Here is a 55920-nt window from a genome sequence, read left to right as displayed (position 1 = left end):
CATGGTCCGTCCAGTTGAGCAGGCCGGAGACTTTATGCTTCGCGAAAAACTCCGGCGTTGTGCGCTTTGCAGTCAGATCCCAGAACGTCGCTTTCGCCCCGTTCTCGCAGAATTCGGCCAGATGGGGTTTCCCGGGTTTAGCCCACGCGCAACTGGTACACATATAGCCGCCGGTCTTGTTGTGAGAGTGCATCAACCCGGCCCCGCTCGACACTGCGCCCTGCTGGACCGAATGTTTGAGCAATGACTTGAGCGATCCCCATCCGCCGGCTGGCTGGTGATAGGGTTTGTGGCTGGCTCGATCTGTCATGGCTCTCTCCGGCTTGAGTACTCTGTGTAAAGTCCCGGCTATCCCGGATGTTCCCGCCATGTGGCAGCAGCGGGCCAGGGACATTGACCGGGCTGCTGCGCGTTGCCGGACGGCTCTTAGCGGCTCAGATAGTAGCCGGCGACTGCGGCGAGGATGATCGCAGCGACAAGAAGGAGCTTGATCCTTCCCCGTCGCGGCCGGCCGTCAAGTTCATGCCGGCGTGCCGGCCCCTCTTTCAGCTCTTGCTTGCGTGCCATGGCGACCTGCTCTGCCGTTGGCGGGTTTCCGGCTGCTTCATCATCGGTTCCAAGCGGCGCTGCTGCGGGGTCAGGGAAAGACACTTTATCCGCAGTCTGACCGTGGTCGATCTCATCGCGGAGTTTTGCGGATGTCACTGGTTCTTTCATGGCTCCCTTCCTTCGTTTCCGGGATCAAACCTTTGATGCACGAACATGTTCCTGGCCGGGGGGGGTATCTGGAGCGATCTATCCCCTCACCGGACATGCCGGGAGCGAGGGACGCAGTGTTTACAAGGGACTGCCAGTCAGGCACCAACTCCTCTCCCCCCTTGAGGGGGAGATGCCCCCGGCAGGGGGCAGAGGGGGGGGGAACGGACTGTCCGTTTGTATGCGAGATGGTACCGAGCTGAAGCGCTGCCACCCCCCTCTGTCTGCTGGCGCAGACATCTCCCCCTCAAGGGGGAAGAGGGGCGCTGCGGCAAAACGAAGGCCCAATCCTCCTCCGTGCGTCCAAAGTAAACATTGCCTGCTTCCAAGGATGATGTCGCGTTGGCGAGCGCATCCAAATGGCGATGCGCCCGCCAGGGCCATGAGAGGCGGCCCGCTCATGACTGCATAGCGGAGATGGGATCGTTCAGATCCGGGCGCCGCCGGTCGCATCAATCATCTGGCCCGTCGTCCAGCGCGCGTCGTCCGATGCGAGGAAGGCGATGACGCCGGCAACGTCCTCCGGCTTGCCGACACGTGAGAAGACCGAGAGGGCTTCGGCGCCGGCGCGCGCTTCGGGCGATGCCAGCCACTCGGCATTCATGTCCGTTTCCGTCACGCCCGGCAGCACGGCATTGACCGTAATTCCCCGAGGGGCGAACTCAGGTGCCAGCGCCAGTGTCAATGTCTCCAGCGCTCCCTTGGAGGCCGCATAGGCCGGATGGGTCGGCGCTGCAATCCGGGTGAACCCGGTGGACACATTGATGATGCGGCCATTGTCACGAATATGATCGGCCACTGCCTGGATCAGGAAGAAGGGCGCCTTGTAATTGATGGTCATAACCTCGTCGAAGGCGGCTTCGCTCGTCTGCTTCAAGGGCAGGGCGGGCGCGATGCCGGCGTTGTTCACCAGAATGTCGAGAGTGGAGGAACCCGTCTCGGCACGTGCGGCCTCGCTGAACTGTGCCCAAAGGCTATCGGCCGCCTCCTTGCCCTCCCGCAAGTCAGCCTTGACACCAACCGCCTTCACCCCGAGCGCCTCGATGTCGCGAAGCGTGGCATTGGCCGCATCGGCATTTGCGGTATAGTGCAAGCCGATCAGAGCGGCGCCTTCCTTCGCGAAGGCAAGCGCAACCGCCCGGCCGATGCCGCGTGAACTTCCAGTGATGAGGGCTATCTTATTTTCAAGTCTCTTGGTCATGAATCGCTCCGCTGCTAAATTAAATAGCAGTCGCTACAATAATGGCGTGGCGACTCCTGTCAATAAATTAATAGGGATCACTATTTAATGTCGAATCCAGTTCGCAAACGGGGCAGACCGCGCGCGCTCGATCGCGACGTGGGCCTCGACATCGCGGCTCGCTTGTTCTGGGAGCGTGGCTATGAAGGGACCTCAACCGCCGATCTCACGAAGGCCATGGGGATCAATCCGCCGACACTTTACTCCATGTTCGGCTCAAAGGAGGCGTTGTACCGTCAGGCGCTGGAGTTCAGCATCGCCCGTGAAAGCAGCCGGCGGCTGGCGATCTTGGCGTCTCCTCTTCCAGCTTACGATGCCCTCAGGCTGTATCTCTATGATATCGCTGATGGAGACACCCAGCCCGGCAAGCCGCGAGGTTGCATGGTCTCGACGGCCGTTCTGCAGCATGCGGAAGAAAACGCATCCGTCGCGCAGATGACAGCGGCCTTGCGGGAAGCATCGATGCAGATCCTCAAAACCCGCTTTGACCGGGCCGTCGAGGAACGTGAGCTGCCTGTTGAAACCGACACCGATACGCTGGCGCGCTTTTATGGTGCGATTATCCAAGGCATGTCGGCACAGGCCTGCGATGGCGCTTGCAATGCCCGGCTGAAGCGGCTGATCGATCTCGCACTCACGGCCTGGCCGGGGAGCCGTGGCACCTGAAGAGGAGCCTGGCCCGAGATAACTGTCGAGTTCTATCGCGGCCGCGTGCCGCATCAAAGTCAGACCGATGTCTGGATCGAACTTTTTGATGACAATCCCGATGCTGCCCTGGCCAGCCTGGGAAGCCCGCGGCGTGATGAGCTAGAGCCGCTGACCGGTGTCTCAGGCCTCTGGACCTCGGATCCTGCGGGAACGGTCATCCTGCTGCGTAAAGACGGGACGCCTTGAGGCTCAGCGATCCGTCACGCGCGCAAAGCTCACGTGGAGCCCTATCCGCGCCACTGGTCCGGAATGGCTACCTTTTGCAAATGGCTGAGCAGATAGGCATGGGCGGAGGGGGCGGCGGCGATGAGGATGCCGGAGCGCTCATAGTGTTCGGGCCCTCTGCCCCACCAGTCGGTTACAATGCCGCCTGCCTCCTGAATGAGAAGGATGCCGGCGGCCGTATCAATGAAGCCGGTCTGCTCGAAATAGCCGCTGAAACGGCCACTGGCGACATAGGCGCAGCAGTTGGCCGCGCTGCCGATGACCCGTACAGCGCCAATTGGCGCGCGGATCGCATCGATCCGGTCATAGGCTCCGGGATAGAGGCTCAGGCCCGGTGCCGGAAGCCCCGTGCCGATGACCATCTGGCCGGTGTCCGCATTGTCGCGGATGGTGAGCTTCTCGCCATTGACGAAGGCGCCGCCGCCGAGGACGGACGTGAACATTTCACCGGTTACCGGATTGTAGACGAGACCGCACAGGGTTCTTGCGCCCTGCCGCAAGGCGATGGTGATTGTATAATCCATGCCATTGAGGAAGTTGGTCGTTCCATCGATCGGGTCCACCAGGAAGCGGCATGCCGTGCTGGCGCCTTCGACAGAGGGAAACTCCTCACCGGTGAAGCTCCAGTCCGGATAACGGCTCAACAGGTAATCGCGGATCAGGATCTCGGATTGCTCGTCGGCAATGCTGACGAAATCCCCTGGCCCCTTCACCCCGATGTGGAGTGTGCCGCGCTTGTGGAAATAGCCGAGGGTCAGATCTCCCGCGAGGCGCGCGGCTTCTTCCATGTCTGCGAGCACCTTGCCCGCCTCGATCGTCTGCAAGCCGGTACTCATGCCAGGGCCTCGTAAAGTTTTTCGGGGTCGTCCGTGGTGATCTGATCGGCATTCAATTCGATCAGACGGCGGGCCGCCGCGATTGTCTCTGCCTCGACCGTCCGGATCGTCCAGGCATCAACCTGGCGGCCGGCGGCTTGTACCGCCGCGATCAGATCCGCACCTGCGGCATCGGCTGCAAGCACCAGCTCATAGTCCAGATAGATCATCGCTGCATCCGGTGCTGCCTGAAGGGCGCGGGTGATGAAGCTCATGAAGTCCTGCACGCTCTTCAGGCCATCAAGCACACCGGGATAGGTCGGGTCGTAGCCGGTCTTCAGTCCCGGCGTCCGGGCGGCAAGCAGGGCAACGGCGCCGGCATCACCACCGGAGAGGATCAGCCGGGAGGCAACCGGTCCGGCTGCCTGCGCAAAATTCGCGGCGGTGCGCTCATCCAGGCAAGACAGGTCTTCCTTGAAATCGAGCTGCAGCAGGGCGTCAGGATGGGCGGGCGCGCGTGCCAGCAGGCCGCAGAGATCTTCGAGAAGCATCACGGTCTCGCCAATCGGCGCGCCATTATTTCCCCTGAGTTCCAGGCTGCGCAGGACTGCGGCACTGGTGTCACGCACCAGTCCGGTCCCCGTGGTGCTGCGTGCCAGATCCAGATCATGCAGGATCGCAAATCCGCGATCAGCATGCACGACGAGATCGACCTCGACGCTGGCGCCAAGCTGCATGGCTTCCATGATCCGCGATGCCGTGAACTCCGCATCCGTCCCCTTGCGGCGGGCCCTGTGCCATTTCAGCCGGGTGCGGTGGCCATTGGTGCCGATGTAAAGCGGGTCAGCCATGGGCCGTTGTCCTGTAGATCTGCCGTTCGTTGCGGAAGGCGGCAAAGGCCGAGGGCCTCAGGCCGACAGTCTGCCCTGCCGCGAAGTGATCGGGTGCTGGAACCATGGCTTTCAGCCGGGTGCTATCGGCAAGGACCAGATCGGCAAGGCCATGGGTGCCGAAATCAGTGATGCGATGGATCGTCGCCGGCCCATTCGCGTCTGCGGCAAGGCCAAGGGCTTCGGGCCGCACGGCGAGGGTCGCAGGACCGTCTGCCACCGGCAGCGGTACGCTGAGATCATCATGCATGAACTGGCCGTTGGCCACGACGCCCTCGATGAAATTCATGGAACCGATAAAGCCGGCGACAAATGGCGTCTGCGGGTTCCGGTAGACCACGTCCGGCCGGTCCGCCTGCTCGGTCCGGCCATTGCGCATCACGACAATCCGGTCGGCCATGGACAAGGCCTCGTCCTGCCCGTGAGTGACGAAAAGGGTGGTGATCTTCAGCCGCAGCTGAATATCGCGGACCTCCTCGCGCAGGTGTTCGCGCAGGTGCTGGTCGAGACTGGCGAAAGGCTCGTCGAGCAGCAGGATCTTGGGCTCCAGCACCAGGGAACGCGCCAGCGCGACACGCTGCTGCTGCCCGCCTGACAGCTGTGTGGTCATGCGCTTGCCATATCCGGCGAGACCCACCAGTTCGAGCACAGCCTCGACCCTGTCCCGGATTTCGGCCGCAGGCATATGCCGCAGCTTCAACCCGAAGGCCAGATTGTTGAAGACATTCATATGGGTCCAGAGCGCATGGCTTTGAAAAACCATCCCCGTGGGGCGCCGCTCGGGGGGAATCCGTGTCACGTCTTCACCGTCGATCGCAATCACGCCCGCGCTCGGCCGCTCAAATCCCCCAACCATGCGCAGCACTGTTGACTTGCCGGAACCGGAGGGCCCCAGCAGGCAGACCAGTTCGCCATCGGCGGCTTCAAGCGAGAAACCGTCCACGGCGGTGGTTCCGCCGGGGAAGACCTTGGAGATGCCGTTTATGCTGAGAACAGACATTGTTTTTTCCCGAAAGAACCGTTCAGCCGCCGAAGCCGCGGGCGAAGGAGGCGCCTCCGATCACCCGGCGGGCGAACATCAGGGCAATGAAGGACGGAACCCAGAGCATGACCGAGAGCACGGCGCCGAACTGGATCACCATCTGGTTGTTGATGAAGCTGATCATCAGCACCGGCATGGTGCGGATGCCGGGGGCGCCGATCAGCCAGGCGCCCTCGGTTTCATAAAAGGTGCTGACAAAGGTGAGGAGCAGGGCTGCTGCGATCGTCGGAGCGGCCTGGGGCAGGGTAACCGACCAGAACACCCGGAATGGCCCCGCGCCAACATCACGCGCCGCTTCCTCCATGCGGCGGTCCACCGCCTGGAAAGCCGCAACGGGAATCCAGATCATGAACATCAGCGTGTTGACGAGCTGGATCAGCGCCACGCCCCAGAAGGTTCCGATCAGGTCGAGCTGCAGGAAGATCGCCGCAATCGCGACCAGCAGGCCGAATTTTGGAAAGGCGTGGCCTGCGAGAAACGAGAAGAACAGGATGTTCCTCAGCGGAAAGCGCATGCGGGCAAAGGCATAGGCCGCGGGCAGGCAGATCACTGCCGATGCGAGTGTCACGACTGCCGAGAGCGTGAGGCTGAGCCGCAAGGCATTCCAGACATCGGAGCGGTTCAGCGTTTGCTCCCAGAAGCGCAGCCCGAATTGCTGAGGCATGACGCTCGGATAGCGCCAGACTTCGGTGAAGGCCCAGACACCGACGACGAGCAGCGGCAGGACAACGGCAATCGTCAGAAGGACGGCGAAGAGAAGGCCTGTTCCATCGAAGGGCGCACGCGGGGCGGTCAGCTTGCTCACGGCCGTCTCACTTTCCCTGGTTGCGGGCGACGGAGCGCACATAAAAGAGCCCGAAGACGAGGCAGATGCTGAATGTGATGACGGCCTGGGTAATGGCCGCTATCGGGTCATTCAGATCACGGAAGGTGCGCTGCATGAAGGGGCCCATCATTTCCGGGGACGCGGGCCCCAGAAGATAAGGCAGGGTGAAGGCGGAGAAGATGCCGAGGACTGCGAAGGAAAGAGCCACCAGAATGGAATTTCCGATCCGCGGCAGGATGATGTGCCAGAACACGCGCAGGCGGTTTGCCCCCACATCCCGGGCCGCTTCGATGGCCATGTTGCTGACGGACCCGAGCCCGGACAGAAGGATGAGCACGGTCAGGGGGATGTTGTCCCAGACGAGGCCGATGACCGGTCCCCATGGCGTCAGGTAGGGCGTGCGGATTTTCGGTAGTCCGGCACTGTTCAGCAGAAGATCCACCATGCCGTTGGGACCCAGAACACGGATGAAGGCATAGGCCAGGATGATCGATGGCACGAACATCGGCAGGATAGCGAGCGCCTGCACATAGGCGGCGGTCCGGCTGCTGGCGAAGCGAAGGTACAGGGCGATCGGCAGAGACACGGCGAGAAGCAGTGCCGCGCAGACGCCCGTGGTCCAGAGCGTCAGCGACAGGTTGTTGAGGCTGTAGGCATCGGAGAAGAAGAAGATGTAGCTCGACAGGTCAAAGCCCATCTGCCCATCGGCCTGCGGACGCCAGACGGTCCGCCAAAGGGCGCTGAAGATCGGCCAGATGACGAGCCAGCCTGCGAGGAACACAGGCACGGCGACGAGCAGGAGGCCGGCTGGCCCCCTGCTTGCCGGATGGATTTGCCGGACGGGCACGGTCTGTCCGCTCACTGCTGGCGGTTGATGTTCGGTGCCACGTTGCGGTACCAGCCGTCATTGACGGCGGTTTCCCAGGCGCCGGCCGGGAAGGTCGGGATGGAAGCCGGGATGATGTCTGCAAATTTTTCACGCAACTCAGGGGAAACATAATCCCAGCTGACACCGGGGAAGCCGCCGAGTTCGGTCAGGATGGCGCTCTGGATTTCTTCGGTCAGCACAAAATTGGCAAGCGCGAGGGCCGCATCGCGGTTGCGGCCATTGGCAAGCACCACGGCGCGCGAGAAGTTGCCGCACAGGGCCAGATCCTGCAGCTGCACGATGCCGGTCGTTTCCGGCAGCACGCCATTGTCAATGGCCTGCAGCACCTGGTCCGACCAGACCGGCGTCATGGTGACCACGCCCTGAGCCAGCAACTGGATCGACTGGGTGTTGCCCGAGGAATAGGCGCCGTTGTCATAGAGCGAGGGGGCAATGTCCGTGAGCAGGTCCCAGGCCTTGCCCAGAGCTTCGTTGCCGAAGGCTTCCGTGTAATTGTCCACCCGGAAAGCCTTGGGATCGAGGCCGTTGGCCTGGTGGATGGCGCGGCGGACAAAGTTGCCGCCGGAACCACCCTTGTCCGGACGGTTATAGACGAACTGGCCCGGATTGGCCTTGATCCAGGAAACCAGCGCATCCCAGGTCTTGGGAGCGTCAGCCGGGGACAGCTTGGCGGTGTCATAGGCAAGAAGAACCTGCGAGCCGCGATAGGGCAGGCTGTAATCGCTGTCGATCGCCAGCGGGTTCACCTTCGCATAGTTGGCCAGCCCTGCTTCCTTCATGTTGACATAGAGGCCGGCCTCGATCGCGCCAAGCGGAAGGCGCGGATCGGCATGCTCGAAGTAGTCAGCCTGCGGATCGGTCTGTGTCTGCATTGCCGCGATTGCGCGCTCGGCAATGGCCTGGATCCCCGAATTGTCGCCGGCATCGACGAGGTTCAGCTTCACACCCGCATGCGCGGCCTCGAAGGCCGGCTTCACAATGTTGGTCCAGAAATCGAGAATGTTGCTGTCGGCACCGGTGTACCAGTCGATCCGCCCTTCAGCGGCGAAGGACGGTTTCGGCAGCAGCATCATGCCGGCGGCGGAGCCAGCGGAAGAGATCAGAAAGGCGCGACGGTTCATTGTCTTCTCCAATGGCGGCCAGGCAGGAGCACCCGGCGCGTGCCGGCGGTCAAACAAACGAGAGGCGGCACAAGCGCCGTTTACGGCAGCCGGCCGGCGCTGCCGTTCGCTCTCCATGAGCCCCGCCCTTCCGGCCCGGAAAGGAGAAGCACCGGTTGCCATCAGAACGGGTTTCTGCATGGCAGGACACCTGACTGCACATGAGTGCAATATGTCCGGCTCCGGCGGTGACTGCCTATCGCGCCAACGCAACGCTTTCATGACAAGATGGCTTTGCACATGTGTGCAAAAATTGGTTCGTCCGCCGGTCTTTGACGGGAGTGGCGCGCCAGAAACGGGTCAAACCCGTGCAGCGCCTGAATAATTTCAGGGCGTGATGGGGCAGCGCTGTAAGGCTTGGTGTCCTGCGCGAAGCATGGAAATCCTGGTGTCAGGCTGGTTTCGCCCGCACGGAACGGCGCCAGACCGGGAGCGGTTCAAAGATGGCGGCCCCGGTATTTTGCCTGCCGGGCAATTCTTCAGGCAATGGCTCGGGCAAGGTCAGCAGATCCACCACATGGCCCGCCATGCGGTCGAGCGGCTGTTCAAAGGTCGTAAGCTGATAGGCTTCCCAGCCCGCCTGTTCGATATTGTCGAAGCCGATGACGCACAGGTCTTCCGGGATCTTCAATCCGAATTCCTGGCGGGCACCGTCCATGAAGCCGAGGGCGAGCAAATCCGTGACGCAGAAGACGCCATCGGGCGAGATGGAGCGGGCAAAGACACGGCGGGCCGCTTCATAGCCGGAACGGTAGCCTGTCGGGCCCGCCTCAAAGACGGTGACCTCGAGGTTGCAGGCAGAGGCGGCGGCGGTGAAACAGCGCTCACGGGCCAGCAGGCTTGGCGTGCGCGCCTGCGACGTCAGGAGGCCAATTCTCCGGCAGCCTGCGCGCCGGAGCAGGAAGAGGGCTTCTTTGGCTGCCATCCCATTGTCCACGCCGACATTCTGGGCGCCGTGCAAGCCATCGTCGCGGTTGATCAGCACGACCTGCTGGCCGTTGGCGAGCGCCGTATGGACCAGCGACGAAGAGGGGGTGCCGGACAGAACCACAGTCGCATCGGCTCTGTAATGCAGCGTCAGCTTCAGGGCGCGCCCGACGCTTTCCTCGTTGCTTTCCGTGTTGATCACCATGGTGATCTTGCCTGCGGCCTGAAGCTTGCGCGTCAGGCTTTCGAGCATTCCGGCGCGCACGGGCGTCGTCATGTCCGACACGATCAGGCAGACGATGTTGCTGCGCTCGCGCAGCTGCCGGGCCAGGTGATTGACGTGATAGCCAAGGGCTTCGGCGGCTTCCATCACCTTCCGGCGGGTTTCCTCTGAAACGCTGGCGCCGTCGGTGAAGGTGCGTGAGACCGCTGACCGCGACACCCCAGCCCGCTCGGCAACCATCTTTGCGCTGACAAAGACCTTCGGATTGACCTCGCGCATGGTTGCTCCCGCCCAGAAAATCACCGGTCCTTGCGCCAGGCAATCAAACCTGCGCGCGGCTGGACCTCCCGGCACCTGACCCAAAACCGGCGGTCTTTGCAAGTGCGATCAAGGGTGCCGGGATAAGCGCCGCAACCGTGTGACACGATTGCGGCGCAGCGTCTTGCGGGCGGCTTGCCCTCAGCTCCACTGCGAGGTGGCAGGCAGCCAGAAGACTTCGGAGGCGGAGTCTTCGGAATCGAGCCACAGGAACTCGCAGTCCGGATAATCCTCGTCGAGAATGTCGTGATCCTCGCCCATTTCGCAGAGCATGCCGCCTTCCGGGTTGAGGTGAGCGCGGCACTCTTCGATGATGCGGCGCACCAGATCGAGCCCGTCACCGCCGCCGCCGGCCAGCGCCATCTGCGGCTCGTGCAGGAATTCGCCGGGCAGCACCTCCATCACCTCCGGCCCCACATAGGGCGGGTTGGTGATGATGAGGTCATAGGTCTTGCCCTTGACGGGGGCAAAGAGGTCGCCCTGCAGCAGGGTGATGCGGTCCTCAAGCCCGTGATCGCGCACGTTTTCGGCTGCAAGGCTCAAGGCTTCCGGCGACAGATCCACCGCATCCACCGCGGCATTGGGGAAGGCATAGGCGGCAAAGATGGCGAGCGAGCCGCCGCCGGTGCAAAGATCCAGAACGGACGTCACCTCATAGGGATCGCCGATGAGGCTCTGGGCCGGCTCCGAGCCGTCGAACAGCGGCGAGCGCAGAAGTTCGGCGATATAGGAGCGCGGCACCAGCGCACGGGCGTCGGACCGGAACGGCAGGCCCAGCAGGTAGCTGCGGCCGGTGATATAGGCCGCCGGAAGGCGCTTTTCGATGCGCAGGGCCAGCCGCTCGCCCAGCAGCGTCTTTTCCCGTTCTGTCAGGCGAGCGTCCGCAAAGGCGTTGAAGTCGTCAACCGGCAGGTTGAGGCTTTCAAGGATCATGAACACCGCCTCATCCACCGCCGTTGCCGAGCCGTGACCATAATAGAGCCCCGCCTCCTGAAAGGCGCTGACGGCAAGCCTCAGTGCATCGCGCAGGGTGGCCATCCCTGCCATCTCACGGCGCAGGTCCGGCCTGGTCAGTTCGGCAAAGGGGGCATTCAGCGGGGTGTCTTCGGGCATCTGGATATCCTTGAAGTGAGGCGGGCCAGCACCGGGCGCTGGCTTTGCAAGACGTTGCCCTGCTCTAGCGCATTTCGGGGGTGAGGGTGAACCGGTTTCCGGTGGGGCTGTGTTTCCTTCCCTGCATCGGGAGTGAGGGACGCGCAAACACACATCATGTCATCCCGGTTTGGCGCGCAGCGGCAAGACCGGGATCTAATACGCCCTGCGCGAGCGAGGTAAGCACCGGGACTACTTGATCCCCGCCTGCGCGGGGATGAGAAGAAGAGAGGCTGCGGCAAAAGGCAATCCGCATCTCCACCCACCGCGCCGCCCCGGCTCGATGGCCGGGGTGACGGCCGAGGGGCCGTGGAGCTGCACGTACCTGACAGGTCCCGGCACACGGCCGGGGCGGCGCGAAGTGTGGGGCAAGGAAGTCCGGGAATCGATAAGAAATGAAATTTTTTCATTTTTAATTCCGCCACGGAATTCCTTCTTCTGCATCTCCCGCCCTTGATTGCCGCAAAAAACCGTTTAATCCTTTTGCATATTTCGCTGCTGGAGGGCGGTGGATGGGAGGGTGCTTTGTGCGCAGGTGAAAAATTATTTACGCCCGTGGAGGGCGACGCAACGGCTGCGCTGCAGGCGGCGATGGAGGCGGCTGCCGCAAATGGCGAGGCGCTGCGGCTGGCTGCAGGACGTTATGCTTGCGCCGGGTTGAAGCTGCCTTCGGGGCTTGATCTGCGTTTCAGCGCCGGGGCCGTGCTCGTCTTTGCCGAAAGCTACGAGGCCTATGCGGCCAATGAGGTTGGCATCGAGGCGGAGCAATCCAGCCGTGCCATGATCACGGCGAAGGATGCCACGGATATCTCCATCACCGGCCCCGGCCTCATCAGCGCGCCGGGGCCTGCCTATGTCACGGGCCGTCTGGAGGATATGGGTACGCTCATTCCTGCCGCCACCCGGCCACGGGTGATGGTGCTGGAGAACTGCAAGGGCGTGACGCTTGCAGATTTTTCCGTCGAAGCTTCACCCATGTGGACGCTGCATTTCGTCGAATGCGAGGGTCTGCGCATCTCGGGCCTGTCGGTCACCAATGATCTGGAAATGCCCAACACCGACGGCATGGTGCTGGATGCCTGCCGGGATGTGCGGGTCGAGCGCTGCCGCATTTCCACCGCTGACGATGGCATCGTGCTGAAGACCAGCGCCCGGCTGGACGGGGCACCCGCTGGTGCCTGCCGCGATATCGTGGTGGCCGATTGCGACATCGAAAGCCGCAGTTGCGCGCTGAAGCTGGGCACGGAAAGCCACGGCGATTTCGAGAACATCGAGTTCCGCGACTGCCGCATCCTCGGCTCCAACCGGGCGCTTGGCATCTTCTCGCGCGATGGCGGCAAGGTGCGCAACATTGCCTTCCGCCGCATTGGCCTGTCCTGCGAGGAAACGCCGGAAGGCTTCTGGGGCTCGGGCGAGGCGGTCACCATCACCGTGCTGGACCGCCGCCCTCTGGGCACGCCCGGCGGCAAGGCTGCGGGCGATGTGCGCGATGTGGTGTTCGAGGATATTTCCGGGCGTATGGAAGGGGCGGTGAACCTCATCGCCGACAAGCCCGGTGCCATCTCGGGTCTGCGGCTGTCGCGCATCCGTCTGGTGCAGGCTGATGGGGTTTGGCGCGGCCATTATTACGATGTGCGTCCGACCGCTGCCGATCTGGCCCCTTCGCCGGATGCTGCCGGGCGCGCCAATGCCTGGGTGAAGGGCGCCGATGGCAAGGTCATCGGCCTCGTGCCCTATCCGGGCGGCATGCCCGGTCTTTATGCCCACAACGTGGAAGGGCTGGTGCTGGAGGATGTGGTGATCGAGCGCCCCTTGCCGCTGCCGCAGGGATGGCATGCGCAGGAGCAGGTTGCCGTTTCGGATGTGCCCGCCGTCTGGTCTGTCTACGGTCTTTGAGGAACCTTCGTGAGCAAGCTGATCCGCAAGCTGGACCATCTGCTGTCGCGTTTGCAGCAGAGGATCTACACCCGCACCGGCCATGAGGTGGCCTTGCGCTATTGCGCCGGGTCCTCTGAAACCCGCGCCGCCCTTGTTGCCTCCTCGCGCGAAGACTGGACGCCGGTCAGCCGGGATCTCGTCTGGGGCGAGCCGGATGGCTATTACTGGTTCGGCGGCAGCGTCACGCTGCCCGACGAACTGATCGGCCAGCGCCTTGCCGTGCATGTGGAAGCGGCCTTCGGCAGCGTCATGGGCCGGTCCGATCCGCAGTGCCTCGTGCGGGTCAACGGCCGCATCGTGCAGGGCGTGGATGGCAACCACCGGGAGTTTCCGCTGACCGAGGAAGCCCGCCCCGGCGAGGCCTTCGACATCCTCATCGAGGCCGGCACCATCGAGGACCGGCGCCAGCTCGGGTTTGCCTGCCATCTGGTGCGCCATGACCTCGACGTTGAGGAAACCTATTACGACCTGCGGGTGCCGCTCGATGTGGCGCGGTTGCTGGCGGAGGATGATCCGCGCCGGTCCTTCATCCTGCGCCAACTGGATGCGGCGGTGGATGCCATCGACCTGCGCCCCGGCAACGATGCCCGCTTCCGCGCCTCGCTGGCGCTGGCCCGTTATCACGCGGGCGAAATTTATGCGGCTCAGGATTTCGAGCAAAAGCCCGTCATCACCGCCACCGGTCACACCCATATTGACGTTGCCTGGCTGTGGCGGGTGCGCGAGACGCGGCAGAAGATGGCGCGCTCCATGGCCACGGCCATGACGCTGATGGACGAGTTTCCCGACTATCAGTTCATGTACAACCAGTGCGTCCTGCTCGACTATCTGGCGCAGGATTATCCGGAACTGGCGCAGCGTATTGCGTCGCGCGTTCAGGAGGGCCGCTTCGAGATCGAGGGGGCGCTCTGGCTGGAGCCGGATGTGAATATTTCCAGCGGCGAGTCGCTGGTGCGGCATATCCTTTATGGCGTGCGCTATCACGAAGAGACCTATGGCGTGCGCCCGCGCATGGTGTGGCTGCCGGATACCTTTGGTTATTCCGCCGCCCTGCCGCAGATCATGCAGCGGGCGGGGCTGGATACTTTCGTCACGCACAAGCTGTCGTGGAACGACACCAACCGCATGCCGGAGGAGAGCCTGTTCTGGCAGGGCATCGACGGCACCAAGGTTGCCGCCTATTTCCTGACGACGCAGCCGTATGACTCCAAGAGCATCGGCACGACCTACTGCCCCAACCTGAAGCCGACGCATGTGATGGGCACTTGGCGGCGGCACGGGCAGCAGCATCTCAGCAAGGAGCTGTTCCTCGTCTATGGCCATGGTGATGGCGGCGGCGGGCCGACGCGGGAGATGCTGCACAACATCCGCCGCATGGAACGCGGCATCCCCGGCTGCCCGAAGGTGGAACATGCGCCGATGCGCCCCTTCTTCGAGCGGCTGCTGAAGCGCATGGCGGAAAATCCGGAGAGCTATCCGACCTGGGTGGGCGAGCTCTATCTGGAGTTTCACCGCGGCACGCTGACTTCCGTTGCCCGCAACAAGCGCAGCAACCGGCTGGCGGAAACCGCGCTGCGGGAGCTGGAGCTGCTGGCTGTTCTGGCGGCGCAGTATGGCGTGGCCTATCCGGCGGCAGAGCTGCGCCGCCTGTGGGACATCGTGATGCTGAACCAGTTCCACGACATCCTGCCCGGCTCTTCCATCGGCGCGGTCTATGAGGACAGCGATGCGGACTATGCGCGGCTGTTCTCGGCTGCGGATGAGCTGAGAACCCGTCTGCTGGCGGTGCTGCCGGGTGAGGGGGCGCAGGTGTTCAATCCGTCGGGCACGGCGCGCAGCGGGCTGGTGATGATGCCGGATGCCGGCGGCCTCATTTCTGGTCAGGCTATCGTGCATGCCGATGGTTCGGCGTCGCATGCGGTGCGCGCCAGTGCCCTGCCGCCGCTGGCGCTTGCCGGCCTGGAGGCCCACACGGCCCCTGCGCCGCTGGACGGGCTGGAAGTCTCGCCAGACAGGCTTGCCAATGAGCATGTCGAAGTGCTGTTCGATGAGGCTGGCCGCATGGTGTCGCTCCTCGACCGCAAGACCGGGCGGCAGGTATTGAAAACGGGCGCGAAAGCCAACCGGCTGCAGGCCTTCCGCGACATGCCGGCCGAATATGATGCCTGGGACATTGATGCCGATTTCGAGGATCAGGTCTTCGAGATCGATGATCTTGTCTCGGCAGAGGTGGTGGAGCGCGGACCCTTGCGGGCGGCCATCCGGTTTGAATGGCGCTATGAAGCCTCGCGCCTTGTGCAGGTGATCTCGCTGGAGGCAGGCGCCCGGCAGGTGGAGGTGGATTGCTTCATCAGCTGGCACGAGCACAACACGCTGGTGAAGGCGGCCTTCCCGCTGGCGCTCAACACGGCGGCCATTGATGCGGAGATCCAGTTCGGCCACGTGCGCCGCGCCACCCACCGCAACACCTCCTGGGACAAGGCCCGCTTCGAGTGTTCCATGCAGCGCTGGATCGATGTCAGCGAGCCAGATTTCGGGGCCGCTTTCCTCAATGATTGCAAATACGGCTATGACGCGATCGGCAGCGATGTGCGCCTGACGCTGCTGCGCTCGCCCACCTGGCCCTGGGCAGAGGCCGATCAGGGCGCGCATCACCTGCGCTATGCGGTGATGCTGCATGATGGGGACAAGGTGGCGGTGCATCAGGCGGCGGAGGCTTTCAATCTGCCGCTGCGCTTCGTTCCTGCTGCGGATGCTGCCGCTGGCGGCTCTGCTGCCATGCCCTTCACGCTGGAGGGCGAGGGTGTCTGCATCGAGGCGGTGAAACAGGCCGAAGAGGGCGATGCCATGATCCTGCGCCTGTGGGAGGTTTCCGGCACCCGCCGCAAGGCGCGGCTGCGGCTGGACCCGGCCATCAGCGCCGTCGCGCGCACGGACCTTCTGGAGCGCGAGCCTGAAGCCCTGACGGTGGAGGAGGGCGCTGTCAGTTTCTCCCTTGCGCCGTTTGAAATCCTGACGCTCAGCCTGTCGCGGAACGCTCTTGCCACTTCTTCAATGCCGAGCCTGACATGACCCAGCTGCTGCACGAATTCACCCGCCGCATCACCGAGTTTCCGGAAGGCGAAAAGTCCTTCATCGAGATCCCTTTCACGGTCGATGACAGCATCGAGCGGATCGAGGTCAGCTATGTGTTCCCGGCCGGCAGCGGCGGCAGCGTTATCGACATTGGCCTTGCCCAGAACGGGCGCATGCGCGGCTGGTCGGGCTCCGAGCGCGGCCATGTGCATGTGGCAGCTGACAGGGCGACGCCGGGCTATGACCTCGGCCCCCTGCCGGGCCGCTGGGATGTGGTGCTGGGCATCGTGAAGATCGGCCCCAACTGCTACACGGACCTGCGCGTGCGCCTCGTGCCCAAGCGCAGGACATGGCTGGTGGGCGACATTCACAGCCATTCGGAACATTCCGACGGCGGCGTCACGGTGCTGGATGCCATCCACCGCGCCCGTGCCTCGCGGCTCGATTTCGTCGCCATCACCGACCACAACACCGTGTCGCAAAACATCATCCGCCCGGATGATCCGGACATTCTGGTGATCCCGGCGATGGAACTCACCTCTTTCTACGGCCACACCAATTTCTTCGGGCTGGAGCGGCCGGTGGAGGACTGGCGCTGCCGCTCGCCGCAGGATGTGGCGGACAAGATGGCCGAAGCCCGCTCGAAGGGGGCAACGGTGGTGATCAACCATCCCTTCCAGAACTCCGATGGCGGGCGCTGGCAGGCCGGTTTTGATGTGGCCTTTGATGCCATGGAAATCTGGAACGGCAACTGGACGCCGATGAACCAGCAGGCCATCGATTTCTGGCAGGAACTGCTTTGCGCCGGGCGCCGGATTCCGGTGACGGCGGGCAGCGATTTCCACCTCAAGAACCGCCGCCGCCATGGTCATCCGTCCAACCGGCTGCTGGCGGAAAGCCATACGGTCGCGGGCATTCTGGAGGCCATCCGTGCGGGGCGCAATGTGGTGGCGGCAGGGCCTGATGACCGCATGGCAAAGCCTGCGGACGAAGCCGGGCCGCAATTCGGCGAAGAAGCAAGGGCCGGGCAGAAACTGGCCACCAGCTTCACCGGCCTTGCAGCCGGAGACGAGTTGCGGGTGATCACGGACAAGGGCGTCGTGGAGGCTGTGTCTCCGGACGGGGCCACGTTGACGCATGAAGCGGCGTTCGCCAGCCTGTTCCTGCGCTATGAGATCTGGAACGGCGGCGAGCCACGGCTCTTCACCAATCCCTATTACGCAGGCTGAAAGCCGCAAGCGCTGCTGTGTGCTCTGGGAGGAGCTGGCATGGAGAAGAAGACGCCGGGCAAGGTCGGCATCAAGGATGTCTCGCAGGAGGCGGGCGTTGCGCTCAGCACTGTCTCGCATGTGCTCAACGGCACGGCGCCGATCAGCGCCGAGGTGCGTGCCCGGGTGCTGGATGCAGCCCGCAGGCTGGGGTATCTGGCCAAGCGCCAGCAGAAGGGGGCGATTGCCTCGCTCTCGACGCTCTATCTCGCGGTGCCCAACGCCAATCTGCCGCATGTGAACACCAACCTCTTTTCCTGGACGATGCTCTCCGGCCTCACACGGGAGTGCGAGCGCCGGGCCATCAAGCTGGTGCCGCATGCCAGCGAAGGGGATCTGAGTGCGCCGGAGATCATTGCCGGGGCGCGGGCCTGCGGTGCCGATGGCATCATTCTGGTGCATGACCACACACCACGCCTGATCAAGGGGCTGGCCGCGTCCGGCATCGCCACGGTGCTGCTCAATGGCGATGATCCCTCCATGTCCATCGACACTGTGGTGCCGTCCAACCGCTATGGCGCGCGGCTTGCGGCGGAGTGGCTGCTGTCGCGCGGGCATCAGCGCATCCTGCATCTCACCTGGCGTGGCCGCAGCACCATCCGCCGCCGTCTGGACGGGGTGCGAGACGCCCTGCTGGCCCGGGACCTTTCGCCCGATGCCTGCGAGGTGCTCTACGCCGATGGTTATGAACCCGGTCACGGGGAGGCGGCGCTGTCACGCTTCATCGCAGCCCGGGGCGGCTTGGGCGGCAATACGGCCATCTTCTGCGCAGCCGACAATCTCGCCATCGGTGCGCTCAATGCGTTGCGCGCTGCCGGGATCAGCGTCCCCGGGGAGGTCAGCGTCATCGGCTTTGACGGTGTGACCATCGGCGAGCTGACCACGCCGCCGCTGGCAACCGTCCGGGTGCCGCTGGACCATCTGGCCGCGGCGGCCGTTCAGACGCTCGAGAACCGTCTTGCCGTGCACGCACCCGATTTCCCGCCCGTCCGGATCGAACTGGCCTGCCAGCTCATTATCCGTGAAAGTGCTAGGGAAGCTTCGAGTAAATGAAAATATTTTTGTTCTTGAAATTGTACTTTCAATGCGGGATCGTCTCCTTCGTCAAGTTTATCAGAAGCTAATCTGCTGTGTTGATGGTTGCGCTTCTGGCTCTGGGAGGAGATTGATATGGGGGTTCGTAAAAATATTTTCACTTCACTGGCGGTGATCTTGCTGGCAGGCTCTGCCATCAGTTCCGCCCATGCTTTCCAGGAAGCGCCGATGCTGGAAGCACTTGTGAAGGAGGGCAAGCTGCCGCCAGTGGATCAGCGCCTGCCGGAGACACCGGCCGTGATCGAGGCGGCTGAGGTTGGCCAGTATGGCGGCAACTGGCAGCGCGCCTACAAGGGGCCGGGCGACCGCTGGGGCCCGACCAAGCTCATGGAAGAGCGCGTGGTGAAGTGGGGCCAGAAGACCGGCGGCCCGCTGGAACTGGTGCCGGGCTATATCTCGTCCTATTCGGTCAGCGAGGATTCGCGCGAGTTCACCTTCTCCCTGCTGAAGGGGCTGAAGTGGTCGGATGGCGAGCCGGTGACCACGGAAGACGTGCGCTTCTGGTATGACGATGTCTATCTCAACAAGGACATTCTGGCCGAGATTGACCAGACGCTGGCCCCCGGCGGCAAGCCGATGAAGCTGGAGATCATCGACGAGCAGACCTTCAAGGTCAGCTTCGAGGATCCTTATGTCTATTTCCTTGAAATCCTCGCCAAGGATTCCACCGGCAACCCGAGCCTTGACCGCCCGAGCTTCCTGTTTCCCAAGCACTATCTGAAGCAGTTCAACAACAAATATGCTTCGGAAGAGGAGCTGAAGGCGGCGGCTGCGAAGTTCGGCGTCGAAAAGTGGAGCGACCTGTGGGGCTCGCGCGGGGCGGCAACCGCCTGGTGGCAGAACCCGGACCTGCCGGTGATCACCGCCTGGAAGATCGAGACCCCGGCTCCGGCCGAGATCGTGACCATGGTCCGCAACCCCTATTATTACGCCGTCGATCAGGCCGGTAACCAGCTGCCCTATATCGACCGCATCACCCACAAGCTGTTCAACGATCAGGAAGCCTTCAACCTGATGATCGTGCAGGGCCAGATCGACATGCAGATGCGCTATGTCGAGCCGCAGGACTTCACCTTCTACAAGGAGAACGAGGCCAAGGGGAATTACACGGTCCGCCGCTGGACGCAGGCCCAGACCTGGGCGCTGGTGCCGAACCTCACCGTCAAGGATGAAGTGCTGCGCGGGCTGTTCGAAACACCTGAAGTCCGGCAGGCACTCAGCGTTTCCATCGATCGCGAGACGGTGAACGAGCTGATCTTCTCCGGCCTTGCCGAGCCCCGTCAGGCCTCTCCCGTCACCGGATCGCCGAATTTCGATCCCGAGCTGGAAACGCACTGGGCCGAGTATGATCCCGATCTGGCCAACGAGCTGCTGGACAAGGCCGGTCTCGACAAGCGCGATGCCCAGGGCTTCCGCCTGCGCCCGGATGGCAGGCGCCTGTCCATCGTTGTCGAAATGCAGCATGCCAATGGTCCCAAGACCATGGAAATCATCGCGGCCAATTTCAAGGATATCGGTGTCGAGCTGCTGCCGCGCATCATCGACCGGACCCAGTGGGACGCGAACCGCGACAACAATGACTTCCAGATGCAGTGGTATCCCTTCGACCGCCTGTCGGTCGTGGCGGCTGACCCGCGCATCATGATGGGCAATGATTCCTACGCCAACCAGTATTACATCTGGTACTCGACCAAGGGTGCCTCGGGCATCGAGCCGCCTGCAGATCACGCGATCCGCAAGCTCTTCGAGGATTGGGACAAGGCGGCCAAGGCTGCAAGCCGCGCCGAAGCCGATGGCGCACTCAACGACCTGATCAAGACCTTCGTCACGCAGGGCTGGGTCATTGGCGTGGTCGGGGAGCTGCCTGCCATCACCATCGTGAAGAACAACTTCATGAACTTCCCCGATGACCTCATCGAGGATGACATCACCCGCGGGATCGGCCTTGGTGTGACCCAGCAGATGTGGATGAAGCAGTAGCGGCGGCTGCGGCTGCAACGTTCAGACCGGCGCCCCCGATGCCGAAGGGCAGGGGGTGCCGGATCCGGTCAATCTGAAATCCTGTTCCCGCCCGCGCGGCGTACTGCCTGCTTCCACCCCGAGGCTGCGTGCGGAACTGGAGGGTGTTCATGCTTGGTTACATCTTGCGGCGTCTGGCCTGGGCCGTGCCCACGCTGATCTTCGTCTCCTTCATCTCCTTCCTCATCATCCAGCTGCCGCCGGGCGATTTCGTCACGGCCTATGCGGCGCAGCTGCGCAATGGCGGGGAGTACATCACCGAGGCGGAAGAGGCGATGATGCGCGCCCAGTTCGGGCTCAATGATCCGCTGCTGGTGCAATACTGGCGCTGGATCTCCAACATTGTCTTCTACGGGGATTTTGGCCGGTCGCTGGAATGGAACGCACCCGTCAGCGACCTGATCTGGGACCGCCTCGGGCTGACGCTGCTCATTTCCACCCTCAGCATGATCTTCACCTGGCTCATCGCCATTCCCGTCGGCGTCTATTCGGCCACCCGGCAATATTCCATCTTCGACTATGTGTTCACGGTCTTCGGCTTTCTCGGCAAGGGCGTCCCGGATTTCCTGCTGGCGCTGATCCTGATGTGGACCGCCTTTGTCTGGCTCAACATGGATGTGGGCGGGCTGATCTCGCCGCAGTTCGAAGGAAAGCCCTGGGATCTGGCCAAGATCATCAACCTGCTGGAACACCTATGGATTCCGCTGGTGGTGCTGGCCACGGGCGGTGCAGCGGGACTGATCCGCGTCATGCGCGCCAACATGCTGGACGAGTTGCGCAAGCCCTATGTGGAAACGGCTTACGCACAGGGCTTCACCGAGCGCACCGTTGTCTGGCGCTATCCGGTACGCGTGGCGCTCAACCCCTTCATCTCCACGGTCGGCTGGGCGCTGCCTGCGCTCTTTTCCGGCGACGTGATCACCGCCGTGGTGCTGAACCTGCCCACCACCGGCCCGCTGCTGCTGCAGGCGCTGAAGATGCAGGACATGTATCTCGCCGGCAGTTTCATTCTCATTCTCAGCGTCTTCACCGTCATCGGCACGGTGGTGTCCGACATCCTGCTTGCGCTGTCCGATCCGCGCATCCGGTTTGCATGAGGAGCAAGGCCATATGACCCAGACCCTCGACCAGACGCTGTCCACCACGCCCGCCGGGATGCCGGTCCTGCCGCCGCTTGCCCCGCGCGAGGAGGTGATGGGCGGAGAGCTTTCGACCGCGAAACAATGGACGCTCATCTGGTGGCGTTTCCGCAAGCACAGACTGGCGGTGGCTTCGCTCATCTTCATGGCGGTGCTTGGCGTTCTGGCGCTCTTCGCCGATTTCGTTTCGCCCTACCGGCCGGAGACGATCAGCCGCCTCAACACCTTTGCTCCGCCCAACATGGTGCATATCTTCCATGAAGGCAGCCTGCACCGGCCGTTCATCTACCCGCTGGAGCGCAAGCGCGATCCGGAAACGGCGCGGGTGATCTATCTGCCCAATACGGAAAAGCCGCTGCCCATCCGCTTCTTCGTGGAAGGGGAAAGCTATCACCTGCTCGGGCTCTACGAGACGCGGGTGCATCTCTTTGGCATCGATGACCGCAAGCAGCAGATCAACCTGCTGGGCACCGATTCCCTTGGCCGCGATCTCTTCACCCGGCTTCTCTATGGCGCCCGCGTCACCCTGTCGGCCGGCCTCATCGGCGTTGCCTTCGCCTTCATCCTCGGCCTCGCGCTGGGCTCGATCTCGGGCTACTACGGCGGCTGGCTTGACGCCGGCATCCAGCGGCTGATGGAGTTCATCCGCTCCATTCCGACGATCCCGCTGTGGATGGGTCTGGCGGCGGCGCTGCCCATCGCCTGGGACCCGCTGTTCGTCTATGTGCTGATCACCATCATCCTGTCGCTGATCGGCTGGACGCATCTCGCCCGTGTCGTGCGTGGCCGCTTCTTCTCGCTGAAAACGGAGGACTATGTGCTGGCGGCGCGGCTCGCGGGTGCTTCGGAGTACCGGATCGTCACCCGCCACATGCTGCCGGCCATGACCAGCTACATCATTGCGGCTGTCACGCTGGCGATCCCGGAGATGATCCTGGGTGAAACCGCGCTCAGCTTCCTGGGGCTGGGCCTGCGCCCGCCGGTCGTCAGCTGGGGCGTGCTGCTGCAGGACGCCCAAAACCTTCGCACCATTTCCCTGGCCCCCTGGCTTCTGGCCCCGGGCGTTGCGGTCGTGCTCGTTGTCCTCGCCTTCAACTTCATTGGCGACGGCCTGCGCGATGCCGCCGATCCTTATGGCCACTGAGGGGGAGGAGCCATCATGTTTTTCAAGCAGAAAGCCCCAAGGCCTGATCTCGCCCCCATGCCGCCCGAGAGGCTGCTGGAACTGGACAATGTCGGCGTGCATTTCCCCACCCGCGACGGGCTGGTGCGGGCGGTCAATGGCGTCTCCTACCATGTCAACCGCGGCGAAGTGCTGGGCATCGTCGGCGAAAGCGGTTCGGGCAAGTCGGTGACGGCCCGCTCGATCATGCGGCTGCAGCCGCGCAATGCGCTCAATGCCAGCGGCACCATCCGCTTCCGCCGTTCATCGGGTGACGAGGTGCTGATTTCCTCCGAAGACCGGCAGAGCCGCACCATGCGCTCCCTGCGCGGCGGCGAAATCGGCATGGTGTTTCAGGAGCCGATGACGGCCCTGTCGCCGGTGCACACCATCGGCACCCAGATCATGCGCACGGTGATGCTGCACAAGAGGGTGTCCAAGGCCGAAGCGCGCAATCAGGCCATCGAGCTGCTGAAGCGCGTGCAGATGCCCCGGCCGGCCGACATCGTGGACCGTTATCCGCACCACCTGTCCGGCGGTATGCGCCAGCGGGCGATGATCGCGCTGGCACTGGCCTGTGATCCGGCGCTGCTGATTGCCGACGAGCCGACCACGGCACTGGATGTGACCACGGAAGCCCAGATCCTGGAGCTGCTGAAGCGGCTGCAGGAAGAGCTGAACATGGCCATCGTCTTCATCACCCACAATTTCGGTGTGGTGGCCGATATCGCCGACCGGGTGGCGGTGATGTATCTGGGCCGCGTGGTGGAAACCGGCACCGTGGATGAAATCTTCTACGAGCCGAAGCACCCCTATACCCAGGCGCTGCTGCAATCGATCCCGCGCCTCGGCAAGAGCCATGGCCGCCGCCTGCGCACCATTTCCGGCATGGTGCCCGACCCCTACAACGTGCCCGGCGGCTGCTCCTTCCATCCGCGCTGCATGCATGGGGTGGCCGGCACCTGCGATGTTACCGTGCCGGAGGATGCCGTTTTTCCCAGCGGCCAGCGCGCCCGCTGCCATTTCGCCGGAACTGCCGGCATTGCGGAGGCTGCCGAATGACCGCCGCACAGGATCTCATCATGGACGAGAACACCCTCATCTCCGTCAGGGGCGTGCGGAAATATTTCCCCGTTTACGAAGGCTGGTTCCGCCGCGAGGTGGGGGCGGTGAAGGCGGTGGATGACATCACCTTTGATATCCGCAAGGGCGAGACCTTTGGCCTTGTGGGCGAAAGCGGCTCGGGCAAGTCCTCCATCGCCCGCCTCATCCTGCGTGCCTATGACCTGACCGGCGGGGAAATCCTGTTCCGGCGCGGCAATGGCTCCGTGGTGGATATTTCGCGTCTCTCCGACCGGGAGATGCGCGACATCCGCCGCGAAATGCAGATGATCTTTCAGGACCCGTATTCCTCGCTCAACCCGCGCATGACGCTGCTGGAGCTGGTGGGCGAGCCCATGGTGGTGCATGGCGCTGGCTCGGAAAGCGAGATCCGCGACCGGGTGGCGGAGTTGTTGCGCCTTGTCGGCCTGCGCCCGGAATATCTGCAGCGCTATCCGCATGCCTTCTCCGGCGGCCAGCGCCAGCGCATCGGCATCGCCCGTGCACTTGCGCTCAATCCCAGCTTCATTGCCGCAGACGAAGCGGTGTCGGCGCTGGATGTGTCCGTCGCGGCGCAGAACATCAACCTGCTGCAGGACCTGCAGGAGCAACTGGGCCTCACCTATCTCTTCATCACCCATGACCTTGGCATGGTGGAGCATATCTCCGACCGGATCGGCGTCATGTATCTGGGCCGCCTGATGGAGGTTGGCCCGACGGAGGAGATGTTCGCCCGCCCGCTGCATCCCTACACCGAAGCCCTGCTCGCCGCCGTGCCGCAGCCGGACCCGCGCGGCAACCGCACCCGCAAGCGCGTGCCGTTGAAGGGTGAGATTGCCGACGCCATGAATGTGCCCTCTGGCTGTCCGTTCCATCCGCGCTGCCCTTACGCGGATGAAAGCTGCCGCACCACGGTTCCGGCCCTGCGCACGGTGGAGGGCGGACGTCAGGTGCGCTGCCACCACGCCGAAAGCCTCACCCTGACCGGAGTTCACGGCTGATGCGCGCCCTTCTTGCAGACCTGCCGCTCTCTGGCCTGCCGGAGGATGCGGATCAGGCACCTGACTTTGCCCTTGCCGCCCGTTATCTGCCGGTGCTGCGCCTGGATGATGCCGAACCCTTCCGCCCGCTGGCCGCCGGCTATGCGGTCTACCGGGAGGAGGGGCCTTCGCTGTCCTCGAAGTTCATCATCCGCCCGCGCGGGCGCACGGTGATCGAATATGCGATCTGGTACGACTGGGACATTCAGCATCTCTATGACCTTGAACATGTCTGGGTGCATGTCGAGCCGGACGGCAGCATTGCCAGGGTCGAGGCTTCGCGCCATGGCGCACGCCGCCGCATGCTGCGTCCCGGTGGCGCGCTGCCGGTGGAGGCGGGGCGCCCGGTTCTCTTTCTGGAGCCGGGCAAACATGCCCATTGGGCCGATGACGGCGAGATGCGCCGCAATGCAGGTCCCTTGATCGCGGCCATGTGCGGTGCCTTCGCCGGGGATGGGGGCGTGCACCTCTCCAACCGGTTCTCCGATGCCGGACGCATCTCGGCCTCCCCGCTGAGCTGCCGTCTGGCGCGCCTTGCCCTGAAGCGCATGGCGTTTTCCCCGTCCTGGCAGTTCTCCCGCTGCAGCGACGAGGAAGGCGGTGTGTGCCTCATGCCCTGGCCCATGCTTGATAGCTGGGTGCCGGGGCGGGTGGAGGCGCTCGTTGCCAGTCTGGAAACCCGCGTGCCGCATCTGGCCGCGGTGTTTCTGGACTGCGGCGACACCCTGGTGGATGAGCGCACCGAGGTGAAGATCCCCGGAACGGAAGTGGTCACCAGCGCCGATCTCATTCCCGGCGCAGGCGATATGCTGCGCGAACTGATGCGCAGCGGCTACCGGCTGGCGCTGGTGGCCGATGGCCCGCGCGCGACCTTCGAGAACATCCTCAAGCATCATGGCCTGTGGGACTGCTTCGAGGCTCACATCATCTCCGGCGACATCGGCGAACTGAAGCCCTCGCCGAAGATATTTGCTGCCGCCTGTGAAGCCCTGGGGCTTGCCGAAGGCGACCGGGCGCGCACGGTGATGGTGGGCAACAATCTGGAGCGGGACATTCTGGGCGCCAACCGCTTCGGTCTCATCTCCCTCTTTCTCAACTGGTCCACCCGGCGCAGCCACAAGCCCGGCACCCGGGCCGAGCGCCCGCTGCTGACCTTCAATCAGATCGGCCGCCTGCCGGATCTGCTGGAGAAGATCGAACTCAGCCTGCCGCTGTCCGGCGAAGGAGAGGATGAATGACCGCGCCCCTCACCGCATCTGCTGCTGCCGGTTTCCCTGTCATGCGAGGTAGCAGTGTCACTGCCTGGGCCATGGGGCCGGTGCATCAGACCTATTACCCCGGCACACCGGCGCTGGCCGAGGACCGGGTGCAATACCGCTTCATCAACGGCTTCGTCGATGTGGGCGATTTGCCTTGCCGCGTTGCCCTGTGGGGCGAGATCAAAACCCGCGAGGTTCCGCTCGAGCCTTTCGAGGTGGAGGCGCTGAACCTGCCGGGCTTCAACCGCCGGGTGGAGTTCTCCAGCTTCTGGCACCGGCCAACCCGGCTGAAGCGATGGCTGAAGACCCGTCTGGTCCCTTCCTCGCCTGAGCCCTGCTGCTTCCGCCTTGCCACCTGCGGCGGTGTTACCATCTGGGTGGATGGGGAAAAGGCCGTCTCCTTCGAGCCGTTCCAGCGCAACAGGGAAAGCAGCACGGAAATTGAATTGAACCTCAAGCCGGAAGGCAGTGAGGTGATCGTGCTGACCGAAGAACTGGCCGAGCGCGATGCCATCTGGTTCTTCGAGCTGACGCTGCTTTCCGATGCCGCGATCACGGCGGTTCTGCCGGTGGATGTGGCGCCTGCCGACATTGCAGCGCTGATGGAGCTGGCCACCTCCGTGCGCCCGGATCCGTTCCACAGCATCACCGGCGAACTGGCTCTTGTCTTTGCCCATGCGCCGGATGTGGATGTGACCATCGCCGCCCGCATCCAGCCCAGCGTGCACATGCGCGACAAGCCGCCGCTGCTGCAATCCTCTGCCGTGCTGCGCAAGGGGGAAACACGGGTGAGCCTGCCGGGGGCGGAAGCGCTGCCCGATGCCTATCATCCGCTGGACCTGACCTTCTCCATCGGCACGGCGCGGGTGGAGCGGCACATTGCCTTTGCCACGCACCGGCTGGAAAAGCTCGACTGGCGCGCCCTGCCGCTTGCTGACCGCAAGCCGAAGGTGCTGGAGTTTCTCGCCAGCCATGGCGAAATGCGCGCCGGGCGTGCCATCGCCATGCAGGCGGCTGGAAAGCCGGTGGATGCCACCTTCCGCGAAATCATCGCCAACACGCTGGAAGCCATCGACGAGCGGCGCGACTGCTCCGACTTCGTGATGGTGCCGCTGCTGTGGCTGGCGGCGGATTACGGCGCGGGCCTGCCGCAGGATCTGCGGGATGCCATCGATGCCTCGGTGCTGGGCTACCGCTACTGGGTGGATGAGCCGGGCAATGACGTGATGTGGTTCTGGAGCGAGAATCACGTGCTGTGCTTCCACGTCTCGCAATATCTTGCCGGACGGCTTTATCCCGATGCCAGTTTCACCTGTTCCGGCCGCAAGGGTGTGGAGCAGGCACGGCTGGGGGAAGAGCGGTTGATGCGCTGGTTCGACAGTGTCGAGGCCCATGGCCTCGCCGAGTGGAACTCTGCCGCCTATTACCCGATCGACTTCATCGGTCTTCTGGCGCTGGAGCATCTGGGCGATGGCCGTATCCGCGAGCGGGCGGCGCAACTGCTGGACCGGCTGTTCCTGATGATCGGCCTGCACACGCTGGGCGGTGTTCCGGCCGGCACCATGGGCCGGGCCTATGACAAGGAACTGCGCGCCGGTCCGCTGACCGAGCTTGGCCCCTTCGCTACCCTCGGCTTTGGCGAGGGCTGGCTGAATGATGGTGTGGCCGCCTTGCCGATGCTGGCGGCAGGCTCCTACGCTCCGCCGCAACGCGCGCTTGACGTGGTAAGTCCCGCTCCGGGTACGGCGCTGACAGCCCATTACGTGCAGGGCCATGACGAGGCGGCCCGGCTGGCACTCTACAAGTCCGCCCATGTGCAGCTCTCCTCCATGGTGGATGGTGAGCCGGGCAAAAAAGGCCACCAGCAGCATCAGGTGGATCTGCGCTTTGCCGCCCATCCCTTTGCCCGCGCCTGGGTCAATCATCCCGGTGCCGATGATCCCTGGGGCGGCCAGCGTCCGTCCTACTGGGCGGGCAATGGCGTCATGCCCCGCGTTGGCCAGCACGGCAACGCCGCGCTGCTGGTGTTCGATCTGGGCGAGAATCCCCGTATCGGCTTCACCCACGCTTACGTGGAAACCTCTGCCTTTGATGAGGTGCGGCAGGACGGCAATTGGCTGTTCCTGCGCTCGGGCGCAGGCTTTGCCGCGCTCACGGCCAGCGCCCCGCTTGAGGCGGTGACGGAAGGGCCGGGCGCGGGTATCGAGTTCCGCGCCCATGCCAGCCGCTGCGGCTGGGCGGCGCTGATGGGGGAGGCTGCAGGAGAGGCTGATCCCGCTGCTGCCTTTGCCCGCTTCCGCTCCAGCGTTCAGGCTCTCGGCCTCGCCTTTGATGCTGATGTGCTCACCCTGACGCTTTCGGGGGCGGGCCATCCGTCCCTCGCGCTTTCCTGGGGCTCCGGCCTTGTTGTGGATGGCACGGCGATGCCTTTCCCCAACCGCAGCCTCGACCCGCTCATCCGGCAGTTTCCTGCCGTCTCCCATTGATCTGATCCGCCGATTGACAGGACCCCGCCATGTTGATGATCAATCCCGACACCTTGTCCGCGACGCTGTCCCGCGTGGCGGTCGGTCTCGCCCGCCTCAAGGGCATGAACCAGACCGCCGCGATTTCCGAAGATGCCTATGACCTGCAGTTCGAGGAATGGGACTGGGAAGTGGGCGTCGGCATCTACGGTCTCATCCGCCATGCGGAGGCGGTGGGCGACCGGTCGCTGATCGAGGCGATTGCCCGCTGGTATGACTGGCAGATTTCCAAGGGCATCCCGCCGCGCCAGGTCAATTCCTCCTCGCCCATGCTGCCGCTGTCGGTGCTGATCGATCATGTGGACCGGCCGGATTTCGAGGCACTGGTGAAGGACTGGGCGGACTGGCTGATGACCAGCCTTGCCCGCACCCGCGACGGCGGTTTCCAGCATGTGGTGAAGGAGCGGATGAACGATGGCGAGCTGTGGGACGACACGCTGTTCATGACGTGCCTGTTCCTGGCCCGCGCCGGGCAGCGCTTCGGCCGGCAAGACTGGATCGAGGAAGCCTTCTACCAGTTCCTCGTGCATGAACGGTTCCTCGCCGATCCGGTCACCGGCCTGTGGTATCATGGCTGGACTTTCAACGGGAACCACAACTTCGCCAAGGCCTTCTGGGCGCGGGGCAATGCCTGGATCACCGTGGCAATTCCGGAGCTGTTCGGCCTCGTCAAGGATATCCCCGGCCATCTGAAGGCGCATCTCACCTTCATTCTGGACGCGCAGGTGCGCACGCTGGCGGAGAACCAGCGCGGCAACGGCATGTTCTGCACGCTGGTGCTGGACCCGCAGTCGCCGGAGGAAACCTCGGCCACTGCCGCCATCGCCTATGGCATTCTGCGCGGCATCGACCTTGGCCTGCTGCCGCAGGATTACCGCCCGGTGGCCGACCGGGCACTGGCGGCGGTGCTGGAGCGGATCGATGACAGCGGTATCGTGCTGCAGGTGTCGGATGGAACGCCCATGGGCCATACGCTGGACTTCTACCGCCAGATCCCGAATGTGCCCGCCCCTTACGGTCAGGCGCTGGTCATGCTGCTGCTCGTCCGGGCTCTGGCGGAGGGAAGAGGCTGACAGCTTCGGGAAAGGGGCCGCCGTTTTTAGCGGGGCTTGTGTGGGCGGGACGGGTGCAGTACCGCTTGTGCCGTTCACGCCAGCTGACCGGAGATGCCCCATGACCGAAGCCCCGCTTGTTGCGCTGACCGGTGCCACCGGCTTTGTCGGCCAGTATCTGGCTGCCGATCTCATCCGCCGGGGATACCGTCTGCGGCTGCTGCTGCGCCGTCCGGTGGAGGATGCTGTGAGCGCGGATCAGGAATTCATCGGTGACCTTGCCCGTCCGCGCAACCTTGATCAGGCGATGCGGGATGTGGATTTCGTGGTCCATTCCGCCGGCATCGCCCATGCCATGTCTGGCCGACCGGAGGATGACTACCGGGCTGTCAACCGCGACGCGACGGCGGCACTGGCACAGGCCGCGCGCAAGGCTGGCGTGAAGCGCTTCGTGTTCCTGTCCTCCATCCGTGCCCAGTCCGGCCCCTCGGCCGATCACGTGCTGACGGAAGCAGATGCCGCGCAGCCCACCGATGCCTATGGCCGCTCGAAGCTGGAGGCCGAGGCCGCGATTGCCGAAGCCGGATTGCCTTACGCCGCGCTGCGGCCGGTGCTGGTGCATGGGCCGGGCGCGAGGGGTAATCTGGAAGCGCTGTTCGCGCTGGCCCGCAAGCCCGTGCCGCTGCCCTTCGGGCTTTTCACCGGCAAGCGCTCGCTGATCTCGCTGGCCAATCTGGCCGGTGCGGTGGACTGCGTGATGCGGCTGCCGGAAGCCCCCAACCGCCCGCTGATCGTGGCGGACCCGGAGCCGGTGACGCTCGCCGGGATCATCGCGGCCTACCGGCGCGGCCTTGGCCGCAGGCCGGGTCTTCTGCCGGTGCCACCAGCGCTGCTGGAGCTGGGCTTGAAACTGGCAGGCAAGGGCGAGATGGCCGAACGGCTGGGCGGCTCGCTTGCCGCCAGCCCGGCCGCGCTGATGGCGCTGGGGTGGGTGCCTGCCGAGACAACCCTTGAAGCACTGGAGGCGCTGGGCGCTCAGGACCGGCGCATTGCGGAAGCCGGCAAGCCGGTTTCCTGAACCAGTCTGCCGTTTTCCAGAAGATGGCTCGCGTTGCACAGATGCTGCCGCAGGCCCTGCTTGTGGCTGATGATCAGGAGGGTCAGACCTCGCTGTCTCGCCAGAGGCAAAAGCGCCTGCCACAGGGCATCCTCCGACAGCGCGTCAAGCCGGGCCGTCACCTCGTCGAGGATCAGCACCCGGGTGGAGGGCAGGATCAGCCGCGCCAGCGAAACACGGGTCAACTCACCGCCCGAAACCTCCCCCGCGTGGCGTGTTTCCCAGGCCGGATCAATCCCGAGGGCGGCTAGAACCTCTGCATCAGGCTCCCCGCCGTTGCGCAGGATATCGCCGATGCGCCAGCGTGGATCGACGGCAAGCTCCGCCATCTGCGGCACATATTGCACCGGGTGCGGGCGTCCCGCGCGCAAGGGTGGCAGGGCGGAACCATTGAGACGCACGGCGCCTTCTGCTGGCGCAATAAGCCCGGCAAGACAGCGGCCGAGGCTGGTCTTGCCTGCCCCCGATGGCCCGCCAAGACCGGTCACGCTGCCCGGCTCAAGCGTCAGGCTCACGCCGTCCAGCACCTGCTTCTGCCCGAGTTTCAGGCTCAGCCTTTCCGCGCTCAGCATGTGCCGTAGATCTCCTGCGCCCGCCACAGGGCGCGTGTGTAGGGGGCGGAAAGGGTCGATCCTTCGCTGGCAAAGCATTCTGCATCTGCCGTCTCCACGATGGCACCATCCTGCATCACGGTGATGCGCCGGGCAATGGCGGCAAGGCGTTTCAGGTCGTGGCTGATCACCAGCAGGCCCTGGCCCTTCTGGGCAAGACTGGCAATCAGCGCGATGATGCGGTCTGCATTGTCCGGGTCGAGCCCGCTGGTGGGCTCGTCTGCAATGATGAAGTCAGCGCCTGAGGCCAGCGCACTGGCCAGCAGCACGCGCTTGGCCATGCCGCCGGACAGTTCATGCGGGAAGGCATGGGCCACGTCCGGCTCAAGCCCTACATCTGCCAGCAGCTTTCCGGCATCCACCGCCCGGCCAAATGGCTTGCCGAAGCGGGCGAGTTGCGGGCCGGTGCGGGTGAGCGGGTCCAGGGCGTCGATGGTCTGCGGCGCAAGGGCGAGCGATCCGGGGTGCGGCTTCTGGCCGTCCACGGTCACATGGCCGCCTGTGATGGCATTGCCCGGCAGCAGACCGATCAGCGCCTCAGCCACAAGGCTCTTGCCCGCACCCGATGCGCCCGCAAGCCCGGCCACTTCGCCGCGTTCGACAGTGAGGCTCAGGCCCTTGAGCGCCTGCACGGACTGGCCGTCCGCGCTGGGGAAACTGACCGTCAGGTTGATGACCGAAAGGCTCATGCGATATCCACCGCACGCGGGTCTGCCGCCTTGCGCAGGCGCTCGCCCAGAAGCTCAAAACACAGCGCCACCAGCATCAGGGCAAGACCGGGACCGGCGGCGATCCACCATTTTCCGGCCATCAGCCCGCGCAGGGATTCCGACAGCATCATGCCGATGGAGGGCAGGTGCGGCTCGATGCCAAGGCCGATGAAGCTGAGGCCCGCCTCATGCAGGATGGCATGCGGGAAGATCAGCACGAAACCGGCGGCGAGCTGCGGCAGCAGATGCGGCACGAGATGCCGGCGGGCGATCCAGCCGGGGGAACGGCCAAGGGCGCGGGAGATCATCACATAGTCCGAGGTCAGCACCGTCTGCGCCTCATGCCGCAGCACGCGCGACAGACGCGGCCAGTGCGTGAGGGAAACCGCAATGATCACCCCCGTGGTGCCGCCGCCTGCGGCATAGCAGATGAGGATCAGCAGCACGAAATGCGGCAGGCCGAGCGCCAGTTCTGTTACCCCGCCCAGCAGCCGGTCTGTCCGCCGGTCGAGACTTGCGGCAAGACCGATGGCGAGCGCGATCAACGTTGAAAGGGCCGCAGAAAAGAAGCCCACCCAGATGCTGCGGCCAAGGGCGGAGAGCGTGCGTGCGGCCAGGTCCCGGCCCAGAAGATCGGTGCCCACGGGATGGGCCAGCGAGGGGGCCAGGCCGCGTGCTGCCGGGTTCACCGCATACCAGCTTTCCGGAACCAGCGGCGCAGCAAGGCCGATGGCGGCGATGAGCCCAAGCGCGGCAAGCCCCAGCAGGGCAACGCGCTTCTGCGGATTGCTGCGCGGGCGGGCTGGGAGCACCTGCGCGGGGGCGGCGTCACTTGTATGGGCAAGGCTCATGCGGCCTCCTTCCGGGCAAGGCGCGGGTCGAGCAGTCTTGCGGCAATGTCGGCGGCAAGGTTTCCGGCAAAGACGAACAGCAGCGTGGCAAGGCCGATGCCGATCAGCAGCGGCGCATCCGCGCCTGTGGCAGCCCGGACGGTTGCCTGCCCAAGGCCCGGCCATGCAAAGACGGTTTCGGCCAGCACGGAGCCGCCGAACAACTCGCCCGCACCGGCCAGATGCACGGTCAGCGCACAGCCGAGCGCGTGGCGCAGGCCCGGCCCGAAAGCCAGCGGCAGGCTGGTCCAGCCATGGGCGGCCAGATGCCGTCCGGCGGGGCTGTCGAGAAAGGCAATCATGCTCTGGCGCGTGTGCAGGATCAGCGGCGCAATGCCGACGATGGAGAGCGAGATAGCCGGCAGGATCATGTGCCACAGGCGCTGGCCAAGGGTGGCTTCATCGGCCTGCAGTCCCGGCGGGGCGGCGCAGCAAGCGGGCAGCCAGTTGAGGCCCACGGCAAACACGGCGACCAGCAGCAGCGCCACCCAGAAGCCGGGGCTGGAGGCGAGCATCACCGAAAAGCCCCGGATGATCCGGTCCGGCCAGCGCCCGCGCGTGGCCGCGGCCACCGTGCCAAGGCCAAGACCGAGCACGAAGGAAAAGGCAAAGGCCGCCGCAATCAGCGCCAGCGAGGCGGGAAACCGGTCGCGGATGATGTCGAGCACGGGCGCGTTGTAGGTGATGGAATTGCCGAAGTCGCCGGAGAGCGCGTTGCCGGCCCAGCGGAGAAACCGCTCGCCGAATGGATCGTTCAAGCCCCAGGCCGCCGCAATCGCCTCGCGCTGCTCCGGCCCCACCTGCATCATCTTCGCGCCGACAAAGCTCTGCACCGGGTCGATGGGCGCCAGCGAAACCAGCGCAAACAGCCCAAAGGCCCCTACGGGTACCATCCATGCAAGCCGGATCAAGCGGTTGCGGAGCAGAGGCAGCAGCCAGTCAGTCATGATGGCTGCCTTCCTTTGCCAGGTGTGCGGGGGCGCGTCCGTTGCGGACAGCTAACCGCAGTGATGCATCAGTATGGCCGCAGAACGCCGCCGCCCCCCTCCCCCTGGTGGGGAGGGGTGAGGGGTGGGGGGCTCTGAGCCTGCGGTCATCTGTAAGGTGGATGTTCTTCTGAAGAGAGATAGAGAGATATGGCTGCCTGAGAACAATGGATACTCTGCCTGCCGGCACGTCCTTTCCCCCCACCCCTAACCCCTCCCCACGAGGGGGAGGGGGGCTGAAAGGCCGTGCCGGGGCGGCCTGATTGCAGGCATTTCCTGCGCGTTGACCGGCTTCAAACAAGATCTGTGAAACCGGCAGCTCAAGAGCGGAGAGGAGATGCTGGTCTCCGGAACGTTCAGCCCTCATTGGCATGTCCAGCGCCAGTCTTCGAGGTTGCGGGTGATGGGGAAGCCGTGGCCGTGGGGCTGGACCTGCTGGCGGCCGGTGTCGAGGCAGTCCGACACCCAGTAGGAATGCTCCAGATTGACGAGCCAGGCCCATGCGGCATCGCCTTTGGAGCCGAAGCCGGTGGTGCCGTCCCATTGCGCCGCCTGCCAGAAGGGCAGGGAGGCTTCGAAGCTTTCTGCGCCTTCAGCCTTGGCAAAGGCGGCATCAACGGCTGGGTTGTTGTAATAGCCCGGATTGTAATAGCCCGCGCCCGCATAGCGGCTGCCGTTCAGCCGGAACATTTCCGCCGGGCTGTGCGAGCCGAAGCCGAAGAGCACGGCGTTGGCATGCATCAGGGTGCGGATTTCGGTCCAGCTCTTGCCCTGCGGGGTGATACGGATGCCGATGGCCTTCGCCTGTTCCACAACGCCAAGCGTCAGTGCCTGCCGGGTGGAATCGGACGCCGGATAAAGCAGGGTGAAGGCCGCGTCTTTGCCGTCCTTTTCGAGAACGCCATCGCCGTTGCTGTCGCGCCAGCCGCCTGCGGCCAACGTGGCGCGGGCCGCTTCACTATCGCCGCCCTTCACATTCGCATCTGCATTGTCCCAGGGCAGGCCGTCAGCCGGACCATAGGCGGGCCGTCCATGGCCAGAGAGGGCGAGATCCACCAGTGCCTGCCGGTCCAGCGCCTCGTTCAGCGCCGTGCGGATGGCCTTGTCTGCGGTGACGCTGTTGCCGATCGGATAGCCTTCATCCGTCTTCGCGCCTGTTTCCGGCACCATCGGGAACATGACGCCGCGATTGTCCACGGTCTTCACATGCAGGCTTTTCATGCCTTGCGGCGTCTCGTCCACCAGCGAGGAAGGCACGGCCACGAGTTGGGCGGCACCGGTGCGGGCGAGGCTGACGGCAGCATCTTCCGAGCCGAAGACGAAGCTGACGCGGGCGAAGCCGGGCTTCGTGCCATGCCAATGCGGATTTGGCTCTATCACCAACTGCTCGCCTTCCCGCCATTCCACCAGCTGGAAAGGGCCGGAGCCAACGGGCTTGCGGGCATAGTCCGGGCCATAGGCGGCTTTCGGCACGATGCCGAGGCTGGCAAGGCGGCTGGTGAAGGTGATCTGCGGTTCCTTCAGCTCGATTTCCAGCGTGTAGGGTCCGGTGGCGCGCGCCTCGCGCAGATTGGTGAGATCCACGACGCCGCCTGCATCACGCGCCGTGTTGTAGGTGAAGGCTGCATCCTCCGCCGTCAGGCCGGTGCCGTCCGGGAGTTTTGCATCCTCGCGCAGGGTCAGCGTCCAGGTCTTGCGGTCATCCGAAAGGGTCCATGCGGTTGCCAGATCACCAACGAGGTTCAGATCCGTGTCGAGCTTCAGCAAGGTGGACTGGAACAGCGGATTGCCATAGGAGCCCCAGCCGGTGATAGGGTCAAAACCGGTTTCCGGCTCGCCTCCCACCGCCAGCACCAGCGCCGGGGGGGCGGGCTGCGCCGTCACGCTGGCGGCGGCAAGCAGCCCGAATGCAAGGGCGGAGGCGGTGGCAAAAAGGCGGCTGCGCAGAGGCATGGGGCGGTCGTCCTGACGAGTATGAAATTCATTTTGTTTTTTCATACTGCATCTGGCGGCAATCCGATGCAAGTCTCTTGGCAGGGCCGCCTTGCCCAAATTGGCGGCATGGTTGAACACGAGGCGGAGACACAGGGCCCATGCAGCGGATCACGATCAGCATCGAGGATGATCTTCTGGACGAGCTGGACGCCTTCATGGCGCGCTCGGGTGCGACCAACCGCTCCGAAGCCCTGCGTGATCTTCTGCGGCGCGGGCTGGCGCGCAAGGCCTCGGGCAATGCGCAATGCGTCGGCGTGCTCAGCTACACGGTGGATCTGTCGATGCGCGACCTTGGCCGCCGTGTGCCCCAGTCCCGGCACGAGCATCACCACATGGCTGTTGCCGCGCTGTCCGTGCCGCTGGACCACACGGTGGCGGTGGAAGTGGCGGTGATGCGCGGGCCGGTGGAGACGGTCGAGAACTATGCCAATGGCCTCTTCACCGAACGGGGCGTGCGCCACGGCGCGTTGTCACTTGTGCCCATCAGTGAGGAAGAGGAGGTGCATCAGCATGGCGATGGCGCCAGCCACAGCCATATGCACCTCAAGGTGCGCGATAGTTTCTGACCTCAGTCTGCATCATTCCCGGCGGCAAAGTCAGCCGGGCGTGCGGCGATGAGATCGCGCAGCAGCGGATTGGGGAAGCGGCGGGACAGGGTGACCGCATAGAAGCTTTCCGTCAGGCCTTCCAGCCGGTCGATTTCCCGCAAGAGCCCGCTGGCCAGCTCGTCCCGCACCACGATGGGCGGCATCACGGCGAGGCCAAGCCCCTCGCGGGCGAGAAGACGCATCATCGCCATGTCATCCACCTCGGCGGCGATCTGCGGGCTGACATCCAGCCTGGCGGCCAGCGCATCGAAGCCGGTGCGCACGCTGCTGTCCCGCGTCGGCAGGATCAGCGGCGAGCGGGCAAGATGTTCGCCAAGGCTCAGGCCCGCCGTTTCCGCATCTGCCTTGCCAATCAGGCTGACTGGCTGTTCGGCCAGCTTGTGAGCGATGAAGGGCAGGTCCGCCTTGTTCTCCGGCGGGCGGGTCAGCAGCACCACGTCAAGGTTCAGTGTTTCCAGCTGATGCAGCAATTCCGCCGGTGAGCCGGAGCGCAGCACTACTTCCACATCCGCCCGGCCCAGCACCGGGCGCAGGAAAGCAATCTGGAAGTTGCGCGACAGCGTCGCCATGCCGCCCACCCGCAGCACCTGCCGGGTGGTGCCGGTCTGGCGCAGGGTGGCGATCAGCTCTTCTCCGGCTGAGAAGATGGCATCGGCATGATCCAGTGCGATCCGTCCGGCCTCGGTCAGATGCAGCTGGCGGCCCCGCCGCTCGAACAGGGCATGGCCCAGCCGCTCCTCCAGCTGGCGGATCTGTACGGACAGGGCCGACTGCGACAGGTTCAGCCGCTCCGCCGTGCGGGTCAGGTTGCCATCATGGGCCACGGCCCGGAAATAGCGCAGGTGATGATAGTTCAGGTCAGGCATAGTTCTATTTTATAGAACGAAAACGCACAAACAATGTATTTTTATTGGGTTTGGCGGGCTGATACCAACTGCGGCGTCCGAGTAACCCGGAGGTTCCGATGCCTGAAATGTCCGCCGCGCTTCTGCCTGCTGCGCTTCTCTCTGCCGCGTCCCATGGCGTGATTGCCGTTGCTGGCGCTGCCGGGCTGCTGGCTCTCGTGGCCTCCGTGGCTGCGCTGCGTCCTGTGCTGCGGCGGAGCCGCCGTCCCCATCCGCTGCCGCGCCTGGCTGAGCTTTCCGGTCTTGCGGCCTTTCTTCTGGCGCTTGCGGCTCTGGCCGGTTTCCTGATCACGGGTCCGCAGCAGGTCATCGTGCAGACGGGACATCCGCTGGCGGATCTGTTCATGCCCGGTCTGCGGCTGGATGCGGTGTCGGTCACCATGCTGGTGCTGGTCAGCTTCATCGGCTGGATCGTGCTGCGCTACTCGCGGACCTATCTCGACGGCGAAGCGCGGCAGGGGGGCTTCATGGGCTGGCTGTGCCTGACGCTGGCGGCCGTGATCCTGCTCGTCTCTGCCGCGACGCTGGCGCAGATCTGGCTTGCCTGGGTGATGGCCAGCCAGTCGCTGATGCAGCTGTTGCGGTTCTATCCGGAGCGGCCGGGTGTCACCAAGGTGCTGGCCAAGAAGCGGCTGAGCGCCTGGACGGGCGATGCGGTGCTGCTGGCCGGTGTGCTCGCGCTGGGCTTCAGCTATGGCACAGGTGACATTGCGGCCATTCTGGCTGAGGCCCGGATGGGCGAAGGTGGCACGCTGGCGGTCGCGGCGGCGGCGCTCATTGCCCTTGCCGCCTGCCTCAAGTCGGCGCAGTTCCCGCTGCACGGCTGGCTGACGGAAGTGATGGAAGCCCCGACTCCGGTGTCGGCCCTGCTGCACGCGGGCGTCATCAATGCGGGCGGTTTCCTGCTGGTGCGCTTTGCGGATGTGATGCTGCTCAGCCCCGGTGTGCTGGCACTGCTGGTGGTGATCGGCGGCTTCACGGCGCTCTTCGGCGCGCTGGTGATGCTGACCCAGCCTCTGGTGAAGACGGCGCTTGCCTGGTCCACCGTGGCGCAGATGGGCTTCATGGTCCTGCAGTGCGGTTTCGGTCTGTTCCATCTGGCGCTGCTGCACATCGTGGCTCATTCGCTCTACAAGGCCCACGCCTTCCTCTCCTCGGGCACGGCGGTGGAAGCGGTGACCGCAGCCTCCCGGCCGGGGCCGGTGGCAGTTCCGGAAGCCAGAGCCGTGGCGCGGGCCTTTGCGCTGGCGGTGGGTGTCTATGCCCTGGCGGCTGCGGCCTTCGGCTGGGCCGACAAGCCGCCGCAGGCGCTGGCCCTCGGTGTCATCCTCATCTTCGGCGTCGCCTATCTGATGGCGCAGGGGCTGGCTGGTGCCGCGCCGCGCGGGCTGATGCTGCGCACGATTGCCGCTTCGCTGGCAACCGCTGCAGCCTATTTCGCCTTCCACGGTGTGGCCGCAGCCATCTACGGCGGCACGCTGCCGCCGGTGCCGCAGCCCGGCCCGCTGGAAACGGCTCTGCTGCTGCTGTCGCTGGCAACCTTCGGTGTGATCGCGGTGACGCAGGCGATGTTCCCGCTCTGGGCGGCGCATCCGGCTGCAGCTGGCCTCAGGGTGCATCTCGCCAACGGGCTCTACGTCAATGCGCTGCTGGACCGCTGGCTGGCACGGCCCGCCCTGCGCTCCTGACCTGCCGACCTCTGCTTGTCCTTTTCTCCGAACGGGAGACCTGAAATGACCCTGCACATGCATCCGGCTGAAGCCGCTTCTCTTGGTGATACGCTTCCCGCCCTGCCGCTCGCCACCGTTATGGAGGCCGCACAGGCCGCCCAGCGGCAGATCCCGCCTGCCTTCCCGCTGGCGGCAACCGTCGCCGTCAATCCCTTCCTTGGCCAGACGGGCATGACCCTTGCCCAGACGGCTGCAAAGCTGGCCCGGCTGGCCGGTGTGCGCATCACTCTGCCCCGCAGCGTCTTTGCCGCCAAGCTGGCAGAGGGGGATCTGACACGGGAAGACATCGCACAGGCACTTGCGGCAAGCCCTGAGCCGCTGCCCCTCGATGCTGCGGGCGTCCTCGTCCGGCTGAATGCCGAGCCGTCCGCACCCCAGGCTCTGCCCACCGTCGCGGCACTTGCCACGGCGCTGGGGGACTGGGATTTGGAGGCGCTGGTGACCGACCGGATGGGCGCATTCTGCGCCGCGCTGTTTGATGAGGGTCAGGCACTCTGGCCGCTGGCGAAGGGCCGTTCCGTCTACGCCGGCTGGCAGATGAACGGCTCGCATGACCTGACGCCCGAAATCATGGGGCTGACCGGCTTTGGCGCTTTCGTTGCCGCCGCACCGGATACGGCGCAGGGCGCACTCCTGCGGGCCGTGACGACGCTGGGGCTGACGGGTGAGGCGCTGGAAAGCTATTTCCATCAGCTGCTGCTCGGTCTTGGCGGCTGGGCGCAGGCCGCCCGCTACCGGCTGTGGGAGGCAGAGCTTTCCGGCGGCACGGATGCAACGCTTCTTGATCTCTTGGCCATCCGGCTCGTGTGGGAAGAGGCACTGTTCCTGCATCTGGCCGGGCAGGGCATCAAGGGAGAGGCAAGTCTGCTCCTGTGGCGCAAGACGGCTGCCGCCCATGCCCAGCCTGCCGTGCCCTCTGAAGACATGATCATTGATGCGGTGCTGCAGGAAGCATCGGAGCGGGCCGCGCAGCGCAAACTTTCTGGCAAGCTGGCCGCCCGCAAGACGCCGCTTGCCGCCAGCGCCGTGCAGAGGCCCGCCGTGCAGGCAGCCTTCTGCATCGACGTGCGCTCGGAAGTGTTCCGGCGGGCGCTGGAATCGCTTGACCCTGCCATCCGGACCCTTGGCTTTGCGGGCTTCTTCGGCATCGGCACCAGCCACCGGGGCTTTGCCTCAAGCCGGGCGGAAAAGCGGCTGCCCGTGCTGCTGCAGCCTGCCCGGTTCTCCTGCTCGACGCCGGTTGGACAGGAAGAGGCAGACAGGAACACCCGGATTGCGGCGCGCGCAAAGCGGGCTTTTGGCCGGTTCCGGCAGGCGGCGGTGTCGTCCTTCGCCTTTGTCGAGGCGGCGGGCCCGCTCTATGCGGCCAAGCTGATCAAGGATGCGCTGCTGCCGGCAAAGGCTGCGGCTGATACCACGCCTGCGCCCCGGTTCGATCCGCCGCTGGCACCGGATCAGGCGGTTGCCACGGCGGCCACCGTGCTGCGGGCCATGTCGCTGACGCAAGGCTTTGCCCGGATCGTGCTGATTGCGGGCCATGGCTCGGATGTGCGCAACAACCTGCATTCCAGCGCCCTGCAATGCGGCGCCTGCGGCGGCCATTCCGGCGAGGTCAACGCCCGGCTTCTGGTATCTCTGCTGAATGATCCGGCCGTGCGGGCAGGGCTGACCGCTGAGGGCATCGCCGTTCCTGAGGACACCCTGTTCCTCGCCGGGCTGCATGACACCGCTTCCGATGGCGTCACTCTCTATGAGGGCGATGTTGATGCCCCGGCCCATGTGGAGGATCTGGCGCAGCTGAAGGACTGGCTGGCATCGGCTGGCACTCTGGCGCGGGCGGAACGGGCAGAGAAGCTGCCGGGGGCTGATCGGCAGCAGGCGATGGGCGCAAGGGCGCGGGACTGGTCGCAGACCCGGCCCGAATGGGGCCTCGCAGGCTGCGCCGCCTTCATCGCCGCTCCGCGCCAGCACAGCGCCGGGGCCGATCTCGGGGGGCGGGTGTTCCTGCACGACTATGTGGCGGCCAAGGATGAAGGCTTCCGCGTGCTGGAACTGATCCTCACCGCGCCGGTCGTCGTCGCCAGCTGGATCAGCCTGCAATATTACGGCTCAGCCGTTGTGCCGCAGCTCTTCGGTGCGGGCAACAAGCTGCTGCACAATGCGGCGGGTGGCATGGGCGTGGTGGAAGGCAATGGCGGCCTGCTGCGCACCGGCCTCACCTGGCAGTCGGTGCATGACGGCGAAAAGCTGATGCACGAACCGCTGCGGCTGACCGTGATGGTGGAGGCGCCGGAACAGGCGGTGCTGGACATCCTCTCCCGCCATCCCGGTGTGCGGGCCCTGTTCGACCAGCGCTGGCTGCACTTGCTGCTGCTGGACGATGAGGGCAAGCCTGCGAGCCGGTATGCCGGCGGGCTGAGCTTTTCGCCGCTGGGGTGAGGGGAGATGTGAACCACAAGCTTCCCCCGTAGTCATCCCGGCCGAGCAGCGTGAGAGCCGGGACCGGTGAGCCAAGGCCTCTCGGGTGAAAACCAGCCAGTACCCCGGCTCACCGATCCCGGATCTCCGCTTTGCTGCGTCCGGGATGACTACGGAGAGGTGAACGTTATTACCTGCTGCCTTCCCCTCACGTCCCGCAGAACGTGCGGTAGGGGCCGAAGGTGGAGGGGGCGGGTTCGGCGTAGGCTTCAAGGCCGGGGCGCTCGGTGAAGGGCTGGGAGATAACATCCACCAGCCTGTCGAAGGGCTTAAGGTCGCCCTCTGTGGCGGCGGCGAGGGCTTCTTCCACCTTGTGATTGCGCGGGATGTAGATGGGGTTCACCGCTTCCATCGCAGCGCGGCGCTGTGCGGGCGCCATGCTGTCGCGGGCAAGGCGTGCCGTGTAGGCTTGCGCAAACTCTGTGATGCGCTCCGTGCCACCGAAGAACGGGGCGAGGGCGGCCTCGCCCTCATCCCCGAAGCGGCAGAGGGCGCGGAAGGTGCCGGTGAAGTCCGCCGCATGCTGGCCCGGTGCGCCCTGCGGCGTGCTCATGGCGGCAAGCAGGGATTTCACCAGGGCGTCGTCGCCCTCTTCGCTGGAGGCTAGGCCAAGCTTCGCCCGCGCGCCGTTGATCCAGGCGGCCTGGAAATGCTCCGCATAGCCGTTGACGCAGGCGCCGGCCTTCTCGATGGCGGCATCTTCATCATCGCCCATCAGCGGCAGCAGCGCTTCTGCCAGCCGGGCAAGGTTCCACTGGGCGATGGCCGGCTGGTTGCCATAGGCATAGCGGCCATGGGTGTCGATGGAGCTGAACACGGTCCTGAGGTCATAGCCTTCCATGAAGGCGCAGGGGCCGTAGTCGATGGTCTCGCCGGAAATGGTCATGTTGTCGGTGTTCATCACACCGTGGATGAAGCCGACGAGCATCCATTGCGCCACCAGAAAGGCCTGCCGCCGGACCACGCGGTCCAGCAGGCCAAGGGCGGCCTCAGGCGTCACCTTGGCATCGGGGGCAAGGTCTGGGTCATGGCGGGCAATGGTATAGGCGGCAAGCTTTGTCAGCCGGGCAATATCACCGCGTGCGGCGAAGAACTGGAACGTGCCCACCCGGATGTGGCTTGAAGCCACCCGCGCCAGAACTGCGCCGGGCAGAACCCTGTCGCGCAGCACCGGTTCTCCGGTGGCAACCGCCGCCAGCGCCCGCGTGGTCGGGATGCCGAGGCCGTGCATGGCTTCGCCGATGACATACTCCCGCAGCACCGGCCCAACGGCTGCCTTGCCGTCGCCGCCCCGGGAGAAGGGGGTCCGGCCCGAGCCTTTCAGGTGAATGTCGAACCGCTTGCCATCCGGGGCAAGGATCTCGCCCAAGAGAAGCGCCCGGCCATCGCCCAGTTGCGGCGAAAAACCGCCGAACTGATGCCCGGCATAGGCCTGGGCAAGCGGAGAGGCACCTAGTGGCATCACTGTGCCGGAGAAGATCCGTGCTCCTTCCTCGCCGGAAAGCCGGGCTGCGTCCAGGCCCAGTTCCTGTGCCAGTTCCGCATTGAATTTCAGCATGCGCGGCGCTGGCGCCGGCGCGCCCGCCTGAACAATGTAAAGGCCCTCAAGGTCGCGGGCGTAGCTGTTGTCAAAGCGGAAAAGCGGCTCGGTCATGGGTATTCCGGAACTGCGGCCCATTGGGCGCGGAGAAGCAGGCTGGAGCGCGGGCACCGGACCGGCGCCCGCCGCGAAAAATCAGTCCTCCGCCGGGCGGCGGGGCAGGACCCAGTTGGGCCGGGGATAATGGCAAGTATATCCATTCGGGTAACGCAAAAGATAGTCCTGATGTTCTGGCTCGGCTTCCCAGAAATCACCGGCAGGTTCGATCTCCGTCACCACTATCCCCGGCCAGATGCCCGATGCATTGACATCTTTGACTGTGTCGATGGCCGTCTGCTTCTGCTCATCGCTCAGGTAATAGATGGCCGAACGGTAGGACATGCCCACGTCATTGCCTTGCCGGTTGGGTGTGGTGGGGTCGTGGATCTGGAAGAAGAACTCCAGAATCCGCCGGTAGCTGATCTGCTCCGGATCAAAGATGATCTCGATCCCTTCCGCATGGGTGCCGTGATTGCGGTAGGTGGCATTGGGCACATCGCCGCCGGTGTAGCCGACGCGGGTGGAGAGGACACCCGGCAGCTTGCGGATCAGATCCTGCATGCCCCAGAAGCATCCGCCAGCGAGAATGGCTGTCTCTGTCATCGTCAGATCTCCTCCACCTGGTCGAGATAGGCGCCATAGCCCTCCCGCTCCATGTCATCCCTGTGCACGAAGCGCAGCGAGGCCGAGTTGATGCAATAGCGCAGGCCGCCCCGGTCACGCGGGCCATCGGGGAACACGTGCCCCAGATGGCTGTCGCCATGGGCGGAGCGCACCTCGGTGCGGATCATGCCGTGCGACGCGTCATGCAGCTCCGCCACGTTGGCCGGTTCGATGGGCTTGGTGAAGCTCGGCCAGCCGCAGCCGGATTCATACTTGTCCGAGGAGGCAAACAGCGGCTCACCGGAGACGATGTCCACGTAGATGCCCGGCTCCTTGTTATAGAGATATTCGCCCGTGCCCGGACGCTCGGTGCCGTTCTGCTGGGTCACGCGGTATTGCTCGGGCGTCAGCTTGGCAATGGCATCTGCCGACTTCTCGTATCGTGTCATGGATGAACTCCTGAATGTCAGGCGGGAAAGGGGGTGCCTTCGCAAGGCCTCGGATGCAATATGGAGCGTCCTCCCCCGCTTGCCCAGTCCGTGACACGCAGTCGTGTTTCTTAGGGAAGTGTTAAACAAATTTGATTGTATCTATTGATATTGCATAGATTTGAGGTTGGTTTTGCGCTTTGTAACTTGGAATTGTAACGGTGCTCTAAGGAAGAAGTTTTCAATGCTTCAGTCTATGCAGGCTGACGTATTTATTATTCAGGAGTGCGAAGATCCCTCTCATGTTCAGTGCTCATCTTATCATGATTGGGCTCGGAATTATCTATGGGTGGGGCCTAACAAAAATCGTGGCCTAGGTATATTTGCCCGATCAGGTGTAACACTTGAGGCGAGTCCGCTTGACTTGGGGGCGCTAGAACTTTTTCTGCCATGTAGAGTGAATGATTCAATAAATCTCGTTGGAGTTTGGTCGCGTCAGGCAAATTCTCCGACATTCAAATATATTGGTCAGGTTTGGAAATTTTTGCAAAAGAATAGCTGTTTTCTTGAGTCTGGAAATTCGATCTTGATTGGTGATTTTAATAGCAATTCATGTTGGGATGTTTGGGATCGCTGGTGGAATCATAGTGATGTCGTGAGGCATTTGTCGCTTATTGGTCTTGAGAGTGCATATCATGTGCTGCGCAATGAAGTGCAAGGGGGAGAGCAAGAACCAACATTCTTTATGTATCGAAAGCCGAATAAGCCGTACCATATCGACTATGCTTTTATTTCCAATTCGCTACTGGATGGCGCTAGTTGCGAAGTTGGCAGGCCGGACGATTGGCTGGCCGCGAGTGATCATATGCCTGTTCTGGTCGAAATTCCTGAGCGCAATGAAATACCGCCCGTCTGAGAACTTGATCTAAGCATCGCTTTTTGTTTTCGGACCGATCGACTGAACCAGCTGTATCCGGACATTCAAGATGAGCTTTCCGCTTGCCAAAGCGGCGGGCGGTTTGCAGGGTGGCGGGATGATGCAAGATGATGTTTCCGCCACCGTTTCCGATACCTCCCCGGTGCCAGCGGGCGAGCCTTGGCCGCGCCTCAGGCTGCGGCTGGTCTTTGGCAATGATGCGATGCTGGGGCCGGGCAAGGCTGAACTTCTGGAATTCATCCGCGAGGAAGGCTCCATTGCCGGGGCCGGCCGGCGCATGGGCATGAGCTACAAGCGCGCCTGGCAGCTGGTGGAGCATCTCAATGCGGCCTTCCGTGAGCCGCTGGTGGACAGTGCGCGCGGCGGGGCAAAGGGCGGCGGCGCGCGGCTGACGGAGGCCGGGGAGATGGTTCTGGCGAACTACCACCGGCTGGTGGAGCGGCTCGCACAGGAAGGCGCGCCCGAGATCGACGCCATCTGCGCCCTGCTAAGGGATATTCCCGGTGAGAAATAACGCTTGCCTTGCAAGGTGAGCTTTGCGATGTTTCCTGTCGAATATAACGACAGGCGGCTGACCGCTGCCTTTGCCTGTCAGGGAGAGACGCATGACCATCCATCTTTGCCGCAGCACGGCGGGGCGCCTGCGCGGTGCCGCACTCGCGGTGACCGCCGTTGCGGCCCTGTTCCTCTCCAGCTTCGCAGCGCAGGCGCAGGAGGTGACAGTCTTTGCGGCGGCCTCGCTTCAGACGGCGCTGCAGCAGATCGTGGCGGACTATCAGGCCGGTGGAGGCGGGTCTGTTGTGGTGTCCTATGCCGGCAGTGCGGCACTCGCCCGGCAGATCGAGCAGGGGGCGCCGGCGGATATTTTCATTTCCGCGAGCACGGACTGGATGGACAAGCTGGACGAGGCTGGTCTGATCAGGTCCGGAACTCGGGTTGATCTTCTGGGCAATACGCTGGTGCTTGTTGCCCATGGCAGTGATGCGCCCAAGGTGGCGCTCACCCCGGAGCTGGATCTGTCCGGGCTGATTGGCAGCGGCCAGCTGGCCATGGCCCTTGTGGACAGCGTTCCCGCAGGTGTCTATGGCAAGGCGGCACTGACCTCGCTGGGCCTGTGGGCCTCGGTCGAGCCCAAGGTGGCACAGTCGGACAATGTGCGTGCCGCCCTTGCGCTCGTTGCCACCGGCGAAGCACCTTTCGGCATCGTCTACAGCACCGATGCAGCCGCTGACGAAAAGGTCAGCATCGTGGGCACCTTCCCGCAAGGCAGCCATGCTCCTATCGTGTTTCCCGCAGCGCTCACTGCTTCGGCACGGGATGGGGCGGAAGCGTTTCTGGATTATGTCAAGGGTGAGAAGGCCGCTGCCGTGTTCAAGGCGGAAGGCTTTACGGTTCTGACGCAGTGATGGGCTTGAAGCATCGGAGGGTCTGGCGGGGTGGCAATGACGGAATGGCTCAGTCCTGAAGAGTGGCGCGCCGTGGCGCTCTCCCTCAAGGTTGCCTTCTGGGCCACGCTGATCAGCCTGCCTTTGGGCCTTGCCACCGCCTTTGCGCTGGCGCGGGGGCGGTTCTACGGGCGGCAGCTGCTCAATGGCCTTGTACATCTGCCGCTGATCCTGCCGCCGGTCGTCACCGGCTATCTGCTGCTCATCACCTTTGGCCGCAGGGCCCCGGTGGGAAGCTTTCTGGAGGAAACCTTCGGGATCGTCTTCGCTTTCCGCTGGACGGGTGCGGCGCTCGCTGCCGCCGTCATGGCCTTTCCGCTGATGGTGCGTGCCATGCGCCTGTCCATCGAGGCGGTGGATGTGAAGCTGGAAGAGGCGGCCTCAACGCTGGGGGCCTCGCGCCTCTGGGTGTTCCTCACCGTTACCCTGCCGCTGATCCTGCCCGGCATCATTGCCGGGGCGATCCTCGCCTTTGCCAAGGCGATGGGAGAGTTTGGCGCCACCATCACCTTTGTCTCCAACATTCCCGGCCAGACGCAGACGCTGCCCTCCGCCATCTATGCCTTTTTGCAGGTGCCGGGCGGCGAGCCTGCCGCCTTCCGGCTGGTGCTGATTGCGATTGCCATTGCCATGGCGGCGTTGCTCTTGTCCGAATTCGTCTCCGCACGGGTCGCCCGCAGGATTTCCGGCCGATGACGCTTGATGTTTCCATCCGTCATGCCTTTCCGGGCTTCTCGCTGGACGCGGCGTTCACCGGCAGCGCCGGGGTGACGGCCCTCTTTGGCAGGTCCGGCTCGGGCAAGACGACGCTGGTGCAGGCGGTTGCAGGCCTTTTGCGCCCGGATGCTGGTCACGTGCGGCTGAATGGCGAGGTGCTGTGGGACAGTGCCGCAAAGGTCTTCATGCCACCGCACCGGCGCCGCATCGGCTATGTGTTTCAGGAAGGCCGGCTGTTTCCGCATCTCACCGTCCGGCAGAACCTTCTCTATGGCCATGCCTTCAACGGCGGTGGCAGGCCGGTGGATCTGGAACGGATCGTTGATCTGCTTGGGCTCGCGCCATTGCTTGCCCGCCGCCCGGCGTCGCTGTCGGGCGGTGAGAAGCAGCGGGTGGCGATTGGCCGGGCGCTGCTCTCCCGCCCGCGTCTCCTGCTGATGGACGAGCCGCTGGCGGCCCTGGACGAGGCGCGCAAGGCGGAAATCCTGCCCTATCTGGAGCGGTTGACGCACGAGAGCGATGTGCCGGTGCTTTATGTCAGTCACTCGCTGGCGGAAGTCACCCGCCTTGCCTCCCATGTGGTGCTGCTGGAGGCTGGCCGTGTGCGCCATGCCGGGGCGCCCGGCGCAGTTCTGGCCGATCCGCAGTCCCTCTCCGCCCTCGGGCCTTCCGGCGCTGGCGCTTTGCTGGAGGGAACCGTTCGTGCCCATACGGACGATGGCCTGACGGAAGTCGGCCTGCCTGACGGAGACGGAGCTGAGAACCGCCTGCTGCTGCCGCGCCTCTCCGCCAGTCCGGGTGAGCCTGTGCGGCTGCGCATCGAGGCGGAGGATATCCTCATCTCCCGCCAGGTGCCGCAGGGCCTGTCCGCTCTCAACGTGCTGCCCGCCAAGGTGACTGGTCTGACACCGGCCCAGACCGGCAGCCTGCTGGTGCAACTGGTCTGCGGCCCGCATCTGTTCCTCGCCCGGATCACCGCCCGCTCCGCTACCAGCTTGCAGCTGGCGCCGGATGTGCCTTGCTTCATGGTGCTGAAATCCGTCGCGGTGATCGCGGGCGGACAGATGGGCAGGCTTGCGGATGACGGCCGGTAGGCCGGTCAGTCTTCTTCCGGCGGGCAGATGACGAGCTGTGTTCCCGAGGCTTCCAGCACGGGAACCAGCGCGTCCGGGATGGGGCCATCGCAGACCACATGGCTGAGGTGGCTGAGGTGCCCGCCGCGCACATGGGCAACGCGGCCGAACTTGCTCTGGTCCAGCACCAGCAGGGAATTGCGGCAGTTGGCAAGGATCGCCTGCCGCGCCGCCACTTCCTCTTCGGTGAAGTCCAGCAGCGTGCCGTCTTCATCCACGCCGCCGACGCCGAAGATGCCGTAGTCCACCTTGTAGCTGGCGAAGAAGTCCTGCGTCACCGTGCCCAGCACGTCCCTGTCGCCCGAACGCAGGCGCCCTCCGGCGATGGTGACATGAAAGCCGGGGTTCTCCGAGGCTGTCACCGCCACATAGAGATTGTTGGTGAAGATGTGCAGCCTTTCATGGCGCACCAGTTCCTGCATGACGAGTTCCGGCGTGGTGCCGATGGAAAAGGCAAGCGAGGCCCCGTCGGGGATCATGCTGGCGACCATGCGGGCGATGCGGCGCTTCTGCGGCAGGTTCATGATGCGGCGGGTGCTGTAATGCACATTGCCGCCCGGCACGGGCGGTTCCACCCCGCCGTGGGTGCGCCGCAGGATGCCCATTTCGCACAGCCGGTTCACATCGCGCCGGATGGTCTGGGTCGTCACGTCAAAGCGTTCGGCAAGGCTCTCCACCGACATGAAGCCATGGCTCTGCACCAGATCGGCAATCTCCGATTGCCTGTTGCTTAAGTCCTGCTGACCGAGCATATTCGCACCACCACTCTGGTTGCCGCCCGCTCTTCCGGGGTCAGGCCTCAAGCCATTGCCGTCTTTCGGCTGACTGTGCACCGGGCGGTTCCTCTCCCATAGTCCGCTCATATGAACCGCTGGCGACGTTCATATGAACATAAGATGACAGCTGCCTGCCTGCAATCCATCCAATTGCGGAGATGGAATCCCTTTGACCCGGCCCCGAAAGCCGCGCACTCTTGACCTTGCGTCTGGTTACAAAATAGCCGCCGCTGCGTAAATAATCACCTTGACCTTAGGGCCGCAGGTTCCCTAGGCTTTTTTGACCAAATGGTCAGGTGACGACAAGAAGATGGCCCGGCAAACGGGCCCGGAGGGGGAGGCGAAGGATATGGGGGGACCCGCCACCGGAAACCGGCTGGCAGTCTTCACGCCGCCACGCCTGCTCCCGCATGACACTTCCAGAGACCGGGGCTTCAGCTCCGGGCATGCAAGAGGAGAAGGGGAATGGCGCATTTCGCAGTAAAGGCCCTCGCCGCCGCCACCATGCTGGCAGGAGCCCTCACCACGGGCGCGGCCCATGCGGCGGACCAGCTGACGCTGCAGCTCAAGTGGGTGACGCAGGGCCAGTTCGCGGGCTACTACGTGGCCAAGGACAAGGGTTTCTACGAGGCTGAAGGCCTTGATGTCACCATCAAGCCGGGCGGTCCGGACATTGCCCCGCCGCAGGTGATCGCCGGTGGGGGTGCCGACGTCATCATCGACTGGATGCCCTCTGCCCTCGCCTCGCGCGAGAAGGGCGTGCCGCTCGTTAACATCGCCCAGCCGTTCAAGAAGTCCGGCATGATGCTGACCTGCCGCAAGGAAACCGGCATCACCTCTCCCGAGGATTTCAAGGGGCGCACGCTGGGGGTCTGGTTCTTCGGCAACGAATATCCGTTCCTGTCGTGGATGAGCCAGCTGAACATGCCCACGGCAGGCGGGGCCGATGGCGTCACTGTGCTGAAGCAGGGCTTCAACGTGGATCCGCTGCTGCAGAAGCAGGCCGACTGCATCTCCACCATGACCTACAATGAGTACTGGCAGGTGATCGATGCCGGCATTCCGGCAGATGATCTGATGGTCTTCAAATATGAGGATCAGGGCGTCGCCACGCTGGAAGACGGGCTCTATGTGCTGGAAGCCAGCCTGAACGACCCGGCCATGGTGGACAAATACGCCCGCTTCGTGCGCGCTTCCATGAAGGGCTGGGCCTATGCGGCCGAGAATCCGGATGAAGCCGCCGAGATCGTGCTGGAAAACGATGCGACCGGTGCCCAGACCGAAAAGCACCAGAAGCGCATGGTCGGCGAAGTGGTGAAGCTGGTGGATGGATCCGACGGCAAGCTCGACATGGAGGCTTACGAGCGCACCGTGAAGTCGCTGCTCTCCGGCGGCTCCGACCCGGTGATCACCAAGGAGCCCTCCGGCGCCACCACCACGGTCGTGACCGACAAGCTCTGATCCGGCAACCGGCTCACAAAGACAGAACGGGCGGCGCTTTGCCGCCCGTTTTCGTTCCTGGTTCCCTTTCCGGCTTGCGCGAAAATCCCCACATCAGGCCGGGAACCTTCGGCAATCTGTCGCAATCTGCGTGTAGTTTGCCGGCATCAAGGGGCGGCGCAGCCGCCGGATCTGGAGACGGGACGGTCATGGACGACAATCGGGATATCAGCTGGGCGCAGGCGGAGTGGCTGGACAGCCTGGACGAAGAGCTGGAAATGGAGATCGACGACCAGCTCATGTCGCCGGAACTGGCCCGTGAACTCGCCTTCATTTCCGATCTGAAGCACAAGTCCACGGTGGAGCGGCAGGTCTATTTCCACGAGCTGCTGCGCCTTCAGGCCGAGCTGGTGAAAATGCAGGACTGGGTGCAGCACACCGGCTACAAGCTCGTGGTTCTGTTTGAAGGCCGCGATGCCGCCGGCAAGGGCGGCGTGATCAAGCGCATCACCCAGCGGCTGAACCCGCGCGTCGCCCGCGTCGTGGCGCTGCCCGCCCCGACCGAGCGCGAAAAGAGCCAGTGGTATTTCCAGCGCTATGTGCCGCATCTGCCGGCTGCCGGCGAAATGGTGATGTTCGACCGCTCCTGGTACAACCGCTCTGGCGTTGAGCGCGTCATGGGCTTTGCCAGCCATGATCAGGTGGAGGAATTCTACCACGACGTACCCGAGTTCGAGCGTATGCTGGTGCGCTCCGGCATCAAGCTGGTGAAATACTGGTTTTCCATCACCGATCAGGAGCAGCAGCTGCGCTTCCTGATGCGCATCCATGATCCGCTGAAGCAGTGGAAGCTGTCGCCCATGGACCTGCAGTCGCGGGTGCGCTGGGAGGCCTATACCAAGGCCAAGGAAGAAACCTTCGCCCGCACCAACATTCCCGAGGCGCCCTGGTTCATCGTCGAAGGCAACGACAAGAAGGCGGCGCGGCTCAACTGCATCTCGCACCTTCTGTCCATGGTGCCTTACGAGGAGATCCCGCATGATCCGGTCAAGCTGCCGGACCGCGTGTTCAACCCGGATTACGAGCGCATGACGCTGCCGGAAGAACTTTACGTGCCCAAGCGTTACTGAGAGTGTGACGCAGTCTGGGCAGGTTTTTCAGCCCATGACTCTGGCCTTCTGCGGCAAAGCCTGACAATCTGCGGCTCCCGTCTTTCCGTTCCTCCGCAGCTGCCGGAGGAACGGCTTTCCATACGTTGAGGAGCGTAACTCATGTCTCTGGTTTCACGGCCCATCCGCTGGGGTGTCCTGTCCACTGCCAAGATTGCCCGTGAAAAGGTGATCCCCGGCATCCGTGCCTCGCATACCGGCTCACTGGTCGCCATTGCCTCGCGCGATGCGGCCAAGGCGGAGGAAACCGCGGACCAGCTCGGCATTCAGGTGGCGCACGGCAGCTATGAGGCGCTGCTGGCGGATCCGAACATCGACGCGATCTACAATCCGCTGCCGAACCACCTGCATGTGCCGCTGACCCTTGAGGCCGCCAGGGCGGGCAAGCACGTCCTGTGCGAAAAGCCGATGGCGCTCAACGCCGAAGAGGCGCGCCAGCTGCTCACCCTGCCGAAATCCGGCCCGCTGGTGGCCGAAGGCTTCATGGTGCGCTGGCATCCGCAGTGGCTGAAGGCGCGCGAGATCGTCCGCTCGGGCGAGCTGGGCGAGCTGCGGGCCATCCAGTCCTTCTTCAGTTACTTCAACGCCGACCCGGACAACATCCGCAATCAGGCCGGCATCGGCGGCGGGGCGCTGCTGGATATTGGCTGCTATCCGATGGTGGCCGGGCGCTTCTTCTTCGAGGCCGAGCCTGTCCGCGTCATGTCGATGGTCGACCGGGATCCGGCTTTCGGCACGGACCGTCTTTCCAGCGGCATTCTGGATTTCGGCGGCGGCCGCCGTCTTGATTTCACCGTCGCCACCCAGCTTGCGCCCTATCAGCGCCTGCAGCTCGTGGGCACGAAGAAGCGGCTGGAAATCACCATCCCCTATAACGCCCCGCAGGGCGGATCCGTCTCGCTGCTGCTGGATGATGGCGTCCAGTTTGCCGATGCCGGTGCGCAGCGCATCGAGGTTGAGCCTGCCGATCAATACGCCGAACTCATCGACGCCTTCGGCCTCGCCATCCTCGGCGAAGCCCCGTTCCCCTACGGCCCCGAAGACGCCATCCAGAACATGGTCATCCTCGACGCGTTGTTTGCATCGGACAAGGCGGGAGCCTGGGTGAAGGTGTGAGGTTGAGAGGTCCGGGCGGGCATGAGGCCGCCGGCAAACCTGTAGCCCCTCCATCGTCATCCTCGGCCTTGTGCCGAGGATCTAAACAAATCAATGGTTTGCAGATGGCCAGGACAAGCCCGGCCATGACGAAAGAGAAGGAAGCATGTGTTGCCGGAGATTTCGCTGCACGGAGTGCAGAGCGGTAACGGCGGTTTGACTGGCCTGAAAAAATGGTGATCCCGACAGGATTCGAACCTGTGACCCTCAGATTAGGAATCTGTTTTTATATGTATCACCTGATACGATTAGCTACTACGGATTACGCAAAATCAAATAGTTAGCATGAATGGCTTACGATGCCCTACGAGGCAGTTTGACACCATCTGTTTATATGGTGCTTATATTGAATGCCCGCTGTGGGTGGGGTGTTCTGCCTGGCAGCGTGGCCCAGCGCGACGTGCGGCTTATAGCGTGTGTAGTATATGGGAAAGGTCGTCATTGCCGTCATGGTCGTCATTATTGTTGTTTTACAACGGCTTAAGGTCGTCACTGTTTTAGCAGGTGTTGTCATGGTCGTCATCGGACAGAAAGGCCCGGAACTGAGATGCCTAACCTGACCAAAAGAATAGTCGATGCCGCCAAGCCTCAGGAAAAGCTTAGCTTTTTGTGGGATGACGCCTTGAAAGGCTTTGGCTTGCAGATCACCCCGGCGGGGGTGAAGAGCTATGTCGTGGCCTATCGGACAGAGGAAGGCCGGACGCGGCGCATGGTGATAGGCCGCCACGGTGAGCTTGCGCCCGATCAGGCGCGCAAGCTGGCGGCGGCTCGCCTCGGGCAGGTCAGGACCGGCAAGGACCCGGCTGCCGAAAGACGGGCGCTGCGGACGGGTGACACGGTTGCGGACCTGCTGCAGCGGTTCCTGACGGCTCACGTCGATGTGCAAAACGCGGAATCAACCCGCAAGGAAGTGCGCCGCCTGGTCGAAAAGATCATCATTCCGCGTATCGGCAAGGCGAAGGTGACCGGGATCAAGCGGCAGGACATTGCAAAGTTCCATAGCGGTCTGGCTGAGACGCCGCGCCAAGCCAACGTCGCCCTGTCCGTTCTGTCGAAAGCCTTCAATCTTGCGGAAGTTTTGGGGGCTGCGGCCTGAACTTTCGAACCCGACCCGCCTCGTGAAGCGGTTCCCTGAAGTGCACAGGGAACGTTTTCTGAACATGAATGAGCTGGCCCGGCTGGGGGCGGCACTGGACGAGGCGGAAGCAAAAGGGTTGCCTTGGAAGATCAAAGCTGAAGGCGATGTGCGGAAACATCTCGCCAAGGACACTGAAGCCCGGCGTGCCGCCGTGAGCGCTCCCGCCATCGCGGCTATCCGGTTACTCTTGCTGACGGGCGCAAGGTTGTCAGAGGTGCTTGAGCTGAAATGGAACCACGTTGACGCGGAAGCCGGGACGGTTGCCTTTCCGGCGCGGAAGGGCGGTGGGCGGCGGGCGCATCCAGTTGGCGCTGGTGCCTTGGCTGTCCTGGCCGGGCTGCCCCGGCGCGGGCCGTGGGTGCTGCCCCGTGATGCCGACCCTAAGCGCCATGTTTCGAAAGAGGTGGTCGAAAACGCGTGGCAGCGCATCCGCGCTCACGCCGGGCTTGAGGATGTGCGCCTGCATGACCTGCGGCATACGGTCGGAACTTTCGCCGGACAAGCGGGAAGCAATGCGTTCCTTATCTCCCACCTGCTGCGGCATTCCAACCTGACAATGACCAACAGATACGTAAGCCCCGATGCGGATCCGATCCGGGTTCTGTCTGATGCTGTCGGGGCGCGGATCGAGGCGGGATTGAAGGGGGAGAAAGCGCCGGCTGAGGTCATTGAACTGGCTGCTGCAAAAAGAAAACGGCCCCCGAAGCGGGAGCCGGATCATGTATAGTTGGCCCTCTGGCTGGTGCTCAAGGCGCGCTGGCTCTCTCAAGGAAGCCCAGCGCTGCGGCCATGAGCGCTGATGGCGCTGGGCCGCAGCCGTCAGCCTGTGCAAACTCCAGCGCCAGTTGCAAGGCAGCGACGGCTTCTTGTGGTGTTGCTGCGGCGGCGGTCCAGTTTTCGAGAGCTTCGTAAGGTTTGCCATATGTGGAAGCGATCAGCGATTCCGGGTTTTCCGCTTCGTCAATTGCGTGCGGCGGGAGGTTTTGGAAAGCCTCTGCACCGGCACGATAAGCCGCGATTATTTCCAGCAGGGTTGTTTGTGTCATGACGTGTTCCTTCACTTGGTGCCGGTCGTCGCCAGCATCTGCCGCAGATCTTCGGGCCGCTGAGCATGACGCAGGATGGAGGTTTCGTCGCGATCAAAGAGGGCAATGTCTGCTCCCGCGTGCGGCCTCAGGAATTCCAGAAGGTGCCCAAGGTTTCGCCTCATCCGGCGTTCCATTTCGCCCCGCTCGTGGTCGGATTGCTCTGGCCAGTCACTGAGGTCATTCAGGTCTGCGGCGATCAGGAGTAGTTTAAAATACGCCCCCGTAAAGTTCTCCGGCACGCGGTGCGAGGCCATTTTCTCAATTACGGTTATGGCGTCTGCGAGTCCGGAGGCTGAATCTCTGATGTTTGGCTGGGACAGAAGCCCGGCCTGGCTGAGATCGTTGTAAAGCGCACCGAGGGCGGCGGCTTCAACTCCC

General features: G+C 64.0%; 50 protein-coding genes and 1 tRNA gene (2 of these 51 running past the window's edge). 27 read left to right on the top strand and 24 right to left on the bottom strand.

What is annotated here, in order from left to right; translation table 11 throughout:
• From IF10I1_RS01725 to IF10I1_RS01715, 3 genes are all read right to left on the bottom strand, one after another.
• On the bottom strand, window positions 1-310 hold the start of the coding sequence (locus tag IF10I1_RS01725) for an FdhF/YdeP family oxidoreductase (protein ID WP_186391640.1). 1991 nt of this gene lie to the left of the window's left edge; only the first 310 of its 2301 coding nucleotides appear in the window; it begins with the start codon at window positions 308-310; the stop codon falls past the left edge of the window.
• A 116-nt stretch (window positions 311-426) separates the two neighbouring features.
• Complete coding sequence (locus tag IF10I1_RS01720; protein ID WP_050472285.1) at window positions 427-717, bottom strand: hypothetical protein; 291 nt, start codon at window positions 715-717, stop codon at window positions 427-429.
• A 466-nt stretch (window positions 718-1183) separates the two neighbouring features.
• The gene (locus tag IF10I1_RS01715; protein ID WP_123195253.1) at window positions 1184-1957 is read right to left on the bottom strand and encodes an SDR family NAD(P)-dependent oxidoreductase; all 774 of its coding nucleotides are present in this window, start codon (window positions 1955-1957) and stop codon (window positions 1184-1186) included.
• Window positions 1958-2044: 87 nt separating this feature from the next.
• Here IF10I1_RS01715 and IF10I1_RS01710 point away from each other — a divergent pair, with 87 nt between their 5' ends.
• A complete protein-coding gene (locus tag IF10I1_RS01710; protein WP_123195252.1) occupies window positions 2045-2662 on the top strand; it encodes a TetR/AcrR family transcriptional regulator in 618 nt (205 codons plus the stop codon).
• 269 nt (window positions 2663-2931) lie between these two features.
• Here the strand turns inward: IF10I1_RS01710 and IF10I1_RS01705 are convergent, their stop codons facing one another.
• From IF10I1_RS01705 to prmB, 8 genes are all read right to left on the bottom strand, one after another.
• Complete coding sequence (locus IF10I1_RS01705; RefSeq protein WP_244293664.1) at window positions 2932-3765, bottom strand: inositol monophosphatase; 834 nt, start codon at window positions 3763-3765, stop codon at window positions 2932-2934.
• The gene (locus IF10I1_RS01700; RefSeq protein WP_058898659.1) at window positions 3762-4595 is read right to left on the bottom strand and encodes a glycerophosphodiester phosphodiesterase family protein; all 834 of its coding nucleotides are present in this window, start codon (window positions 4593-4595) and stop codon (window positions 3762-3764) included. The genes IF10I1_RS01705 and IF10I1_RS01700 overlap by 4 nt, the downstream gene beginning before the upstream one ends.
• Window positions 4588-5634: an ABC transporter ATP-binding protein gene (locus IF10I1_RS01695; RefSeq protein ID WP_186415559.1), complete on the bottom strand. Its 1047-nt coding sequence runs from the start codon at window positions 5632-5634 to the stop codon at window positions 4588-4590. Before IF10I1_RS01695 ends, IF10I1_RS01700 begins: the two co-directional genes overlap by 8 nt.
• A 22-nt stretch (window positions 5635-5656) precedes the next feature.
• A complete protein-coding gene (locus IF10I1_RS01690; protein WP_244293662.1) occupies window positions 5657-6523 on the bottom strand; it encodes an ABC transporter permease in 867 nt (288 codons plus the stop codon).
• Complete coding sequence (locus IF10I1_RS01685) at window positions 6489-7364, bottom strand: ABC transporter permease (RefSeq protein ID WP_050472293.1); 876 nt, start codon at window positions 7362-7364, stop codon at window positions 6489-6491. Before IF10I1_RS01685 ends, IF10I1_RS01690 begins: the two co-directional genes overlap by 35 nt.
• Complete coding sequence (locus IF10I1_RS01680) at window positions 7361-8512, bottom strand: extracellular solute-binding protein (protein ID WP_186424334.1); 1152 nt, start codon at window positions 8510-8512, stop codon at window positions 7361-7363. Before IF10I1_RS01680 ends, IF10I1_RS01685 begins: the two co-directional genes overlap by 4 nt.
• A 430-nt stretch (window positions 8513-8942) precedes the next feature.
• Window positions 8943-9980 (bottom strand): substrate-binding domain-containing protein, encoded by a 1038-nt coding sequence (locus tag IF10I1_RS01675; RefSeq protein ID WP_122522230.1) that lies wholly within the window; start codon window positions 9978-9980, stop codon window positions 8943-8945.
• 180 nt (window positions 9981-10160) lie between these two features.
• Window positions 10161-11132, bottom strand: a complete 972-nt coding sequence (prmB, locus tag IF10I1_RS01670) for a 50S ribosomal protein L3 N(5)-glutamine methyltransferase (RefSeq protein ID WP_186391646.1) — start codon at window positions 11130-11132, stop codon at window positions 10161-10163.
• Between the two features lie 564 nt (window positions 11133-11696).
• On the opposite strand from prmB, the gene IF10I1_RS01665 reads away from it, so the two are divergent.
• From IF10I1_RS01665 to IF10I1_RS01605, 13 genes are all read left to right on the top strand, one after another.
• Entirely contained in the window at window positions 11697-13067 is a 1371-nt protein-coding gene (locus tag IF10I1_RS01665) for a glycoside hydrolase family 28 protein (protein WP_186424333.1), read from the top strand.
• Window positions 13068-13076: 9 nt separating this feature from the next.
• On the top strand, window positions 13077-16181 hold the full coding sequence (locus IF10I1_RS01660) for a glycoside hydrolase family 38 C-terminal domain-containing protein (protein WP_186424332.1): 3105 nt from the start codon (window positions 13077-13079) through the stop codon (window positions 16179-16181).
• Window positions 16178-17413: a CehA/McbA family metallohydrolase gene (locus tag IF10I1_RS01655; protein WP_186391649.1), complete on the top strand. Its 1236-nt coding sequence runs from the start codon at window positions 16178-16180 to the stop codon at window positions 17411-17413. The genes IF10I1_RS01660 and IF10I1_RS01655 overlap by 4 nt, the downstream gene beginning before the upstream one ends.
• Window positions 17414-17452: 39 nt before the next feature.
• Entirely contained in the window at window positions 17453-18505 is a 1053-nt protein-coding gene (locus IF10I1_RS01650) for a LacI family DNA-binding transcriptional regulator (RefSeq protein ID WP_186391650.1), read from the top strand.
• A gap of 117 nt (window positions 18506-18622) precedes the next feature.
• Window positions 18623-20527, top strand: coding sequence for an ABC transporter substrate-binding protein (locus IF10I1_RS01645; RefSeq protein WP_186391651.1), 1905 nt, complete (start codon window positions 18623-18625; stop codon window positions 20525-20527).
• 149 nt (window positions 20528-20676) lie between these two features.
• On the top strand, window positions 20677-21663 hold the full coding sequence (locus tag IF10I1_RS01640; protein ID WP_050472530.1) for an ABC transporter permease: 987 nt from the start codon (window positions 20677-20679) through the stop codon (window positions 21661-21663).
• 58 nt (window positions 21664-21721) lie between these two features.
• Entirely contained in the window at window positions 21722-22849 is a 1128-nt protein-coding gene (locus IF10I1_RS01635; RefSeq protein WP_186391835.1) for an ABC transporter permease, read from the top strand.
• Window positions 22850-22864: 15 nt separating this feature from the next.
• A complete protein-coding gene (locus tag IF10I1_RS01630; protein WP_208977513.1) occupies window positions 22865-23929 on the top strand; it encodes an ABC transporter ATP-binding protein in 1065 nt (354 codons plus the stop codon).
• Window positions 23926-24969 (top strand): ABC transporter ATP-binding protein, encoded by a 1044-nt coding sequence (locus IF10I1_RS01625; RefSeq protein ID WP_186391652.1) that lies wholly within the window; start codon window positions 23926-23928, stop codon window positions 24967-24969. The genes IF10I1_RS01630 and IF10I1_RS01625 overlap by 4 nt, the downstream gene beginning before the upstream one ends.
• Complete coding sequence (locus IF10I1_RS01620; protein WP_186391653.1) at window positions 24969-26246, top strand: HAD family hydrolase; 1278 nt, start codon at window positions 24969-24971, stop codon at window positions 26244-26246. Before IF10I1_RS01625 ends, IF10I1_RS01620 begins: the two co-directional genes overlap by 1 nt.
• Complete coding sequence (locus tag IF10I1_RS01615) at window positions 26243-28753, top strand: hypothetical protein (RefSeq protein ID WP_208977514.1); 2511 nt, start codon at window positions 26243-26245, stop codon at window positions 28751-28753. The genes IF10I1_RS01620 and IF10I1_RS01615 overlap by 4 nt, the downstream gene beginning before the upstream one ends.
• Before the next feature lie 35 nt (window positions 28754-28788).
• Entirely contained in the window at window positions 28789-29865 is a 1077-nt protein-coding gene (locus tag IF10I1_RS01610; RefSeq protein ID WP_186391837.1) for a glycoside hydrolase family 88 protein, read from the top strand.
• A gap of 100 nt (window positions 29866-29965) precedes the next feature.
• A complete protein-coding gene (locus tag IF10I1_RS01605; protein ID WP_186391654.1) occupies window positions 29966-30922 on the top strand; it encodes an NAD-dependent epimerase/dehydratase family protein in 957 nt (318 codons plus the stop codon).
• Here the strand turns inward: IF10I1_RS01605 and IF10I1_RS01600 are convergent.
• The 5 genes from IF10I1_RS01600 to IF10I1_RS01580 all read right to left on the bottom strand — a co-directional run bounded on the left by IF10I1_RS01600 (window position 30880) and on the right by IF10I1_RS01580 (window position 36111).
• Window positions 30880-31533 (bottom strand): ATP-binding cassette domain-containing protein, encoded by a 654-nt coding sequence (locus IF10I1_RS01600; protein WP_186391655.1) that lies wholly within the window; start codon window positions 31531-31533, stop codon window positions 30880-30882. The two genes, IF10I1_RS01605 and IF10I1_RS01600, sit on opposite strands and share 43 nt — an antisense overlap.
• Entirely contained in the window at window positions 31527-32261 is a 735-nt protein-coding gene (locus IF10I1_RS01595) for an ATP-binding cassette domain-containing protein (protein ID WP_186391656.1), read from the bottom strand. The genes IF10I1_RS01600 and IF10I1_RS01595 overlap by 7 nt, the downstream gene beginning before the upstream one ends.
• Window positions 32258-33133 (bottom strand): ABC transporter permease, encoded by an 876-nt coding sequence (locus IF10I1_RS01590; protein ID WP_186391657.1) that lies wholly within the window; start codon window positions 33131-33133, stop codon window positions 32258-32260. Before IF10I1_RS01590 ends, IF10I1_RS01595 begins: the two co-directional genes overlap by 4 nt.
• Window positions 33130-34119: an ABC transporter permease gene (locus IF10I1_RS01585; RefSeq protein WP_208977516.1), complete on the bottom strand. Its 990-nt coding sequence runs from the start codon at window positions 34117-34119 to the stop codon at window positions 33130-33132. The genes IF10I1_RS01590 and IF10I1_RS01585 overlap by 4 nt, the downstream gene beginning before the upstream one ends.
• 402 nt (window positions 34120-34521) lie before the next feature.
• Entirely contained in the window at window positions 34522-36111 is a 1590-nt protein-coding gene (locus IF10I1_RS01580) for an ABC transporter substrate-binding protein (RefSeq protein ID WP_186391658.1), read from the bottom strand.
• 140 nt (window positions 36112-36251) lie between these two features.
• On the opposite strand from IF10I1_RS01580, the gene nikR reads away from it, so the two are divergent.
• On the top strand, window positions 36252-36719 hold the full coding sequence (gene nikR, locus IF10I1_RS01575; protein WP_050472307.1) for a nickel-responsive transcriptional regulator NikR: 468 nt from the start codon (window positions 36252-36254) through the stop codon (window positions 36717-36719).
• 2 nt (window positions 36720-36721) lie between these two features.
• Here the strand turns inward: nikR and IF10I1_RS01570 are convergent, their stop codons facing one another.
• Window positions 36722-37627: a LysR family transcriptional regulator gene (locus IF10I1_RS01570; protein WP_186391659.1), complete on the bottom strand. Its 906-nt coding sequence runs from the start codon at window positions 37625-37627 to the stop codon at window positions 36722-36724.
• A gap of 98 nt (window positions 37628-37725) precedes the next feature.
• Between IF10I1_RS01570 and IF10I1_RS01565 the strand changes: the two genes are divergently transcribed.
• Window positions 37726-39354, top strand: a complete 1629-nt coding sequence (locus tag IF10I1_RS01565) for a proton-conducting transporter membrane subunit (RefSeq protein WP_208977517.1) — start codon at window positions 37726-37728, stop codon at window positions 39352-39354.
• A gap of 45 nt (window positions 39355-39399) precedes the next feature.
• Complete coding sequence (locus IF10I1_RS01560; RefSeq protein ID WP_371328657.1) at window positions 39400-41835, top strand: YbcC family protein; 2436 nt, start codon at window positions 39400-39402, stop codon at window positions 41833-41835.
• Window positions 41836-42022: 187 nt separating this feature from the next.
• Here IF10I1_RS01560 and IF10I1_RS01555 read toward each other — a convergent pair whose 3' ends face one another.
• The 3 genes from IF10I1_RS01555 to msrB all read right to left on the bottom strand — a co-directional run bounded on the left by IF10I1_RS01555 (window position 42023) and on the right by msrB (window position 44565).
• Complete coding sequence (locus tag IF10I1_RS01555) at window positions 42023-43528, bottom strand: YdiU family protein (protein ID WP_186391660.1); 1506 nt, start codon at window positions 43526-43528, stop codon at window positions 42023-42025.
• Between the two features lie 81 nt (window positions 43529-43609).
• Window positions 43610-44116 carry a peptide-methionine (S)-S-oxide reductase MsrA gene (gene msrA / locus IF10I1_RS01550; RefSeq protein ID WP_186415561.1) on the bottom strand — a complete coding sequence of 169 codons (507 nt, stop codon included), beginning with the start codon at window positions 44114-44116 and terminating at the stop codon, window positions 43610-43612.
• Between the two features lie 2 nt (window positions 44117-44118).
• Entirely contained in the window at window positions 44119-44565 is a 447-nt protein-coding gene (gene msrB, locus IF10I1_RS01545) for a peptide-methionine (R)-S-oxide reductase MsrB (protein WP_050472312.1), read from the bottom strand.
• Between the two features lie 160 nt (window positions 44566-44725).
• Between msrB and IF10I1_RS01540 the strand changes: the two genes are divergently transcribed.
• The 5 genes from IF10I1_RS01540 (at window position 44726) to modC (ending at window position 48737) form a co-directional block, all read left to right on the top strand.
• Window positions 44726-45460 carry an endonuclease/exonuclease/phosphatase family protein gene (locus IF10I1_RS01540; protein WP_371341109.1) on the top strand — a complete coding sequence of 245 codons (735 nt, stop codon included), beginning with the start codon at window positions 44726-44728 and terminating at the stop codon, window positions 45458-45460.
• A 70-nt stretch (window positions 45461-45530) separates the two neighbouring features.
• Window positions 45531-45995, top strand: coding sequence for a winged helix-turn-helix domain-containing protein (locus IF10I1_RS01535; protein ID WP_371341108.1), 465 nt, complete (start codon window positions 45531-45533; stop codon window positions 45993-45995).
• Window positions 45996-46086: 91 nt separating this feature from the next.
• A complete protein-coding gene (modA, locus tag IF10I1_RS01530; protein WP_186424331.1) occupies window positions 46087-46887 on the top strand; it encodes a molybdate ABC transporter substrate-binding protein in 801 nt (266 codons plus the stop codon).
• A gap of 36 nt (window positions 46888-46923) precedes the next feature.
• Window positions 46924-47622, top strand: coding sequence for a molybdate ABC transporter permease subunit (gene modB / locus IF10I1_RS01525; RefSeq protein ID WP_186415564.1), 699 nt, complete (start codon window positions 46924-46926; stop codon window positions 47620-47622).
• Complete coding sequence (gene modC / locus IF10I1_RS01520) at window positions 47619-48737, top strand: molybdenum ABC transporter ATP-binding protein (RefSeq protein ID WP_186415565.1); 1119 nt, start codon at window positions 47619-47621, stop codon at window positions 48735-48737. The genes modB and modC overlap by 4 nt, the downstream gene beginning before the upstream one ends.
• 5 nt (window positions 48738-48742) lie before the next feature.
• On the opposite strand, the gene IF10I1_RS01515 is transcribed toward modC, so the two are convergent.
• Window positions 48743-49528 (bottom strand): DeoR/GlpR family DNA-binding transcription regulator, encoded by a 786-nt coding sequence (locus IF10I1_RS01515; RefSeq protein WP_186415566.1) that lies wholly within the window; start codon window positions 49526-49528, stop codon window positions 48743-48745.
• A gap of 528 nt (window positions 49529-50056) precedes the next feature.
• Between IF10I1_RS01515 and IF10I1_RS01510 the strand changes: the two genes are divergently transcribed.
• From IF10I1_RS01510 to IF10I1_RS01500, 3 genes are all read left to right on the top strand, one after another.
• On the top strand, window positions 50057-51013 hold the full coding sequence (locus tag IF10I1_RS01510) for an ABC transporter substrate-binding protein (protein ID WP_371328659.1): 957 nt from the start codon (window positions 50057-50059) through the stop codon (window positions 51011-51013).
• A 188-nt stretch (window positions 51014-51201) separates the two neighbouring features.
• A complete protein-coding gene (gene ppk2, locus IF10I1_RS01505) occupies window positions 51202-52122 on the top strand; it encodes a polyphosphate kinase 2 (protein WP_050472318.1) in 921 nt (306 codons plus the stop codon).
• Window positions 52123-52263: 141 nt separating this feature from the next.
• Window positions 52264-53277, top strand: a complete 1014-nt coding sequence (locus tag IF10I1_RS01500; RefSeq protein ID WP_186391671.1) for a Gfo/Idh/MocA family protein — start codon at window positions 52264-52266, stop codon at window positions 53275-53277.
• Window positions 53278-53490: 213 nt separating this feature from the next.
• On the opposite strand, the gene IF10I1_RS01495 is transcribed toward IF10I1_RS01500, so the two are convergent.
• A tRNA-OTHER gene (locus IF10I1_RS01495) sits at window positions 53491-53562 on the bottom strand.
• Window positions 53563-53863: 301 nt separating this feature from the next.
• Here IF10I1_RS01495 and IF10I1_RS22810 point away from each other — a divergent pair.
• Together IF10I1_RS22810 and IF10I1_RS22805 are read left to right on the top strand one after the other, a co-directional pair.
• Window positions 53864-54412, top strand: a complete 549-nt coding sequence (locus IF10I1_RS22810) for an Arm DNA-binding domain-containing protein (protein ID WP_208994251.1) — start codon at window positions 53864-53866, stop codon at window positions 54410-54412.
• A 64-nt stretch (window positions 54413-54476) separates the two neighbouring features.
• On the top strand, window positions 54477-55181 hold the full coding sequence (locus IF10I1_RS22805) for a site-specific integrase (protein WP_208994250.1): 705 nt from the start codon (window positions 54477-54479) through the stop codon (window positions 55179-55181).
• 19 nt (window positions 55182-55200) lie between these two features.
• Here the strand turns inward: IF10I1_RS22805 and IF10I1_RS01485 are convergent, their stop codons facing one another.
• Together IF10I1_RS01485 and IF10I1_RS01480 are read right to left on the bottom strand one after the other, a co-directional pair.
• The gene (locus IF10I1_RS01485) at window positions 55201-55500 is read right to left on the bottom strand and encodes a hypothetical protein (RefSeq protein ID WP_186424330.1); all 300 of its coding nucleotides are present in this window, start codon (window positions 55498-55500) and stop codon (window positions 55201-55203) included.
• Between the two features lie 11 nt (window positions 55501-55511).
• Window positions 55512-55920, bottom strand: partial view of a hypothetical protein gene (locus tag IF10I1_RS01480; RefSeq protein ID WP_186424329.1) — the 3' portion only. The gene runs 38 nt beyond the window's last position; the window shows 409 of its 447 coding nt (coding positions 39-447); its start codon lies beyond the right edge, outside the window; its stop codon occupies window positions 55512-55514.

It is taken from the genome of Pannonibacter sp. I15F10I1 (assembly GCF_900185665.1).
GTDB lineage: Bacteria > Pseudomonadota > Alphaproteobacteria > Rhizobiales > Stappiaceae > Pannonibacter > Pannonibacter indicus.
The sequence above is the reverse complement of the archived record's forward strand: the minus strand, read 5'-3'. Positions and strand labels throughout refer to the sequence as shown.

Excerpts from the sequence above, each read along its gene's own strand:
- msrA (WP_186415561.1), bottom strand. The coding sequence starts at position 44,116 with ATGACAGAGACAGCCATTCTCGCTGGCGGATGCTTCTGGGGCATGCAG.
- IF10I1_RS01485 (WP_186424330.1), bottom strand. The coding sequence starts at position 55,500 with ATGACACAAACAACCCTGCTGGAAATAATCGCGGCTTATCGTGCCGGT.
- IF10I1_RS01555 (WP_186391660.1), bottom strand. The coding sequence starts at position 43,528 with ATGACCGAGCCGCTTTTCCGCTTTGACAACAGCTACGCCCGCGACCTT.
- IF10I1_RS01700 (WP_058898659.1), bottom strand. The coding sequence starts at position 4,595 with ATGGCTGACCCGCTTTACATCGGCACCAATGGCCACCGCACCCGGCTG.
- modA (WP_186424331.1), top strand. The coding sequence starts at position 46,087 with ATGACCATCCATCTTTGCCGCAGCACGGCGGGGCGCCTGCGCGGTGCC.
- IF10I1_RS01500 (WP_186391671.1), top strand. The coding sequence starts at position 52,264 with ATGTCTCTGGTTTCACGGCCCATCCGCTGGGGTGTCCTGTCCACTGCC.
- IF10I1_RS01620 (WP_186391653.1), top strand. The coding sequence starts at position 24,969 with ATGCGCGCCCTTCTTGCAGACCTGCCGCTCTCTGGCCTGCCGGAGGAT.
- IF10I1_RS01680 (WP_186424334.1), bottom strand. The coding sequence starts at position 8,512 with ATGAACCGTCGCGCCTTTCTGATCTCTTCCGCTGGCTCCGCCGCCGGC.
- IF10I1_RS22810 (WP_208994251.1), top strand. The coding sequence starts at position 53,864 with ATGCCTAACCTGACCAAAAGAATAGTCGATGCCGCCAAGCCTCAGGAA.
- IF10I1_RS01510 (WP_371328659.1), top strand. The coding sequence starts at position 50,057 with ATGCTGGCAGGAGCCCTCACCACGGGCGCGGCCCATGCGGCGGACCAG.
- IF10I1_RS01565 (WP_208977517.1), top strand. The coding sequence starts at position 37,726 with ATGCCTGAAATGTCCGCCGCGCTTCTGCCTGCTGCGCTTCTCTCTGCC.
- IF10I1_RS22805 (WP_208994250.1), top strand. The coding sequence starts at position 54,477 with ATGAATGAGCTGGCCCGGCTGGGGGCGGCACTGGACGAGGCGGAAGCA.
- IF10I1_RS01605 (WP_186391654.1), top strand. The coding sequence starts at position 29,966 with ATGACCGAAGCCCCGCTTGTTGCGCTGACCGGTGCCACCGGCTTTGTC.
- prmB (WP_186391646.1), bottom strand. The coding sequence starts at position 11,132 with ATGCCCGAAGACACCCCGCTGAATGCCCCCTTTGCCGAACTGACCAGG.
- IF10I1_RS01675 (WP_122522230.1), bottom strand. The coding sequence starts at position 9,980 with ATGCGCGAGGTCAATCCGAAGGTCTTTGTCAGCGCAAAGATGGTTGCC.
- IF10I1_RS01580 (WP_186391658.1), bottom strand. The coding sequence starts at position 36,111 with ATGCCTCTGCGCAGCCGCCTTTTTGCCACCGCCTCCGCCCTTGCATTC.
- msrB (WP_050472312.1), bottom strand. The coding sequence starts at position 44,565 with ATGACACGATACGAGAAGTCGGCAGATGCCATTGCCAAGCTGACGCCC.
- nikR (WP_050472307.1), top strand. The coding sequence starts at position 36,252 with ATGCAGCGGATCACGATCAGCATCGAGGATGATCTTCTGGACGAGCTG.
- IF10I1_RS01635 (WP_186391835.1), top strand. The coding sequence starts at position 21,722 with ATGCCGGTCCTGCCGCCGCTTGCCCCGCGCGAGGAGGTGATGGGCGGA.
- IF10I1_RS01720 (WP_050472285.1), bottom strand. The coding sequence starts at position 717 with ATGAAAGAACCAGTGACATCCGCAAAACTCCGCGATGAGATCGACCAC.
- IF10I1_RS01640 (WP_050472530.1), top strand. The coding sequence starts at position 20,677 with ATGCTTGGTTACATCTTGCGGCGTCTGGCCTGGGCCGTGCCCACGCTG.
- IF10I1_RS01570 (WP_186391659.1), bottom strand. The coding sequence starts at position 37,627 with ATGCCTGACCTGAACTATCATCACCTGCGCTATTTCCGGGCCGTGGCC.
- IF10I1_RS01625 (WP_186391652.1), top strand. The coding sequence starts at position 23,926 with ATGACCGCCGCACAGGATCTCATCATGGACGAGAACACCCTCATCTCC.
- IF10I1_RS01595 (WP_186391656.1), bottom strand. The coding sequence starts at position 32,261 with ATGAGCCTTTCGGTCATCAACCTGACGGTCAGTTTCCCCAGCGCGGAC.
- modB (WP_186415564.1), top strand. The coding sequence starts at position 46,924 with ATGACGGAATGGCTCAGTCCTGAAGAGTGGCGCGCCGTGGCGCTCTCC.
- IF10I1_RS01690 (WP_244293662.1), bottom strand. The coding sequence starts at position 6,523 with ATGTGCGCTCCGTCGCCCGCAACCAGGGAAAGTGAGACGGCCGTGAGC.
- IF10I1_RS01560 (WP_371328657.1), top strand. The coding sequence starts at position 39,400 with ATGACCCTGCACATGCATCCGGCTGAAGCCGCTTCTCTTGGTGATACG.
- ppk2 (WP_050472318.1), top strand. The coding sequence starts at position 51,202 with ATGGACGACAATCGGGATATCAGCTGGGCGCAGGCGGAGTGGCTGGAC.
- IF10I1_RS01710 (WP_123195252.1), top strand. The coding sequence starts at position 2,045 with ATGTCGAATCCAGTTCGCAAACGGGGCAGACCGCGCGCGCTCGATCGC.
- IF10I1_RS01615 (WP_208977514.1), top strand. The coding sequence starts at position 26,243 with ATGACCGCGCCCCTCACCGCATCTGCTGCTGCCGGTTTCCCTGTCATG.
- IF10I1_RS01515 (WP_186415566.1), bottom strand. The coding sequence starts at position 49,528 with ATGCTCGGTCAGCAGGACTTAAGCAACAGGCAATCGGAGATTGCCGAT.
- IF10I1_RS01585 (WP_208977516.1), bottom strand. The coding sequence starts at position 34,119 with ATGACTGACTGGCTGCTGCCTCTGCTCCGCAACCGCTTGATCCGGCTT.
- IF10I1_RS01650 (WP_186391650.1), top strand. The coding sequence starts at position 17,453 with ATGGAGAAGAAGACGCCGGGCAAGGTCGGCATCAAGGATGTCTCGCAG.
- IF10I1_RS01610 (WP_186391837.1), top strand. The coding sequence starts at position 28,789 with ATGATCAATCCCGACACCTTGTCCGCGACGCTGTCCCGCGTGGCGGTC.
- IF10I1_RS01535 (WP_371341108.1), top strand. The coding sequence starts at position 45,531 with ATGAGCTTTCCGCTTGCCAAAGCGGCGGGCGGTTTGCAGGGTGGCGGG.
- IF10I1_RS01715 (WP_123195253.1), bottom strand. The coding sequence starts at position 1,957 with ATGACCAAGAGACTTGAAAATAAGATAGCCCTCATCACTGGAAGTTCA.
- IF10I1_RS01695 (WP_186415559.1), bottom strand. The coding sequence starts at position 5,634 with ATGTCTGTTCTCAGCATAAACGGCATCTCCAAGGTCTTCCCCGGCGGA.
- IF10I1_RS01655 (WP_186391649.1), top strand. The coding sequence starts at position 16,178 with ATGACCCAGCTGCTGCACGAATTCACCCGCCGCATCACCGAGTTTCCG.
- IF10I1_RS01630 (WP_208977513.1), top strand. The coding sequence starts at position 22,865 with ATGTTTTTCAAGCAGAAAGCCCCAAGGCCTGATCTCGCCCCCATGCCG.
- IF10I1_RS01590 (WP_186391657.1), bottom strand. The coding sequence starts at position 33,133 with ATGAGCCTTGCCCATACAAGTGACGCCGCCCCCGCGCAGGTGCTCCCA.
- IF10I1_RS01600 (WP_186391655.1), bottom strand. The coding sequence starts at position 31,533 with ATGCTGAGCGCGGAAAGGCTGAGCCTGAAACTCGGGCAGAAGCAGGTG.
- IF10I1_RS01645 (WP_186391651.1), top strand. The coding sequence starts at position 18,623 with ATGGGGGTTCGTAAAAATATTTTCACTTCACTGGCGGTGATCTTGCTG.
- IF10I1_RS01705 (WP_244293664.1), bottom strand. The coding sequence starts at position 3,765 with ATGAGTACCGGCTTGCAGACGATCGAGGCGGGCAAGGTGCTCGCAGAC.
- modC (WP_186415565.1), top strand. The coding sequence starts at position 47,619 with ATGACGCTTGATGTTTCCATCCGTCATGCCTTTCCGGGCTTCTCGCTG.